At 69.1% G+C, this 41,968-nt stretch carries 40 protein-coding genes; 34 read left to right on the forward strand and 6 right to left on the reverse strand.

Going from position 1 to position 41,968, the window contains the following annotated elements; genetic code table 11:
• Together VGT00_07975 and VGT00_07980 are read left to right on the forward strand one after the other, a co-directional pair.
• Positions 1–279: OPT/YSL family transporter (locus tag VGT00_07975; GenBank protein ID HEV8531338.1), on the forward strand; the 279-nt coding region annotated here is incomplete at its 5' end.
• 119 nt (positions 280–398) lie between these two features.
• Complete coding sequence (locus tag VGT00_07980; protein ID HEV8531339.1) at positions 399–593, forward strand: hypothetical protein; 195 nt, start codon at positions 399–401, stop codon at positions 591–593.
• 74 nt (positions 594–667) lie between these two features.
• Here VGT00_07980 and VGT00_07985 read toward each other — a convergent pair whose 3' ends face one another.
• Entirely contained in the window at positions 668–1,246 is a 579-nt protein-coding gene (locus VGT00_07985) for an aspartyl protease family protein (protein ID HEV8531340.1), read from the reverse strand.
• Positions 1,247–1,588: 342 nt separating this feature from the next.
• Here VGT00_07985 and VGT00_07990 point away from each other — a divergent pair, with 342 nt between their 5' ends.
• From VGT00_07990 to VGT00_08005, 4 genes are all read left to right on the forward strand, one after another.
• Positions 1,589–2,863, forward strand: coding sequence for a glutamine synthetase family protein (locus VGT00_07990; GenBank protein HEV8531341.1), 1,275 nt, complete (start codon positions 1,589–1,591; stop codon positions 2,861–2,863).
• Positions 2,864–3,026: 163 nt separating this feature from the next.
• Positions 3,027–3,791, forward strand: a complete 765-nt coding sequence (locus VGT00_07995) for an SDR family oxidoreductase (GenBank protein ID HEV8531342.1) — start codon at positions 3,027–3,029, stop codon at positions 3,789–3,791.
• Positions 3,792–3,890: 99 nt separating this feature from the next.
• Positions 3,891–5,813 (forward strand): ATP-dependent DNA helicase RecQ, encoded by a 1,923-nt coding sequence (locus VGT00_08000; protein ID HEV8531343.1) that lies wholly within the window; start codon positions 3,891–3,893, stop codon positions 5,811–5,813.
• A 36-nt stretch (positions 5,814–5,849) separates the two neighbouring features.
• Positions 5,850–6,587 (forward strand): SDR family NAD(P)-dependent oxidoreductase, encoded by a 738-nt coding sequence (locus VGT00_08005; protein ID HEV8531344.1) that lies wholly within the window; start codon positions 5,850–5,852, stop codon positions 6,585–6,587.
• Positions 6,588–6,731: 144 nt separating this feature from the next.
• On the opposite strand, the gene VGT00_08010 is transcribed toward VGT00_08005, so the two are convergent.
• Positions 6,732–7,655 (reverse strand): hypothetical protein, encoded by a 924-nt coding sequence (locus VGT00_08010; protein ID HEV8531345.1) that lies wholly within the window; start codon positions 7,653–7,655, stop codon positions 6,732–6,734.
• Between the two features lie 37 nt (positions 7,656–7,692).
• Positions 7,693–8,235 (reverse strand): NUDIX hydrolase, encoded by a 543-nt coding sequence (locus tag VGT00_08015; protein ID HEV8531346.1) that lies wholly within the window; start codon positions 8,233–8,235, stop codon positions 7,693–7,695.
• A 74-nt stretch (positions 8,236–8,309) separates the two neighbouring features.
• Here VGT00_08015 and VGT00_08020 point away from each other — a divergent pair, with 74 nt between their 5' ends.
• The 8 genes from VGT00_08020 to VGT00_08055 all read left to right on the forward strand — a co-directional run bounded on the left by VGT00_08020 (position 8,310) and on the right by VGT00_08055 (position 17,112).
• Positions 8,310–8,516, forward strand: coding sequence for a hypothetical protein (locus VGT00_08020; GenBank protein ID HEV8531347.1), 207 nt, complete (start codon positions 8,310–8,312; stop codon positions 8,514–8,516).
• A 3-nt stretch (positions 8,517–8,519) separates the two neighbouring features.
• Positions 8,520–8,771 (forward strand): hypothetical protein, encoded by a 252-nt coding sequence (locus tag VGT00_08025; protein ID HEV8531348.1) that lies wholly within the window; start codon positions 8,520–8,522, stop codon positions 8,769–8,771.
• Complete coding sequence (locus VGT00_08030) at positions 8,729–9,586, forward strand: Cof-type HAD-IIB family hydrolase (protein HEV8531349.1); 858 nt, start codon at positions 8,729–8,731, stop codon at positions 9,584–9,586. Before VGT00_08025 ends, VGT00_08030 begins: the two co-directional genes overlap by 43 nt.
• A 136-nt stretch (positions 9,587–9,722) precedes the next feature.
• Complete coding sequence (locus VGT00_08035) at positions 9,723–14,336, forward strand: GAF domain-containing protein (protein ID HEV8531350.1); 4,614 nt, start codon at positions 9,723–9,725, stop codon at positions 14,334–14,336.
• A complete protein-coding gene (locus VGT00_08040; GenBank protein HEV8531351.1) occupies positions 14,333–15,496 on the forward strand; it encodes a SpoIIE family protein phosphatase in 1,164 nt (387 codons plus the stop codon). Before VGT00_08035 ends, VGT00_08040 begins: the two co-directional genes overlap by 4 nt.
• A gap of 203 nt (positions 15,497–15,699) precedes the next feature.
• A complete protein-coding gene (locus VGT00_08045; protein ID HEV8531352.1) occupies positions 15,700–15,942 on the forward strand; it encodes a hypothetical protein in 243 nt (80 codons plus the stop codon).
• A 51-nt stretch (positions 15,943–15,993) separates the two neighbouring features.
• A complete protein-coding gene (locus VGT00_08050) occupies positions 15,994–16,278 on the forward strand; it encodes a hypothetical protein (protein ID HEV8531353.1) in 285 nt (94 codons plus the stop codon).
• Positions 16,279–16,713: 435 nt separating this feature from the next.
• Positions 16,714–17,112, forward strand: a complete 399-nt coding sequence (locus tag VGT00_08055; protein ID HEV8531354.1) for a hypothetical protein — start codon at positions 16,714–16,716, stop codon at positions 17,110–17,112.
• A gap of 203 nt (positions 17,113–17,315) precedes the next feature.
• Here VGT00_08055 and VGT00_08060 read toward each other — a convergent pair whose 3' ends face one another.
• From VGT00_08060 to VGT00_08070, 3 genes are all read right to left on the reverse strand, one after another.
• Entirely contained in the window at positions 17,316–17,576 is a 261-nt protein-coding gene (locus VGT00_08060) for a hypothetical protein (protein ID HEV8531355.1), read from the reverse strand.
• Between the two features lie 559 nt (positions 17,577–18,135).
• Positions 18,136–18,381: a hypothetical protein gene (locus VGT00_08065; GenBank protein ID HEV8531356.1), complete on the reverse strand. Its 246-nt coding sequence runs from the start codon at positions 18,379–18,381 to the stop codon at positions 18,136–18,138.
• Positions 18,382–18,587: 206 nt separating this feature from the next.
• Complete coding sequence (locus tag VGT00_08070; protein ID HEV8531357.1) at positions 18,588–19,052, reverse strand: DUF2127 domain-containing protein; 465 nt, start codon at positions 19,050–19,052, stop codon at positions 18,588–18,590.
• 151 nt (positions 19,053–19,203) lie between these two features.
• Between VGT00_08070 and glmS the strand changes: the two genes are divergently transcribed.
• The 20 genes from glmS (at position 19,204) to VGT00_08170 (ending at position 41,866) form a co-directional block, all read left to right on the forward strand.
• The gene (gene glmS / locus VGT00_08075; GenBank protein HEV8531358.1) at positions 19,204–21,036 is read left to right on the forward strand and encodes a glutamine--fructose-6-phosphate transaminase (isomerizing); all 1,833 of its coding nucleotides are present in this window, start codon (positions 19,204–19,206) and stop codon (positions 21,034–21,036) included.
• Entirely contained in the window at positions 21,033–21,494 is a 462-nt protein-coding gene (locus VGT00_08080; GenBank protein ID HEV8531359.1) for an ATP-binding protein, read from the forward strand. Before glmS ends, VGT00_08080 begins: the two co-directional genes overlap by 4 nt.
• A 12-nt stretch (positions 21,495–21,506) precedes the next feature.
• The gene (locus tag VGT00_08085) at positions 21,507–21,842 is read left to right on the forward strand and encodes an STAS domain-containing protein (protein HEV8531360.1); all 336 of its coding nucleotides are present in this window, start codon (positions 21,507–21,509) and stop codon (positions 21,840–21,842) included.
• Positions 21,843–22,063: 221 nt separating this feature from the next.
• Positions 22,064–22,885, forward strand: coding sequence for an endo alpha-1,4 polygalactosaminidase (locus VGT00_08090; GenBank protein ID HEV8531361.1), 822 nt, complete (start codon positions 22,064–22,066; stop codon positions 22,883–22,885).
• Positions 22,886–22,891: 6 nt separating this feature from the next.
• Positions 22,892–25,099, forward strand: coding sequence for a hypothetical protein (locus VGT00_08095; GenBank protein HEV8531362.1), 2,208 nt, complete (start codon positions 22,892–22,894; stop codon positions 25,097–25,099).
• Positions 25,100–25,128: 29 nt separating this feature from the next.
• A complete protein-coding gene (locus VGT00_08100) occupies positions 25,129–27,339 on the forward strand; it encodes a tetratricopeptide repeat protein (GenBank protein ID HEV8531363.1) in 2,211 nt (736 codons plus the stop codon).
• A gap of 10 nt (positions 27,340–27,349) precedes the next feature.
• Complete coding sequence (locus VGT00_08105; GenBank protein HEV8531364.1) at positions 27,350–28,789, forward strand: tetratricopeptide repeat protein; 1,440 nt, start codon at positions 27,350–27,352, stop codon at positions 28,787–28,789.
• 143 nt (positions 28,790–28,932) lie between these two features.
• The gene (locus VGT00_08110) at positions 28,933–29,379 is read left to right on the forward strand and encodes a hypothetical protein (protein HEV8531365.1); all 447 of its coding nucleotides are present in this window, start codon (positions 28,933–28,935) and stop codon (positions 29,377–29,379) included.
• Between the two features lie 7 nt (positions 29,380–29,386).
• On the forward strand, positions 29,387–30,739 hold the full coding sequence (locus VGT00_08115; protein ID HEV8531366.1) for a GAF domain-containing protein: 1,353 nt from the start codon (positions 29,387–29,389) through the stop codon (positions 30,737–30,739).
• A complete protein-coding gene (locus VGT00_08120) occupies positions 30,736–31,731 on the forward strand; it encodes a HEAT repeat domain-containing protein (protein HEV8531367.1) in 996 nt (331 codons plus the stop codon). Before VGT00_08115 ends, VGT00_08120 begins: the two co-directional genes overlap by 4 nt.
• Positions 31,724–33,241 carry a GT4 family glycosyltransferase PelF gene (gene pelF, locus VGT00_08125; protein ID HEV8531368.1) on the forward strand — a complete coding sequence of 506 codons (1,518 nt, stop codon included), beginning with the start codon at positions 31,724–31,726 and terminating at the stop codon, positions 33,239–33,241. The genes VGT00_08120 and pelF overlap by 8 nt, the downstream gene beginning before the upstream one ends.
• Positions 33,242–33,244: 3 nt before the next feature.
• The gene (pelG, locus tag VGT00_08130; GenBank protein HEV8531369.1) at positions 33,245–34,645 is read left to right on the forward strand and encodes an exopolysaccharide Pel transporter PelG; all 1,401 of its coding nucleotides are present in this window, start codon (positions 33,245–33,247) and stop codon (positions 34,643–34,645) included.
• A 50-nt stretch (positions 34,646–34,695) separates the two neighbouring features.
• Entirely contained in the window at positions 34,696–36,324 is a 1,629-nt protein-coding gene (locus VGT00_08135; GenBank protein HEV8531370.1) for an iron ABC transporter permease, read from the forward strand.
• 4 nt (positions 36,325–36,328) lie between these two features.
• A complete protein-coding gene (locus VGT00_08140; GenBank protein HEV8531371.1) occupies positions 36,329–37,498 on the forward strand; it encodes an MFS transporter in 1,170 nt (389 codons plus the stop codon).
• Positions 37,495–38,610: an ABC transporter ATP-binding protein gene (locus VGT00_08145; protein HEV8531372.1), complete on the forward strand. Its 1,116-nt coding sequence runs from the start codon at positions 37,495–37,497 to the stop codon at positions 38,608–38,610. The genes VGT00_08140 and VGT00_08145 overlap by 4 nt, the downstream gene beginning before the upstream one ends.
• A gap of 257 nt (positions 38,611–38,867) precedes the next feature.
• Complete coding sequence (locus tag VGT00_08150) at positions 38,868–39,188, forward strand: rhodanese-like domain-containing protein (GenBank protein HEV8531373.1); 321 nt, start codon at positions 38,868–38,870, stop codon at positions 39,186–39,188.
• A 122-nt stretch (positions 39,189–39,310) separates the two neighbouring features.
• A complete protein-coding gene (locus tag VGT00_08155) occupies positions 39,311–40,072 on the forward strand; it encodes an enoyl-CoA hydratase-related protein (protein ID HEV8531374.1) in 762 nt (253 codons plus the stop codon).
• Between the two features lie 3 nt (positions 40,073–40,075).
• Positions 40,076–40,807, forward strand: a complete 732-nt coding sequence (locus tag VGT00_08160; protein HEV8531375.1) for an HAD-IA family hydrolase — start codon at positions 40,076–40,078, stop codon at positions 40,805–40,807.
• 87 nt (positions 40,808–40,894) lie between these two features.
• Positions 40,895–41,419, forward strand: coding sequence for an adenine phosphoribosyltransferase (locus VGT00_08165; GenBank protein ID HEV8531376.1), 525 nt, complete (start codon positions 40,895–40,897; stop codon positions 41,417–41,419).
• 96 nt (positions 41,420–41,515) lie between these two features.
• On the forward strand, positions 41,516–41,866 hold the full coding sequence (locus VGT00_08170) for a hypothetical protein (GenBank protein HEV8531377.1): 351 nt from the start codon (positions 41,516–41,518) through the stop codon (positions 41,864–41,866).
• The last annotated feature ends 102 nt before the right edge of the window (positions 41,867–41,968 follow it).

A 41,968-nucleotide genomic window follows, 5' to 3' on the forward strand; every position in this document is an offset into this window, starting at 1 on the left:
GTCCTCACCCTGCTCCCGAGGATCTTTCCGGCACGGGAGCATCTCATCCCGTCTCCCGCCGGCCTGGGTCTCGCCTGGACCTTTCACTGGTACTACGGCCTGCTCTTCTTCATCGGGGCCGCCCTCGGATGGTGGGTGCAGAAGAAGCACCCGAAATTGTCGGAAGAGTTTACCTTCCCCGTGGCTTCAGGCTGGATAGCCGGCGAAAGCCTGATGGGCGTCGGACTCGTCATGTGGGAAAACGGGCCCGCTCTCGCGCGCAAGCTCCTCGGTTATTGACCCATCCCTGCTGTTTCATCCGCCTCTCATGGTCCTCTCATCCCGCGCGGTAAACGACTCCCCCTCCGATCCGTCCAAAGAGGTAGGAAGTCGAGAGGTCGAAAGAGGAGGAAGCAGCCATGAGACGGATGATCGGATTCGCCCTCGCAGCGCTCCTGCTGGGCGGTTGTGCCGTGTACGCCGATCCGTATCCATACGCGGGCCCGCCGGTCGGAGGCGTATACGTGGCGCCGGCTCCCGTGGTGGTCGCCCCCGTCTATCGCCCGTGGTGGGGGTGGCATGGCGGATGGCATGGAGGCTGGCGCCGCGGGTAGCGTCCGGCGAGGCTGAGCCAGGGACGAGGCCCCGAGCGTGCGCATGCGCTTCGGGGCCTCTGCTTGTCTGACCATCAGTGCGGCGCGAGTGTGACCCTCCCGGTTTGGGCGTCGATCGTCACGGTGAACTGATCGAGGAAATCCCGACCGAGCAGACCGTCGGCCTGACGCAGGTTGCCGTCATACGCAACGATGGCGAGCGGCCCGGCTTTGGCCCCGCCAACCTCCAGCGAGGTTATCCAGACGACGTCGGCCGGGCCCGCCCCGGTGACACCGCGCACCTCGGCGCGACCGGATGCCACCACGGGAATGCCAAGCCTGGACAGCGCGCCGGGCGAGACCAGCGTGCGGTCCGCGCCGGTGTCGAGCACGAGCGTGATGGGGCCGAGGCCGTTGAGGCGGGCGCTCACGATCACGGGCGAGCCTGGGGTGAAGGTGATCGTGGTGAGCGACGAGCGTTCGATCGCCGGCACCGCCGGCTGGGGCGAGGCGTAGAGCGCGCGGGCCCGCGAGCGGTACGGCGCCGGAACGCTCTCGATGCCGGTGCTGTAGTGGATAACGCCCTCATCATCGACCCAGTGATACACCTGCGCCAACGCTGATCCAGGCAGGATCAAGAGCATGCAGAGGATCGCAGCAAGCGAGAGCCGCATAACTGCATTATGGCACCCGTCCGACCGGGGTCAAAACTGGTCGCTGAAGGGTGACCTCGCCTTGGTCGTCCCTAAATCCTCCCTCCGCTTGAATGGGTAACCGTGACTTCGGATGTACGACCTCCTGCTCGGTAACCGAAATTTTGATGTGATGCGGACTATTGCCACCGGCCCTGATCCCCGCTAAGATTCGTCAGCCTCGCGGCCGACTCATGCCTCGCCGCGTTCCACGCGTACCCGTGAAGGAGATGCTCTCTGGCTGAGCAGGCTGATCCCAAAGCGCTCGACTCGCTCATCCGCAAGGGCGAGGTGGACACCGTGCTCACGGTGTTTCCCGACGGCATGGGACGGCTCATGGGCAAGCGCGTGGTCGGTCGGTACTTCCTCGACCACGTGCTGGAGGACGGCGTCCACGCCTGCATCTATCTCTTCACCGTCGACATGGAGATGGAGCCGCTCCCGGGCTTCACCCTGACGTCATGGGAACGTGGCTATGGCGACATGAAGATGGTGCCGGACTTGGGGACGTGGCGGCTCCTGCCGTGGCTGCCCAAGACGGCCCTCGTCTTCTGCGACGTCTACACCGAGGAAGGGAAGCCCATCGAGGAGGCGCCCCGCTGGGTGCTCAAGCGTCAGCTCGCGCGGGCCGCCCGGCGGGGCTTCACCGTCAAGACGGCCTCCGAGCTCGAGCTCTATCTGTTCCGCGAGTCCTTCGACGAGGCGCGGGCCAAGCGCTACCAGGGCCTGACGCCCGTGTCGAGCTACCTCGAGGACTACCACATCCTCCAGACGACCAAGGAAGAGCCGCTCGTGCGCGCCATTCGCAACGGCATGGAGGGGGCACGCGTGCCCGTGGAGTTCTCCAAGGGCGAGTGGGGGAAGGGCCAGGAAGAGATCAACCTCCGGTACGCCGAGGCGCTCGAGATGGCCGACCGCCACGTCCTCTACAAGCACGGCGTCAAAGAGATCGCCTGGCAGCAGGGCAGCTCTATCACCTTCATGGCGAAATACGACATGGGGGCGGCGGGCTCGTCCTGTCATCTCCACTCCTCGGTGTGGGACAAGACGGGCCGCCGCAATCTCTTCGCGGGCCGCGGCCGGCAGGGCACGGCGCTCTTCCAGGAGTGGCTGGCGGGGCAGATGGCCATGGCGCGCGAGTTCGCCTACTTCTACGCGCCGACCATCAACGCCTACAAGCGCTATCAGGCGGGCTCCTTCGCGCCCACGCGCATCGTCGCGGGGTGGGACAACCGCACCTGCGGCTTCCGGCTCTGTGGCGAGGGCGCCGGCTTCCGGGTGGAAAACCGCATTCCCGGAGCCGACGCCAATCCCTACCTCGCCTTCGCGGCCACCATCGCCGCGGGACTCCACGGGATCGACAAGAAGCTCAAGCCGCCCAAGCTCTACGACGGCAATGCCTACGAGGACCCGAAGCTGGCCCAGGTGCCGAAGACGCTTCGCGAAGCCCTCGACGCGCTCGAGCGCTCCAAAGTCGCTCGCGAGACCTTCGGCGAGACCGTGGTAAAGCACTACCTCCACCATGGCCGTCTCGAGCAGCAGGCCTTCGATCAAGCCGTCACCGACTGGGAGCTCACGAGACTGTTCGAGAGAATCTAACTTCGCCCCTCACCCTGCCCTCTCCCCAGAGGGGAGAGGGATCCTTTTCTTGAAACCTCCCCCCGGAGGGGGAGAGGGCCGCTGTTAGAGCTGAGACGCTCGCCTCGAGCGGCGAGGCGAGGCTGAGTGAATGAGGGGGAGAAAAGGAACGGGGAAAGCACAGATGGGATCAAGGCTCAAGGGCAAGGTGGCGCTGATCACGGGCGCCGGGATGGGGATGGGTCGGGAGGCGGCCATCCTCTTCGCCGAGGAAGGCGCGCGCGTCGTGGTCTGCGATATCAACAAGCCGGCGGCGGAGGAGACGGTGGCGCTCGTCGAGAAGACGGGTGGGCAGGGTCTCGCCGCGGTGGGCGATGTTGCCGTCGAGGAGGACGTGAAGCGGATGGTGGAGGAAGGGGCCCGCCGCTTCGGCGCCCTCCACGTCCTCTACAACAACGCGGGCGTCCTGTGGAAGGACAAGGACCGCTCGGTGCTCGAGACCGACGGCACGCAGTGGGACCGTGTCATGGCCATCAATCTCAAGAGTGTCTTCTGGGTGACCAAGCACGGCATCCCGCATCTGCAGAAGGCCGGGGGCGGCTCCATCATCCTGGTGGGTTCGGTCTCGGCCCTGGCCGGATTCACCCGCGCCCAGGACGCGTACACGGCGGCCAAGGGCGCGCTGATCTCGCTGAACAAGTCGCTGGCCATCCAGTTCGCCAAGGATCAGATCCGCTCCAATATCATCCACCCGGGCATCGTCGAGACCCCGCTGCAGGCGCCGTACCTCACGCCCGAGCTCAGAGCCGAGTTCAAGACGGGCATCCCGTTGGGCCGCATCGGCCAGCCTCGCGACATCGCCTATGCTGCGCTCTTCCTGGCCTCGGACGAGTCGGCCTTCATGACGGGCGCCGAGATGGTCGTCGACGGCGGCTTCATGGCCCAATGACCCTGGAGGCTCTCTCATGCTGACACGGACGCTCGCATAGCATGTCTCGCTCTGATGGCCCTCGCGCTCTGGGCGTCGCCCAAGTAAGGCCCGCGTAAGGTGACTGCGCGCGGCGCGGCCCAGCCGGCGCTCCCGTCGGGGCTCGACCTCGACGCGGGGCTCTCCCGGCTGGGCTACGCCGCCTTCCGCCCCGGCCAGCGCGAAGCCGTCGAGACGCTGCTCGCCCAGGGCCGCCTCCTTCTCGTCGCGCCCACGGGCGGCGGCAAGAGCCTCATCTACCAGCTTCCCGCCCTCCTCCTCGGCGGGACGACCCTGGTCATCTCGCCCCTCATCGCCCTCATGCAGGATCAGGTCGAGGCCCTCAACGCGCGCGGCGTGCCCGCGACGTTTCTCGCCTCCACCGTGGAAAGCGGGGAGATGCGCGCGCGGATGGCCGCGGCCGCCCGCGGCGCCTATCGCCTCCTGTACGTCGCCCCCGAGCGCCTGACCTTCCCGGGCTTCAAGAGCGTGATCGCGGATCTCCACTGCCCGCTCGTGGCCGTGGACGAGGCCCACTGCATCAGCGAGTGGGGACACGACTTCAGGCCGGAATACCTCGAGATCGGCGCCCTCCTCGCCGAGCTCTCCGGGGCCCGGGTGCTCGCGTGCACGGCCACCGCCACCCCCGTAGTCCGCGACGAGATCCTGGCGCGACTCGGGCTGCCCGCCGACACGCCGCAGCTCGTCCGGGGCTTCGCCCGGCCCAATCTGTCATTGCGCGCGGTGGAAGTGGAGGGCCGCCGCGACCGCGCCGAGCGCGTGGAGGCGGCCCTGGCCGAGGCGCTCGGGCGTCCGGGCGAGGGACGCGGCGCCGCCATCGTCTACGCGCCCACCCGACGCTCCGCCGAGGAGGAAGGCGCTCGGCTCGCCGGGCTGGGCTGGCGCGCGCGCGTGTACCACGCGGGGCTCTCGCCCGGGGAGCGCGATGGGGCGCAGCGCGACTTTCTCGAAGGCCGGGCCGAAGTCATCGTGGCCACCAATGCCTTCGGCATGGGCATAGACAGGGCAGATGTGCGGGCCGTCCTTCACCTGGGTCCGCCGGGCTCGCTGGAGGCGTACTACCAGGAGGTCGGGCGCGCCGGACGTGATGGCGCCCCCGCCCTCGGCCTGCTGTGCATCTCGTCGCGCGACCTGCCGTTGCGCCGCGCCCTCATCGAACGCGGGGGCGACGGCGTCACCCCCGAGCCGGCCGTGGTCGAGCACAAGTGGGGGCTCTTCCTCGAGCTCATGCGATGGGCCGAGGGCGGCAGCTGCCGGCACGACGCCATCCTGCGCTATTTCGGCGACGAGGCCGAGACGCTTGACGGCTGCGGCCGCTGCGACGTCTGCCGCGCTCTCGTGGATCCTGGAGACGCGCACGACGCCGACGCGGTCACCCTCATCGTGCGCAAGGCGCTCTCCGGGGTGGCCCGCGTGCACGACCGCTTCGGCCTTCAGACGGCGGTGGCCCTCATCCACGGGGACGCAGACGAGCGGCTCGCCCGAAGCGGTCTCGCGGCCACCCCCACCTTCGGCAATCTCCGCGAGCACTCGCGCGAGTGGCTCATCCGGCTGCTCCGCCGCTGCGTCACCGCGGGCTGGGTCAGCTTCACGGGGGCGGAGCGGCCCGTGGTCACCCTCACGGAGGAGGGCCGCGCGGTGATGAAGGGCGCGCGGCCCGCGCGGCTCCTGCTTCCTGCCGTCGCCGACGCCGCGCGGGTGGCCGCCGCCCCGCGCCCGAAGCGTCGCGCCGCTCAGGACGACGAGCTCGATACCCAGGGCCAGGCCCTCTTCGAGGCGCTTCGCGCCTGGCGGCTGGCCGTCGCGCGCGAGGAGGCCATGGCGCCCTTCATGGTCGCCTCCGACCGCACGCTGAGAGACATCGCGCGGCTGCGCCCGCGGACGCTCGATGAGCTGGCCATGGCCTATGGCATAGGGCGGCACAAGGCCGATCGCTACGGCCTGGCCGTGCTGCGCGTGGTCACCGAGGCGGCCCGGCCATGAGCGCCATGGGCCGTCCCGCGGTCACGGGAGGCTGAGATGTCCCTCGACAAGAAGACCGCGCTCGTCACGGGGGCCGCCCGAGGCATTGGGCTCAGCATCGCCTCGCGGCTGGCCGCCGACGGCGCGCGCGTGGCCGTCCTGGACCTGGATGCCGAGGCGGGGCGAGCAGCCGCGAGCAAGATCGGGGCGGGGACAATGGCCATTGCCGCCGACGTGACCAAGACCGCGGAGGTCGAATCCGCCGTGAGCCGGGTCGTCGAGCAGTGGGGCCGGCTGGACATTCTCGTCAACAACGCCGGCATCACGGGTCGCTCGTTTCCCATCTGGGAGCTGTCCGACGAGGACTGGCGGCGCGTGATCGACGTCGACCTCACGAGCGTCTTCCTGTGCTGCCGGGCCGCGGTCAAGGTCATGCTCGGCCAGGGCGCCGGCCGCATCATCAATATCGCGTCCATCGCCGGCAAGGAGGGCAACCCGACCCTGGTGCCCTACTCCACGGCCAAGGCCGGCGTCATCGGCCTGACGAAGGCGCTCGCCAAAGAAGTGTGCACCCGAGGGATCCTCGTGCACGCGGTGGCCCCCGCCGTGATCGGCACCGAGCTGCTCCAGCAGATGGAGAAGAGCACGGTGGATGTGCTCGTCTCCAAGATTCCCATGGGGCGCGTGGGCCGTCCGGACGAGGTGGCGGCGCTGGTGGCCTGGCTGGCCTCGGACGAATGCTCGTTCACGACGGGCGCGGTGCACGACCTATCCGGAGGCCGCGCCACCTACTAGCGCAGGCGGCTGAAAGAGGCCGATCTGCTTCGTTGGCGAGCGCCGCGGCGCCCCTCAACGTACAGAGAGTACGCCTCGGGGGCCGCGGCGCTCGCCGCCTCGCATCTCGACCTTTTTGAGCCGCCTGCGGGCTTGGAGCCGAAGCTATCTGCGGATGGGAGGGGCAGGTGGACGCGTGATTCTCTTGGTCAGGACCGTGGCGACGAAGTCATCGGCGACCTTGTCTATAGCCTTCTCCACGAGCGCCTGCTGCCCCTGGTAGACCGTCTTGAAGAACCACTTGCCCGCGTCGGACTCCAGGAACTCGACATAGGCACGCAGCTCGATATCGGTGGCCTCGCGATACGTGTACAGCATCTCGCGCAGGACGTCGTCGCTGACCATGTCCCGGATCTGCGCGCGAAAGACGTCGAGGGCGACCTGCGTTTGCGCTACCTCCTGGCGCTCCGGTCCGGAGAGGATCTGCTCGATGCCTCGATTCCAGCCAGTGACGGCCGCTTTCTCGGCGGCAAAGGTTCCCTCGGAGGCGCGAGAGGCCTCGTCGAGGCTGAAGATGAGCACGAGGCGATAGTCGGACGGCTGCTTGTTCTCGAGGCTGGCCAGGTAGATTTTCCGCGCCGGCGCTATCCCCGGCTCCGTGGCCGCCTGCTCGAGCCGTGTCATCTTCCGGCCCGTGGCGGAGCGATACCAGATCAGGACGCGCGTGAGGGCATCGCCATCATAGCCTTCGAGGAGGGCCTCCCGGATGGGCCTGGCATAGGCTTCGGGTGAGAAGGCGGCGTCCAGGGTGTGGGTGAGCCACCGGCGCGCGTCATAGTCGATGCGCCCGTCATCGTCGAGGATCTGCTTCATCCGCGCGCGGACAAGGGCCAGGTGGCTGCGTATGCCGGAGATGCGCAGGGCCTCGTCGACGCGAGCGCTCCTGTCGTCCGGCAGCACGGGCGGGGTTTTCTGCCGTGCCCGACTCTTGTCTTGAGCCTGGGCCTTGCCCGTGACATCCAGATCGGCCAATCCAAGGACAAGCAAGGCCGCGATCCAGAGGAGAGCGGAGCGACGGAGCAAGATCATTCCGGTGAGCCTAGCATCGTGGAGGCCCCCGGGGCAATTACGGCAAGAGCTCCGGCCGCAGAGCGGCGGCCAGGAGGGCGACCTTGGACACCGACTCCGTGATGCGATCATCCAGGGCCATGGCCACCGCCTCCCGAAACGGGACCACCCGGCGCTCGAAGAACTCGTCGTCATCGGCGGCGAGGGGATCGGGGGTGAGGTCCAGGCCCAGGAAGCAATGCGCCGTCTCGTCCAGGTAGGCGTTGGACGGGTAGAAGCGGGTGAGGAAGGTCAGACGACCGGCGCGATGGCCGCCCTCCTCACGCAGCTCGCGCTGCGCCGCGGCCTCGGGCGATTCACCGAGCTGTCCGCCGCCGCCCGGCAGCTCCCACGAGGCCTCGCGGGCGAGATGGCGGAACTGACGGATGAGGAGGACGTGATCGCGGTCGACGAAGGGCACTACCCCCACGGTCAGGCCCACGTGCAGCACCGGGTAGCGCCGCTCCGTGCCGTTGGGCAGCCGCCAGGCGTCCTCACGCAATGTGAGCTTTCCAAGATGCTGCAGCGTGGAGGAGCCGAGGAAGTGCCAGGTGCGGTCCATGCGAAGCCCTGGCCCGACATTATACTTGTGCTATCCTCCGGGACATGTCCTCCGACTCGCATGTGGAGCGCCTGATGGGCAAGCTGGTACGCGCGGTGGAGGTGTCACTGGAAGCGACCCAGGCCGCGCGCGATGCCGTGGCCGAGATCCTCAAGCGCGGGGCGGAAACGGGCATCCTTTTCTCGCGTCCCCGGGGCGGCGCGCCGGTCTCGGAGCTCGAGCTGACCGAGCGGGACCGCGACTTCCTCCGCTCACTCGGTATCCGACCCGATCGGGGCTAGGCCATGCGCGCGGTGCTCCTGCTGGCTGTCCTGGTCATCGCCTTCGTGTTCATCTCCCCGATGCTGCGTGGATGGCGGCTCCGGCTGGGCGGGGCCGAGACCGAGCGGCCCGATCCGCTCGTGAAGGATCCGTTCTGCGGCACCTATGTGGTGCGCTCGCGGGCGATTCGCCGGGAGAGCGGCGGCGAAGCGCTCCACTTCTGCAGCGTCGAGTGCGCCGCGCGCTTCGCGCGAGGCGACCGCCCGGTTTCCTGACTCGCGTGCCGTACCGCGTGCTCGTCTGCGACCTCGACGGCACCTTGCTCCTCGACCCGCCCGACCTCGATCCGGATCTCGTCGCGGGCTGCCGCCGGGCCGTCTCGCGCGGGCTCATCTTTTGCGTGGCCACGGGCCGCATGCCCCCCGGGGCCGAGCGGTACATCGCGGAGCTCGACGCGGCCGGACCCGGGGTCTTCTACAACGGCGCCCTTGTGCGCGATTCCGAGGACGGGCGCGACCTGATGCGCCTGACCCTTCCGCGCGGGCTCATCTGGCGGGCCCACGAGATCTTCGCTCACGCGCCCGTCAACCCCCTCTTCTATCGAGACGATCAGCTTTACTGTCTCGACGAGAGCTGGGCGGCCCGCCTCTACTCAGAGGAGCAGGCGGTGCCGCTGGAGGTCATCGACCAGCCGGCCGATTTCCTCAGCATGGGCGGGTTCGTCAAGTCCCTGTTCATCGGTCATCCCGAGACGCTTCCCATCGTCCGTGACGATCTGACGCGGGCCGTGGGCAAGGAGGCGCGGCTCGTCATGACCCGGCGAGACTACCTCGAGATGATTCCGCCCACGGCCTCCAAGGGCGCGGCCCTCCGCGTGGTGGCCGATCACCTCGGCATGCCCCTCGAGGACATCGTCGCGGTGGGCGATCAGGAAAACGATCTGGAGATGATCCTGGCGGCGGGTCTTGGCGTCGCCATGCCGCAGGCGCCCGAGGCCGTGCGGGCCAAGGCCGGGCGGGTGGCGCCAACGCCGGACAAGGGCGGGCTCCTCGCTCTGTTCCGAGAGATCCTGCCCGAATACTTCAGCTGATCTGGCGACCTCCGGCCGGGTTGGTCCGGGGCGCCTCGGCTCTCGTCAAATCCTTCGCGGAGTTAGCCTCCCGCTGAATCGGGGAATCCCTGACGGTCTCCAGGGATTCGTCCGGTTATACTGACCGAGACTCACGATGAGCGACGAGACCCCCACTCCTATCGCCCGACCGGCGGCGGAGCCGCCCGCGGCGAGCGAAGTCCTCGAGGCCCGGCGGCGCGAGACCACGGGACTCCTGGCCGTCGCCCGCGTGGTAAGCACCACGACTGATCTGCCCGAGGCTCTCCGGCTCATCTGCCGGGAGCTCGGGCGGCTCACGGGAGCCGAGACGGTGTCGGCCTATCTCCACGATGGCCGCACGAGCCTGCTCCGGCCCATTGCCGCTCATGGAGTGCCCAAGCAGGCCGTGGAGGCCCTCAGCACGACGGCGCTCTCGCTCGACGTGCCCGCCGTCGCCGAGGGGCTCTTCAGCCACGGGCACATCGTCTGGTCGGACGATGTCGCGGGCGATCCGCGCTTCGCCGTGCAGCCCTTCAAGCGCTTCCCCCACCAGGCCGGCCTGGTCATCCCCATCGTCCTCGACGGGAAGATCTCCGGCGCCTTCCATCTGATCTGGTGGGAGCAGCGCCGGCGCTTCGACGCGGCGGAGCTGGCTCCGCTCCAGGTCATCGGCGAGCAAGCGGGGATCCTCCTGAACCACGCGCGGCTGCGGGACGCCCTCGAGGGGCGCGCCATGCGGTTGCGGGCCCTGTCCCGCGTCAACCAGGTCGTCTCGTCCTCGCTCGACGAGCGCGAGGTCCTGGGCACCATCGCCCGCGCCGCCGCCGAGATGATGGGCGCGCCCTTCGTCTCCTTCTGGGTCGCCGACGAGGTGACGCATACGGTCACGCGACGCGCGGTCTCGGACGAGACACTGGCCGTGGGGCTGCCCGACGCGCCCGTCGCCTACGGCGAGGGCGCCCTAGGCTGGGTCGCCGAGCGTCGCCAGAACCTGGACGTGCCCGATGTGACGCGGGACGAGCGCTTCGTCTTCCGCGACTGGTGGGCCGCGCGCGGGTTCAGGAGCTTCCTCGGCGTGCCCGTCATGCTCGAGGGCTCGCTCCTCGCCGTGCTCGCGATCTGCGGTCGGGCCCCCCTCCATCTGGGACCCGACGAGCGCGAGCTCCTGGAGAGCTTCGTGGCGCAGGCCGCGGTCGCCGTGCGCAATATGCGCCTGTACGCGGAGTCTGCTCTCTACGCCAACCGGCTGGAGACCTTGACGGGCCTGAGCCGCACCCTGACCGCCTCGCTCGATCCCGAGACCATCCTGCCCGCCGTGGTGGACGCGGCCCTCACCCTCTTCCCCGGCGGCGCCTGCCAGCTCTGGACGCTCGAGGGCGAGCGCTTGCGCCTGCGCGCCGAATCCGGAGAGGAGCCGTCCGGCCCGCGCCGTGGGCCTCTCGAGCTCGCACTCGGCGAGGGCGTGGTCGGCGAGGTGGCGGCCCGCGGCCGCTCGATCTTCGTGGACGATCTGCCCGCCCGTCTCGCCACGAGGCCGGACCCGTCGCTGGCTCCGGCCTTCGTCAAGGCGGGGATGGTCTCGGCCGCCACCCTGCCCCTCCTCGTCGCGGGGCAGGCCGTCGGCGTCGTCTGCCTCATGAGCGCCACGCGCCGCACCTTCACCTCGAGCGAGACCAAGGTCATGGAGGCCTTTGCCGAGCACGCCGCGGTGGCCCTGACCAAGGCCCGGCTCTTCCAGGACATCCAGGACCGCCGGCGGGTGAGCGAGGAGCTCTACACCCTGACCGTGGGCATGATGCGCTCCATGGATGTCCAGCAGCGCGTCGACACCTTTGTCCACGGCGCGCGCGAGGCGCTGAACTTCGACCGGATCAGCGTGCTCCTCGCCGACCCTGATGAGCACACCTTCGTCGTCGCCGCGAGCAGCGATCCCGAGGCGGCGGGCCGCCGGGTGCTGCCCATCGCGGGCAGCGGCGCCCTCGAGCGAGCCTGGACCTCGGGCGAGACGGTCATGGTGCTGACGGATGCCGATCTCGAGGCGCTGCCTCCGCTGCACCTGGACCTGCGGGAGCACCCGCTCCTGAGGCTGCGACGCTTCGCCGCGGTGCCCCTGCGCTTCCAGGAGCGCTCGATCGGCGTCGTGCTCGTGGACAACAAGGGCAGCCGTCGGCCCATCATGCGGCGAGGCGTCGCCCAGCTCGAGCTCTTCTGCCAGCAGCTCCAGAGCCTGGTCTCCAACGCCCGCCTCTGGGCGGAGACCCAGCGCCGCGAGCGGGACGCCACCCTGCTCCTCGATGTCACCCGTCGGCTGTCCTCCACCCTCGATCTCGAGCAGGTGCTCGACATCATCACGGAGAGCACGCTCGGGGTCCTCGAGTGCGACGCCTCGGGCTTCTACCGCTGGGACGCGGCGCGAAACGGCCTCGTCTTCGTCCGCGGCCGCCATGTGCCCGAGGCCATGACGCGCGCCATCGTGCTGCGCGCCGGGGAAGGGGTGAGTGGCCGCGCCTACGCGGAGCGCAAGCCCTCCTGGACGGCGGACGCGCACGCCGACCCTTCCCTCGGCTATTCCCAGGCGACCCGCGCGGCCCTGGCCGTCGAGGGCGCCCCGCGCGCTTTCATCGCGGCGCCCATCGTCATCCGCGACGAGGTGTTCGGCGTGCTCATGGGCGCCTCGCGGGAGCCGCGCCTCTTCTCCGAACAGGACGTGCACGTGCTCTCGACCATGGCCGCCCAGGCCGCGGTGGCCATCGAGAATGCGCGGCTCTACACGGTGACCCAATACAATCTCGCCGGGGCGGCCCTCCTGAACGACGCGGCCCGCACGCTGCATCGCACGCTCGACGCCCGGCGTCTGCTTCCCGACGCGCTGGCCAGCCTCGGGCAGACCTTCAACGCGGTGGGCGCCGCCGTCATGCTTTTCGGCGACACGGGCTCCGGGCAGGCCAAGGTCATTCGCTGGGGCACCTTGCCCGAGGACGCCGTGCGCGCGCTCGCCGAGCCGCTGCGACGGCGGGAGGCGCCGCTCCTCGTACCGGACGTGACGGCACGTCCGGAGCTGCTCCCCGAAGGTCTCCTCGAGCGTGGTCCGCGCGGTCTGGCCGCCTTCCCGGTGCGCGGCCGGAGCCGGGTGCTGGGAGGTCTCGTCCTCGTCTTCGCGGGGCCGCGCTCGCTCTACGAGGCGGAGACCCGGCTGCTCGCCGCCTATGCCGACCAGCTCGCCATGGCCCTCGACAATGCCGCGCTGTTCGAGGAGGCGGAGAACAAGAAGACGCAGCTCGAACAGGTCTTCGCCTCGACCACCGACGGCTTTCTCGTGGCCGATCTTTCCGGTCGCATCGTCGCCTTCAACCGCCAGGGCGGTGACCTCCTGGGCATCTCCCCCGAGGAAGTCATCGGGCGCCCCTTCCATCGCCTCGTGGACGCGCTGGGGCCGGCCGTGGCCTGGGAGGCGGCGGGCGGGCGGGCCCTGGAGACCGTGATCACGGGCGGCCGGCCCGAGGCTGCCCTCGGCGATCTCGAGGTGCGCATGCCGGAGCCGCGCACGCTGGGATGGCGCGCGGCGCCCATGCGCGATCTGCTCGGCGGAGCCGTGGGCGTCACCATCACGTTCAACGACGTCACGCGGCAGCGCGAGATCGACCGGATGAAGACCGAGTTCGTCTCCACCGTGTCGCACGAGCTCCGCACGCCGCTGACGTCCATCAAGGGCTCGCTCCACCTGCTCCTGTCGGATCCCGCCCTCACCCTCGACCATACCCAGCGCCAGCTGATCGACATCTCCGTCAAGAACACCGACCGCCTCATCCGGCTCATCACCAATATCCTCGACATCTCCAAGATCGAGGCGGGCCACATCCAGCTCGACCTGGGGCCCCACCAGGTGGACGAGTTCGTGTCGGTGGCCGTGGACGGCATCGCGGCCTTCGCGGAGTCGCGCGGCATCACCATCACCGTCGACACGGATGCGGGGCTGCCGCCCCTCAAGGTGGATGTCGATCGCATGGTGCAGGTCGTCACCAATCTCCTGTCCAACGCCATCAAGTTCTCGCCCCCGGGCGGCAGCGTGAGCGTGACGGTGAAGCCCACGGGCCGAAAGGCCGAGCTGCGCGTGCGCGACCAGGGCCGTGGCATCGCCGCCGATGACATGGGCAAGCTCTTCAAGAAGTTCCAGCAGCTGGACGGTAGCAATGTCCGCTCGGTCGGGGGCACGGGGCTGGGCCTGGCCATCTGCCGGGGGATTGTCGAGGAGCACGGAGGCTCGATCGGGGTGGAGAGCCAGCTCGGCCAGGGGGCGACCTTCATCGTCAAGCTGCCCCTCCCGGTCGTGGAGGCGCCGCGGCCCGTCGACCGGGAATCCAGCGTGCCGAGCGGTCCGCTCATCCTGGTGGTGGACGACGAGCCCGACATCCGGATGCTCTTGCGGGACCAGCTCGAGCTGGAGGGATTTCGCGTGCTCGAGGCGGGCCGTGCCCTGGAGGCAGTCGAGATCGCGCGCGAGCGGCTGCCCGACCTCGTGACCATGGACCTGATGCTCCCGGACCTCGACGGCTTCGAGGCCATCCGCCTCCTGCGCGAGAACGAGCGCACGCGGGAGACGCCCGTGGTCATCCTGTCCGCCATCGAGCTGGGCGACGACGACACGCGCGCCTTGGGTCCCACCGTCCACCTCGCCAAGCCGTTTTCCTCCGCGGATCTCCTGGCGGCGATCCGCGCCAACCTTCGTGTGGATCGGAGCGTCGGCCGATGACCTCTTCGCGCATCCTCGTGGTGGACGACGAAGCGGACATCAGCACCATCCTCTCGGTGACCCTGCGCCGCGCCGGCTTCGAGGTCGAGACGGCCGGTGATGGCGTCGAGGCCATCGACCAGATCAGACGCCAGCCGCCCGACCTGGTGATCCTGGACGTGATGATGCCGCGCGCCGACGGCCTCGAGACCCTCAAGCGTATCCGCGAGCACGGGCCCACCGCGCAGCTGCCTGTCATCATGCTGACGGCCAAGACCCAGCTCGCGGACAAGATCCAGGGCTTCGATCGCGGCGCCGACGACTATGTCGCCAAGCCGTTCGAGCCGTCGGAGATGCTGGCGCGCGTGCAGTCGCTGCTGAAGCGCACGGCTCTGGCGCGCCTGACCGGCCCCCTCATGGGCGTGCTGGGCGACTGGTTCAATCGAGAAGGGGTGGCGCAGCTCACCCGCGATCTCGAGGCCGCGCGCGACATCCAGCAGCGCCTGCAACCTGCCGTGCCGTCCGCGCTGGCCGGTCTCGAGGTGGGCGCGCTCCTCCGCCCCTCGACCATGGTGGGCGGCGACTTCTTCGACATCTTCCCCATGGGCGAGCGGATCGGCGTGGCCGTGGGCGACGTCTCCGGCAAGGGCATCCCGGCCGCCCTGCTCATGGTCATGGTCCGCACCCTGTTGCGCGAGATCGCGCGGGGGCTCAGCGAGCCCGCGGAGGTCCTGGCCAAGCTCAACGCCTCCCTGTGCCGCGACATGCCGCCGTCCATGTTCGTCACCCTCGTCCTCGGCGTGCTCTTCCCGGGTCAGGTGGGACGCGTGGCCTTGGCCTCGGGCGGTCACCCGGAGCCGCTCCTCATGCGCGCCACCGCGAAGCCGGCCCCCGTGCGCGTGGGCGGCATGATCCTGGGTGTATTCGAGGAGACGGACTTCGAGCAGGTCGAGATCGATCTCGAGTCGGGCGATAGCGTCGTCCTCCTCACCGACGGTCTCATCGAGGCGCCGGACAAGGAGGGCAAGCGTCCAGGGCTGCCGCGGGCCCTCGAGGTCCTCGCTCGCTCGCGCGATCTCACGGCTCAGGGCCAGGCCGAGGCCCTGGCCGCCGACGTGCTCGAGCGCGGGGCGGCCCAGGTCCACGACGACATGACGACGTTCATCCTCAGGCGCCCCTAGACTAGGAGGCTGTTCAAGTAGTTCGCATGCCCTCGCGAGCAAGAACGTTCGGCTTCGAGCGCCGGCTTGGCCGGCGCAGTTGTCAGATTGCTTGCCTCGGACGGCGGGGCCCCAGCCCCACGACGTCCTGCGGCTCGCACTGCGTCGGGGGGAGGATTCGGAAGGGGGGCGGAGCCCCCCTCCGAGATACTTAGGAGGCGGCCGTGCCCAGAGTGCGCGAGATCGAAGACGACGGCGGCGATCCCATCTTGAAGGAAGTCTTCGCTCGACAGCATGAGCTCTTCGGGGGCCTACTGAATCCGACCAAAGTTCTCGCGCACTGCCCGCCTATCCTCAAGGCGGCCGCCCAGCTCTCAGCCTCCATCGAGAAGTCCGGCCGGCTGCCCGCGGAGCTGCTGCCTCTGCTCTATCTCCGCGTGGCGCTGATCAATGGGTGTCCGTTCTGAATTGACATCAACGCATCCCGGGGGATGCAGGCGGGGGCGGACGAGGACAAGGTGAGAGAGGTGCCGACCTGGCGCGAGAGCACGCGCTTCTCGACCATGGAGCGCGCGGCCCTCGAATACGCGGAGGCCATGACCATCACGGGCCAGAAGGTGAGCGACGAGCTTTTCGCCCGCCTCCGGACCATCTTCGACGAGGGGCAGATCGTCGAGCTCACGGCCGCGGTGGCCCTCGAGAACTTCCGCAGCAAGTTCAACGTGCCGCTGGGGATCGAGGCGCAGGGGTTCTGCACGATTACACCCCGCGCATCGAGCGACGCGGAGAGTCACCGCTCGTGACCGAGCGACGGCTGCTTGCGGCACCCCAGCGGCACCCGGGTTCTTGTCGTGACGCGCAGTGCGCGCGCAGGCAGGTCTGGCTCACATTCCCATTCGTGGGAGAAGCCCGCGCCGCGTAGAGGTTCGCATCCCTTCAAGTGGAAACATCCAGCCTTTGGGTTTATGAGGGGAATTCGTAGCCCTGCGACAACCAACCTCGCCTAGCTAGCAAATTCGGGCGCCTGAGGTGGCTCTCACGTGACGGTTCCCGACGCGATTGGCGCGACTATTCTGGACAGAAATCGAAGAGATGCTCTGGTGGCAACACGCAATCCGATGCGAATCGCAGACTTACAGGGGGCCTCCGTGTGGCACGGGGACTGCGTGCTCTGGATTGGTATGGCCGATGTAGACCGGCCGAGAGATCGAACCAATCCAAGATTGTGGGAGGTTCAAATGATGCGCCTGCGGACATTGGCGTTTCTGTTGCTCGCGGGTCTGATTTTCATTCCGGCTGGGCAAAGCAGTGCACAGGTCAAGTACGTGGACGAGCAGGGCAACACGCACTACGTGCAGCTGGATTCGATGGTGCCAGAGCAGTACCGGGCGAAAGCTAAGCCCATCGGCCGGCTGCCGACGGTTCGCGCCGAAGGCGCGCAGGGCGGCAGACCGTACACTGGTCTATACGGCTCATACGGCGGTAATAGCGGCCCGTCGAGGGTGGATCGAGAGGACGAGGCGAACGCGCAGCGCATGCGGAGCGCGGCTGAGCAGAACCTCCAGCAGAAGCGTGAGGACAAGGCCAGGCAGGACGAATTCAATCGCTGCGTGGGGACCAAACGAACTTGCTTCTAACAGCAGTCCAACGTCTCCTGCTCCAACACGGAGGGCGAGCGATGAGCGCCCGCCGTCTCAACCCGATGGACGAGTCCGCGATCGTCCAGTGCGTGCTTGCCTCTTTCATGGTGATAGGCGTGATGGTCTACCTTATCGGTATCTCATGGTGATGGGCGCGGTGATTTACCTTATCGGTCAGACCAGGGACCGCCCCGGCACGCTCAGGCGGGCTCAGCGACCGGGCGCCAGTGCTCCTCGATCCGATCGATCAATCCCTTCTCATCCTTGACGAGCTTCTTGCTGAAGTCCCAACCCGCACCGGGCGACATATCCTTCTCGGCTCTGGCCTCGTGGGGCTGGGTGGAATCGCATGGAGACAACACCGCCACAAGGCCTAGCAGCATCGACAGGACGGTGTCGTCCCCGCGAGCGTCGAGCCCCCTCGCCGCTCGTGGTGTTTTCAGAAGCGCCTTGGGAATCACGCGCAGGGATCAAGCGTTCTTTTAAGGAAGTCTTCGCCCGACCGCATGAGCTCACCAGCTCGTTCGTGAGGAAACCAGCTCCCGACCGGAAGCGTCGCACGGGCGCGCGCCGGCCCACTGAGCGTACGCGTCGAGTGAGAAGCGGGTGGAAGAGGCGATCTGCTGGGCATCGTCAAAGTCGTGAACCCAGACGCGCCGCTGCGCGCACAATCGGATCGAGTGTGCGTGCACGCCGAAATAGTCTCCCCTCCCTTCCAGATGATCCATGCGGTCGGGGTATGTCGCGAGGACGTGATCAGGCCGACCGTATACTTCCGTGATCTGCGGATCCGTTCGGAAGTATCAGCCGAACCTCGGGATCCGGCCGGACCGTTCGGCCAAGCTCGTCCGCAATTGTTGGGCGAACTCGAACATCGCGGCGTAGCCTGCCCAGTCGGCGGGATCCGACCGTGAGAGCTGAAACGCGTCGGGTTCTACGTCGAAGCTCAGGAAGGCGGGTATTTGCCCTCGTGGCCATCCTCGCGTACCGGCACGGAATGGATCCACGCCTGACCGCCCGTCAGCGCGGCCGCGGCGGCGGCTCGGCGGGGAAGCTCGCTCGGCCCCGCACGATGATCTCGAACACCTCGTGGCCCCCGGCGGAGCACAGCCCTTCTTCCAGAATCTCGCATTGCCCTTTGCGGAGGACGGCATAGAGGAATCTCGCGAGATGGACGTGCTGCTCGGGCTTGACCTTGGCCGCCGCGGCCAGATGGGCGACGCAGTAGCCGAGGGGAAGACTTCCCGGCAGCTGACGCTGCAGCACCGCCAGGACTCGTTCCTCCTGCGACCGTGACAGCACCATGGGTCGCGCGCTACCGCGCTGCGGGTGACGGCGTCATGAGCAAGATGGTCCTCCGCTCGGAGAACAGCAAGATCAAGGCCACGCGACAAGACCACGCACAATCAGCCGGTTAGACGGCGCGTGGGCGAGGCTCTGACGGAGAAGGTCAGAGGAAGTGACGTGGGGCCTCAATGGACGCCGGCGGGTCTCCCGCGACGCAAGAGGACGATGAGATACCCCACGATGGCGAGATTGATGGCGATGACGATCAGCCGCGTCAAGGTCACGTGTCTCGACAGCTCGTAGAGCTCGAGCGGGATGAACGAGCCCGTGACGATGACGGTGAAGTATTCGGCCCAGCGCTGTCGAAGCAGGAGCCCGATGCCTTCCGTCAGCAGCAACGCGGCATAGCAGAAGGTGCCGAGGCTGATGGCTTTCAGCTTGCGGTCGTCAACAGAGAGGAGCCTCGTCAGCACACGATCGGCATAGCGATTGTCCGGGTCTACGTGGACGTGCTCGAACCACCCGGCGACCACGTCGGCCACATCCTTGTGCAGCATGTGCAGCGCTCCGACACCGACGGCCACCAGCATGAGGCCCTTGGCGAGCTTGAAGCCGCCGATGACCCAGAGGGCCCTAGGGCCCGAGCGCATGAAGGTCCTCGACTTTTGCATGGGTCGAGAGTAGCAGAGGCTCGCCGAGCGCCTGGCACGCTCTGCCGCGAATCTCGCGGATTTCCCGCGAGAAACTGACCGCGCCAGGAACTCCCGGCCGACGGCCGGATGATGATATTCTGACCAGGCCATGTGCGGCATCGTCGGCTACGTCGGGGACAGCTTCGCCGAGATCGTGGTGGTGGACGGTCTCAAGCGCCTGGAATACCGGGGCTATGACTCTGCGGGTCTCGCCGTGCCTCTCCACGGCGGTCTCAAGCTCCTCCGCCGGGTCGGCAAGATCGTCAATCTGGAGCGCGAGGTGCTCCGGGAGCCCCTGCAAGCGCACGTGGGCATCGGCCACACCCGCTGGGCCACCCATGGCGCGCCGACGGAGGCCAATACCCACCCGCATACGGACGCGGCGGGACAGATCGCCGTCGTGCACAACGGGATCATCGAGAACTATCTCGAGCTTCGCCGCGAGCTCGAGGCGGCGGGACATCATTTCACCTCGGCCACCGATACCGAGGTCGTGCCCCATCTGGTGGCCGCGGGCCTGGCCCGGGGGCTCGACCTGGTGGAGGCCTTCCGGGCGGCCCTCCGGCGTCTCGAGGGCAGCTTTGCCCTCGGTCTCGTCTCGGCCGCGCATCCCGACGTGATTCTCGGCGCGCGCCGCTCGAGTCCGCTCGTGGTCGGCTATGGCGAGAAAGAATTCCTCCTCGCCTCCGACGTCCTCGCCATCCAGTCCTACGCCGAGGCGGTGAGCTATCTCGAGGACGGCGACGTCTGCGTGATCGACGCCTCGGGGGTCGGGCTGAGCGACCTCGAGGGGCGGCATGTGGAGCGGCCCCGCCACAAGGTGGATCGCGAGAGCCTGGCCGTGCGCAAGGAAGGCTATCGCCACTTCATGGCCAAGGAGATCCACGAGCAGCCGCGCGTGCTCGCCCAGACCATCTCGGGCCGCATCGCCGACAGTGGCCGTGACGTGGTGCTCGACGGCGTCGGCCTCACGGGCGACCAAGTCCGCGAGCTCGAGCATGTCCAGATCGTGGCCTGCGGGACGTCATGGCACGCCGGGCTCCTCGGCCGCTATCTCATTGAAGGGCTGGCGGGCATCCCGGTTCGTGTGGACTACGGGTCAGAATTCCGAGGGCGTGCCGCGCTTCTGCCCAAGCGCTCGCTCTTCCTCACCATCTCGCAGTCGGGCGAGACCGCCGACACGCTCACCGCGCTTCGGGGCATCCGCGGGCAGGGGGTGCGGACGCTCACGGTCTGCAATGTGCCGACCTCCTCCATGGTCCGGGAGTCCGACGATGCGGTGCTGACCCTGGTCGGCCCCGAGATCGGCGTCGCCTCGACCAAGGCCTTCACGGGCCAGATCCTCGCCCTCGCCCTCCTGGCCGCCCACTGGGGCGTGACGCGAGGGACGCTCAGCCCGGTGGAGGCGCAGAATTTCCTCGAGCATCTCGTCCGGCTCCCGGGTCTGGTGGAGCACGCCTTCACCGTCGAGCCGGCCCTGCTCGAGGAAGCCCGCATCCTGGCGGAGGCGCGGAGCGTCCTCTACCTCGGGCGGGGCATCAATTACCCCGTGGCCCTCGAGGGCGCGCTCAAGCTCAAGGAGCTTTCGTACATCCACGCCGAGGGCTATCCGGCGGGCGAGATGAAGCACGGGCCCATCGCGCTGATCGACCCCCGCTTCCCCATCGTGGCCGTGGCGGGGAGCGGTCAGGATCAGGTCAAGCTCTTGTCCAACCTCTCGGAGGTCCGGGCGCGCGAGGCGCGGGTCACGCTCGTCACCACGGATCCCGAGATGCCGGCAAGCGCCGCGGACCGGATCATCGTGGTGCCGCGGACCTCGCCATGGCTCGAGCCCATCCTTCTCGTGCTGCCCCTCCAGCTCCTGGCCTATCACACGGCGGTGCTCAAGGGCTCGGACGTGGACCAGCCGCGCAACCTCGCCAAGAGCGTGACCGTCGAATGACGCGTCCGACCGCCGACGGCATCTTTTCCATGACGAGCGAGGCGGGAGAGCTCGTCCGCCTCCGGAAGTGGCTGCGCGAGGAGCTCGAAGGGCATGGCCTCCCGCGCCCCGACCAGTCGAACCTGCTCCTGGCCGTGGGTGAGCTCTGCAACAACTCGATCCAGCACGCCTATGAGGGTCAGTCCGGAAAGCCCATCCGTGTCTCCGTGCGGGCCTCCGAGGAGGCGCTGACGATAGAGGTCGAGGACTTCGGCAAGCCCTTCGACGCCGAGCAATACGAGGCGCCGAACCTGGAGGCCGTGCCCGACCACGGATACGGTATCTTCCTGGTGAAGACGATTGCCGATAACCTCTCCGTGGACATTGCCCGGGAACGCGGCACCCGGTGGACCATCGTCAAATACCGCCCCGGCCGTGGTCCTGCGGCCGGTAAAGAGGGCGGGGCGCCCCGTTCGTGAGCGGAGGAGAGCATGGACATTGATGTGACCCAGTCCAGTGAGGTGACCGTGGTCGCGCCGAAAGGCGACCTGGACATGGCGGCCGCGGACCAGGTGAAGCGGACGCTCGGCGGGCTCATCGGGAAGGGTCAATCCCGGCTCGTCATGGATCTGGGCGGCGTGGGTTATATCGACAGCTCGGGCATGGGCGTGCTCGTCGCGGCCATGAAGCAGGCTCGTGCCGCGGGCGGTGACGTCCGGCTCTGCGGGCTGCAGGAGGACGTCCGCGCCATCTTCGAGATGACCCGCCTGATCAAGGCCATGAGCGTCCACCCGACACGTCAGGAGGCGCTCGCCTCTTGGCGCTAGGTGGCTCGGAGGAGGGCTCCGCCCCCCTTCCGGAGCCTCCCCCCGACGCAGTGCGAGCCGGAGGACGTCGCGGGGCTGGGGCCCTGCCGTCCGAGGCGAGCAATCTGAGAATTGCGCCGGCGAAGCCGGCGCTCGAAGCAGAACATTCCCGGTCGGGAGGACATGCGAACTACTCGAAGAGACCGCTAGGCCGCCGGCTGCTCGCCGTCACCTTGGCGATCATGTCCGGCGGCACCGCATGGGCCGACCCATCGGCCACCGGCCCTCTCGGCGGCATCAAGACCTGGGCCGTCTACTATGGGGCAGCGCCCGAGACGGCTGCCGATCTCGCCCGTTTCGACCTCGTCGTCCTCGATCCCACCCGGCACCCTCCGCTGAACAACGTGAAGAGCCACGGCGCTTTGCTGCTCATGTATGTGAGCTTGGGTGAGGTCAATATCCACTCTCCGGCCTATCCGTCCATCGCCGCCGAGCCGTGGGTTCTCGCTCCCAATCCGAACTGGCCCGAGACGCGGCGACTCGACCCGCGCGCACCGGCCTATGAGCGCTGGCTGCTCGAGCAGGTGGTGCCGGCGGCCCTGACGGGCCCGGTCAACGGGCTCTTTCTCGACACCGCGGATACGCCCATCGAGCTCGAGCGCGCCGAGCCGGGACGCTACGGTGGGGCGACCGCGGCGCTCGAGCGGGTGCTGGGCGTCCTGCACCGGGCGCATCCACGAGCGCTGCTCGTCCTCAACGGCGGGCTGCCCCTCGTCGAGCGTGGCCGCCCCATGCTGGCCGGCGTGGCGGTCGAGTCGATCTGGACCGAGTACGATTTCAAGGCCCGGCGGTATCGGGCCCGCGCCCCCGGCGCGGCGCGCGAGCGCGCGGGAGCCCTCCGACGCGTCACCGCGCTCGGGCTGCCCGTGCTGGCTCTGGAGTACGCTCCGCCCGATGACCCCGCCTGGACGCAGAGCCTGATCCGCGAAGCCCGAGCCGCGGGCCTCATTCCCTATATTTCTACGATCGGACTGGACAAAGTTTTCACTCAGACGCTACGCTAGGGGCCGATGCCCGAGGCGGTGCTATCCCGGCGCGCCCTGCTGAAGGGGACATTGGCGACGGGAGCACTGACCCTGGGTCCGCGCCCCGCCGCCGGGGGACGCCGCGCCGAAGTGACGCCGGCCGATGGCGAGCTGCCTCGACGGGTCCTCGCCCTCTACAAGTCCGCTGAGCTCTACAATGCCGTCGAGGGCGCCCGCCCCAAGACGGCCTGGCTCAACGAGGTCCACGCCTGGGCCCAGATGCCGCTCAACTGGCTCGGGCTCGTCGTCGACTACCACGACGTCACGCGTGGCCTCCCCGATGAAGCCCAGATGGACCGCTACCGTGGCGTGCTGACCTGGTACCAGACCGAGGAGATCGACGACCCCCTCGGCTATCTCCAATGGCTGGCCGCACAGATCCGCGCGGGCCGCCGCGTCGTGATCCTCGGCAACCTCGGGGCGTATCGAGATCGCAACACCCTCAAGACCCCCGGATTGGACGAGATCTCCCTGGCCCTCATGCCCACCGGTCTCGAGTTTCGTGGCCGCTGGACGGGCAACTCGCGAGTCATCGAGCTTCGCCAGAAGAATGCCGCCATGGTGGAGTTCGAGCGAGCGTTGCCGCCCGCCCTGCCGAACTACTATCAGGTCGTCTCGCGCCGAGCCGACAACCGTATTCACCTCACGATTGGCCGCAAGGACGCGCCCGACTCGGACAGCCACCTGGTCGTGACGGGCCCGTGGGGGGGCTTCGCGGGGGACGATTATGTCCGCTACCAGCAGGCCGTGCCCTATGCCGCGCCGAGGGCCGGGGGCAGCGCGCGCGTGGACGCCTCCTACCAGCAGCTCGAGGCCTTTCGCACGCGCTGGTGGATCAACCCCTTCGCCTTCTTCGAGGCGGCCCTGGGCCTCGAGGACTGGCCCCGGCCCGATGTCACCACGCTCAATGGCCGGCGCCTCTTCTACAGCCACATCGACGGCGACGGCATGCGCAATGTCTCGGAGGTGCGGCCCCAGGCCCTGTCCGGCGAGATCATTCACGACGAGATCCTCGCCAAGGTGCCGCTGCCCGTCTCCGTCTCGGTCGTGGTGGCCGAGGTCGATCCCGAGCTCCTGGGCTCGGCACGAACCCAGGCCCTGGCGCGCGCCATGTTCGCCCTGCCCAATGTCGAGGCGGCCAGCCATTCCTTCACGCACCCTCTCGACTGGGAGCGGCGCACGCGAAGCTTCGATCTGCCGCGCCTGCCGTACTCCGTGGAGACGGAGATCGCGGGCTCCGTCCGCTACATCGACGAGCGGCTCCTGCCCCGCGGCAAGCGCGTCCGGCTCTTCCAGTGGTCGGGGTCGACACGGGTGACCGAGGAGGCTCTGGCTCTCGTGGAGCGACTGGGGCTGCCGAACATCAATGGCGGCGATTCCATGTTCGATCGCGAGTGGCCCTCCTATACGAAGGTGGCCCCGCTCGGGCGCCAGGTCGGGAAGTACTGGCAAAGCTACACGTCAGCGGCCAACGAGAACCTGTACACGAATCTCTGGGCCGGGCCCTTCTACGGCTTCCGTCACGTCCTCGAGACCTTCAAGAGCACCGAAACCCCGCGCCGGGTCAGCCCCGTCAATGTCTACTATCACTTCTACTCGGGCGAGCGCGTGGCCTCGCTGGCCGCCCTGCGTGTCGTTTACGAGTGGGCGAGGCGACAACCGGTAGCTCCGGTCTTCACCAGCGAGTATCTCGCCATGGTGGAGGGCTTCCGCACGGCCCGCGTCGCTCGCGCGGGCGCGGGGTTTCGTGTCTGGGATCATGGCGCGCTCCGGACTATTCGGTTCGACGCGGGTCGGTTCGACGCTGGTCGATTCCACGGCGGCCCCGCGGCCGTGGACATGGCGAGGTCACGCGGGGTGCTGGGCTTCACCCGCCATCAGGGCTCGCTCTACGTCCACCTCGAAGGATCGGGTGAGGCGCTCATCGTGCTCGCCGCCACGCCCGGCCCCGGTCCCTATCTGGCGAACGCCAGCCACCGCGTGTCCCGGTGGCAGCCGAAAGACCTCAGCTTCAAGATCGACGGAGTCGGCGCCAAGTCCGCGGAGATCGGAGGCCTGCGGGCGGGGGAGGAGCGGCAGGTCGAGATCATCGGACGCGAAGCCACGCGCCGCGTGCGTGCCCGCGTCTCGAGCGACGGCCTCCTCGCGCTCTCCCTCGGCGACAGCCCGGAAATCCAGGTCCGCGTCCAGTGAGCCTCAACAGGTGGAAGGTATGGGGATCCGTGATCGGGGTTCTGCTGCTTCTGGCTCTCGTCACGCCGTCCCCGACCGACCTCGGGTGGGCCTATCTCTCGCGGCGCGAGTACGTGCTCGCGCGCGAGACCTTCGTGGAGCAGCTCCGCCGCGACCCCTCCGACCCGCAGACGTGGGTCGGCCTCGCCGCGGTCTACGAGGCGCTCGGGGACCCGGAGCGACAGATCGCGGCGCTCGAGACGGTGGTCCGCCGCTTCCCGGGCCGCCGCGACGCCCGCGTGCTTCTCGCCGATGTCCACGAGTGGAACCGCGAGCCCGAGAAGGCCGTCCGCGTGCTGGCCCAGATGCCGCCCACGGGGGAGGCGGCGGACCAGCCGCGGCTCATGCGACTTCTCGGTCTCTCGCAATGGCTGGGTCAGTACGATCTCATGCTCACCTCGCTCCACGAGATCCTCCGGCTGGGGCCGACGGTGCGCGACACCCTCGAGGATCTCGTGGTCTCGGCGCGTGTCCTCGGCCAGCAGGGCGAGGTGCTGCCGGCCCTCGTCGCCTATGCGGAGCGCCGGCCCGCGGACGCGGATGGCCAGCGGCTCCTCGCCGAGGTCTACGATTCGCTCGGCGACGAGAAGCAGGCGCTCGATCGCTGGCGCATCGTGGCCCGTCTCCATCCTCAAGACGCGGCGGCGCGCGCGCGCCTCCTGCCCGAGCCGGGCACCTCCGCGCCCGTCGAGGAGCTGGCCCTCCTCGAGCGCGCTCGGGAAAGCGATCCGCGGAACGAAGCCGCGCGGCGCCGCCTCGTCGAGATCTACCGCGCGGCCGGCGATGTCCCGCGCGCCATCCAGATCCAGCGCGAGCTCGTGGCGCTCCGGCCCCGGGACGCCGAGGCTCTGGTCGCCCTCGGGGCGCTCCTGGTCGCGCAGGACCGCGGGCGCGAGGCCATCGGCGTCTACGAGCGGGCCCTCGAGCTCGAGCCGGGTCTCGCGAGCCTGGAGACGACGCTCGCCCAGCTCTACGAGTGGACCAACCAGCCGGCCCGGGCCGCCGCGCTGCTCGAGCGAGCCTCGGCGGCGCGTCCCGGCGACCGGGCATTGGCCGAGCGCGTGATCGCGGCCGCCAGCGCGGCGGGAGACACCGACAAAGCGGTGGCGGTCCTGGATCGGCTCGCCCGGCTCTTCCCCGATGACCCTCGCTATGCCCGCCGCGCCGCGGATGCTCTGGTGGCCGCCAATCGCGTGCCCGAGGCCATTCCGCGCCAGCGCGCCATGGTCGAGCGCGAGCCCGGCGCGCTGGAGCCCGCCCTGAGACTCGCCCAGCTCTACGAATGGACAGGCCGGGAACCCGACGCCATAGGCGTGTACGAGAGACTGGACCGCGCAGGCACGCTTCCCGATGCCGCCGCGGTCAGGCTCGCCGAGCTCTACCGTTTTCAGAACCGCCCGGCGGACTTCGTGCGGCTGGCGGAGCGGCTCCTGTCGCGACGCCCGGACGATGCGGCGCTGCGGAAGGAGGCTATCGACACGGCGGTGGGACTCGGCCGCGCCGACCTGGCGCTTCGGCTGCTCCGTCCTCTGGTCGACCGGCAGCCGGCCGACGAAACACTCGCCCTTCGCTATCTCGGTCTCGCGACCGAGGCGAAGCGCACGGAGGACGGGCTCGGGGTATGGCGACGATACCTGGCCGCGACCCCCGGGCCGAAGATCGAAGCCCGGCTCAAGGCCGGGCGCCTCCTCTCCGATCTCGGACGGCCGAACGACGCGATCGCCGAATACGAGGCGGTGCTCGCGGCGGGTGGCGACAAGCCGGACGCGGCCGCGAACGTGAGCGCCCGGCTGGCCCTGGCCGAGCTCTACGAGGCGACGGGCGCTCCCGCCAAGTCTCTGGCCCAGCTCGAAGCTCTCCAGCGGCTGCGGCCGCGCGATCCGGCCATTCTGCGAGAGATAGGCCGGAGAAGCCTCGCCCTGTCCCGCCAGGATGCCGCCTTGCGCGCCTATCAGGCGCTGCTCGAGCGGGAGCCCGATGACCTCGAGGCCCTCAAGAGGGTCGGCCAGCTCCTGTCCTGGAGCGGCGACCGACCGCGCGCGAGACAGGCGCTCGAGCGGTTCAATCGTCTCAAGGGCGGCGACTACGAAGTGCACTACCTGCTGGGCGAGATCTACACGGCCGAGCACGATGAGGGACGTGCCCGGGCCGAGTACGAGAAGGCCTTGCGGCTTCTCCCACCACGGTCAGCCACGAGATAGGCCGACCACCTTGGTCCGGCTCCTGGTCGCCCTGGCAATCGCGGCGGCCGGAGTCGCCCCTGCCGCCGCTCAGGCGCCGTCGGCCCAACCAGCGCCGCCGGCCCGAGAAGAAACTCGTGAGGCCGAGATCATCCGCGCCCGCCTTCTCTCGCGCCTCGGCCGAACGGAAGAAGCTCTGGCCGCTTTCGGCATCCTTCTCGCCAAGTACCCGGACGACCAGGCCCTGCGGGCGGACCATGTCGAGTTCCTCCTCGATTCGGGCTTCACGGACCGGGCGGAAGGCGAGCTCGGCCGGCTCCTGCTGTCGGACCCGCGCTCGGCCAGGGTCCGACGGCTGCAGGCGCGCCTCGAGCTCGAACGCGGCGCGCCCAGTCGAGCGGCGGACATCCTGGCCGCGCTCGTGGAGGAGTCTCCGGACGACCTCGGTCTCCGCGCCGATCTGGCCTCGGCCCGGGTCGCCGCCGGGCGCTGGGCGCAGGCGCTGTCCATCTACTCGGACCTGCTGGAGCGGAGTCCCGACCATGACGACTGGCGAGCGGCTCATCGAGATCTCCTCGCCGGGTACTCGCCGCGTCTGCAGTACAGTCATCTCAGCCTCTATCAGCAGCAGGCCTCGCATCACGTCGACGAGTTCACCTGGAAGGCCTGGGTCGCCCAGCAGTGGTGGGTGCGGGCAGGAACCCGCTACGGCCACTATCACCAGCAGGCGAGCTCCGGGGAGCCAGCCTTCAACGAGTACATCGTCACTCCGCTCGTCGAAGTCGGCTTCCAGGCCACCAGACGTCTCCTCCTCCGCGCCGGGCTGGAGGAGCCCATCCGGCACGAGACGGCCCAGACGACGTTGAGGCTGGGCGGAGCCTTCGATGATGGCCGCCTGCTGACGCTGACTCTCGACGCGGCCGTCCACGAGATCGTGACCAATCCCGTGGTGGCCATCCCGCTTCGCGGCACCCGGGACCGCGCGACGCTCGATCTCAGCCGGCGTCTGACCGACCGCGCGGTCGTCTTCGCCCACTACGAGTACCGGAACTACCGCGCCTCGGGCGAGGAGCTCGGGCACACGTGGGAAGGCGGGGGCCGGGCCGAGGTCGCGCTCTGGCACGAGCATCCGTTGCAGGTCACCCTCGCCCCGCAGCTCTTCTTCGAGGAGTACACGCCGGTGGCGGGAAGCCCGCTCCGCGAGCAGATCGGCTTCATACGCCGTCGCGACATGCTGGGCATGGGACTGCTCATCGGCTGGGAGGTGCTCCAGGGTCTGCGGGTACAGGTCGGCTCCACCGGGCACCGAGATCTCCACCGGCAGGTCAGCTCCTGGGAGGCGCTCGGCGAGGTGCGGTGGCGAATTCGGCGCTGGGTCGAGATGCGCGTGCTCTATAATCGGAACACGGACGGAGGCCTGCTCGGGGGGACAGAACAGCTCTTCACCGCCAATCTGGAGATCCTCTACTGACGTCCAGGGAGAGTGGGACGGAGACGGCGCAGCGCGGGGCGCGCACGGCACTGGCGCTGCTGGCGACGCTCCTCCTGCTCTCCTGCGCGGGCCCCAGCCAGGAATGGACCCGCCCCGGCGCCGCGCGGATAGGCAAGCTCGCCGTGCTCCCCTTCGAGAACCAGACCAGCGCCGTCCGGCCCGGCGCCTCCGTCTCCGAGCTGCTCGTGTCCGAGCTCCTGGCCTCGGGGCCGGTGGCCGTGATGGACCCGAGTGAAGTCGCCGATCTCCTCCGCCGCGAGAACCTCGATCCCGCCGATGCCGGGCGCTTGCCCTCGGCCCAGCGTATGGGTCGTCTCCTGCAGGTGTCTCACGTCCTCCAGGGCGCCGTGACCGAGTTCCGCTACCGGCCGGGTCTCTCCGAGACGCCCGTCGTCGGCGTGACCGCACGGGTCGTCGATGTCGCCACGGGCGAGCTGGTGTGGACCGCGAGCTACGCGCGGTCCGGATCGTCCTGGCGGCAGGAGGGTCTGTCGAGCGTGGCCCAGTCCATTGCCCGGGACATGGCCGCGCATCTCTCCGGCGCGCTGGGCGACGCCCGGGCGCGGTAAGCGCCGGGTGAGCGGCGCCCTCCCCCGCGTCGAAGCGTATCTTCTCGAGCTCGCCGCGGGGATCATCGTGCTCGCCATCGCCAATGTCCTCTTCCTGCCGCACGATATCGGCTATCTGGGCTGGCAGCCCAATCCCGCGCTCGCCCTGGTGGCCGTCATCGCGGCACGCCACGGGCTTCGCGAGGGGATCATGGCGGCGCTCGTGATGTCCGGTCTCGAGCTCGCGTGCCGGCTGGGCCGCGCCGAGGACCTGTCCTGGAGCATGATGCGGAGCCTGCAGACCTACGTCACCCCCCTCCTGCTGCTGAGCACGGGCTTCCTCCTGGGCGCGATCCGGCAGGAGCGCCGGCGAGACACGGAGAGCCTGGGACGGCGCGTGCGCGAGCTCGAGGACGAGCTCGCCGACCAGGCCGTCCGCTTCATGGCCGCCTCCGAGGCCAAGCACGAGCTCGAGAGGCGCGTGGCCGACGAGGGCGCCTCGCTCTCGAATCTCTATGCCGCCGCCCAGGCCCTCGAGACCCTCGACATCGATCGGCTCTACCCGGCCATTCCCCAGACGGCGCGGCGTTTCCTGCAGGCCGACGCCTGCCAGCTCTATCTGCTCGACGGCGACGTCTTGCGGCTGCGCGCCGCGGAAGGCGCGCCGCCGCCCCTCACGGAGCTCAACCCGGGCGAAGGGCTCGCGGGGCTGGCCATCCGTCAGGGTAAGGCGCAGAGCCTGCGCGATCTCATGACGGTCTCCACGGCCGAGGAGCTTCAGCGCGCGCCCTTTGTCATGGCGGCGCCGCTCACCGGCCGCGAGGGCGCCCTCCTGGGCTGCCTCACCGTGACCCGCCTGCCCTTCCTGCGTCTCAATCCCGTCGCCCTGGACCGGCTCGGACTCGTGGCCAACTGGGCGGCCCTCGCCGTGGACAATGCCAGGACACACGAGCGCACGCGCGCCCGCACCATCCAGGACGATCTCATTCGCGCCTATACGTATGCCTACTACCAGCAACGGCTCGAGGAGGAGGAGGCGCGCGCCGCGCGCTACGATCGGCCTCTCTCCGTGGTGATCTTCCGCATCCAGCGGCTCGAGCTCGTGGCGCAGGCGCGCCGGGCCGAGCTGGGGCGCGTGCTCTCGCTCGTCTTCAATCACGCGCTCCGGGACGTGGACATCGTCTGCCGCTACGCGACCGACGATGCCTTCGCCGTCATCCTGCCCGAGACGGGAGCCGAGGGCGCCGCGGTCGTGGCCGCCCGCATCGACCGCGAGATCACCGCCTTTCAGTTCGCGCCCTATGCCGACGAGGACCGCGACCTCGAGTTCTCGGTCCGCGTGCTGCCCGTGCGGGAGCCGGGGCAGAGTCCGCGGGCATGACCCGCGGCCTCCTGGCTGTCCTGGCCGCGCTGATGGAGGCGGGGGCCGGTCTCGCGCTCTGGGCCGCCGGCATGGGCATGCTTCCCCTGGCCGCCGCCCTCCATGGCCTGGCCACTCTGTCCGCCGCCTGGGCGCTGGCCGAGCGCACCCGGCCCGACGAGAGGCTCTATGTCTTCGGCACCGTGCTCGCTCTGCCTGGCCTGGGGCTGCTCGGCGTCGCCGGCGTTCGACTCTGGGCCGTGCTGGTCCCGCCCACGGGAATCTACGAAGACATGCACTCGGAGATGGGCGACCTGCCCGCGCCCGCCCTGCCGCCCGAGTCCGTGGACCGCGTCTCCGAGTGGGTACAGCAGCAGGTGTCCGTGCAGCCGCTCGCCGATCTCATTCGCGCGGGTGACCCTCGCACCCAGCGCTGGGCCATCGACCTGCTCGGCCGGCGAGGCGACGGCGCGGCCGTGGATCTGCTGCGCGAGGCGCTGGGGGCCGCCGACCGCGACGTGCAAATGGCGGCCTCCGCGGCCCTCCAGCGCGTCGAGGAACGACTGACGCGGGAGATCGCCCGCGGCCAGGAGCGCCTTCGAGAAGAGCCCGATTCGGCCACGGCATGGCACGCCTTCGGGGAAGCCTGCCGGGCCTACTGGGGCTCGCATCTCCTGGATCCGACCATGGGCCAGCACTGGCTCGGCGAGGCTGAAGCCGCGTACCGCCGGGCACGGGCGCGGCGGCCGGGCTGGCTGCCGCCCACCGTGGGACTGGTGCAGACGCTGATGGGGCTGGGCAAGCTGCACGAGGCCGAGGCCTTGGCGCGCGAGGCCGAGGAGGCGACGCCGTCGGGCACCCTCGATCTTCTGCTTGCCGAGGTGCTCTTCCGCGAGCGTCGATGGGCCGAGCTCGGCCGGCTGGCCCGCGGCGCCGTGGCGGCCGGCCGGCAGGACGAGCGTCTCGCCTGGTGGGCGGGCGCCGAGCCGCCGCGGGGGGCTCAACATGGCTGAGAGGGCGGATGTCTGCCTGATTCTCGAAGGTACGTATCCGTATGTCACGGGAGGCGTGTCGGCCTGGATACACCAGCTGCTCCGTGCCCTGCCGGAGATCCGCTTCGCCCTCTTCCACATCGGCGCCACCGCGGGCACCACGCCCACCGCCCAGTATCCGCTGCCATCGAATGTGGTCAGCTTGTCGAATCTCGGCTTGCATGGCGGCGACGAGCCTGATGCGCATGGCCAGCCGCTCGAGCCCGAGGACTGGGAGGTGGTGCGGACTTTCCACGATCAGCTCCAGGACGAGCGGACGGCGGGATTCGCCGAGCTCATGGAGCGCATCGCTCCCGCCCCGGGTCGCGGGCCCTCGGGCCACGACTATCTCTATGGCAAGCCCTCCTGGGAAGTCGTCCGGCAGATCTATGAAGCGCGCGCCGCCGATGTCTCGTTCGTGGACTACTACTGGACCTGGCGCTTCACCCACTTGCCGATGTTCCGGCTCATGCACGCCGCGTTTCCCGAAGCCGCCGTCTATCACACGGTCTCCACGGGCTGGGCGGGGCTCGCCGCCACCCTGGCTGGCGTCCGGACGGGGCGCCCCATGTTGCTGACGGAGCACGGCATCTATGCGCGCGAGCGCCGGAGCGAGATCGACCAGGCCGAGTGGATCTACGTCAAGCGACAGGGCCCCATGAGCCTCGCCGTCGGGCCGGGGTTCTTCAAAGACCTCTGGACGCGGCTCTTCGTGCGGCTCTCCCAGCTCACCTACGAACACGCCGACCTGATCGTGACGATCTTCGAGGGCAATCGCCAGGCTCAGATCCGTGACGGCGCCGATCCGGCCAAGACCCTCGTCATTCCCAATGGCGTGGACATGGAGCCGCTGGCCACGCTCGAGCCGGTGGGCGCCGCGCCCGGCGAGTTCCGTGTCGGCTTCGTGGGGCGTATCGTGCCGATCAAGGACGTCAAGACCTTCATCCGCGCGTTCAAGATCCTCGTCGAGCACCTGCCGGGAGCGCGCGCGGTGCTGGCCGGGCCCATCGACGAGGATCTGGACTATGTCGCGGAGTGCCGGACCCTCGCCGCCACCCTCGGCATCCAGGATCGGATCGAGATCACGGGCACCGTGGATGTGCGGGAGATCTATGCGCGCCTCGACGCGGTCGCCCTCACCAGCGTGTCAGAGGGCCTGCCCCTCGTCGTGCTGGAAGCGGGGGCAGCCGGGCTTCCCATGGTCGCCACCGACGTGGGCGCCTGCCGGGAATTGCTGCACGGGCGGGATCGCCTCGACCGGGCGCGCGGGCCGAGCGGGCTGGTGACGGGGGTGGCCGACCCCGGCGCCACGGCCGAGGCCTTGCTTTCCCTCGCGCGCGATCCGGGCCTCCGTCAGGAGATGGGTCGCGTCGCTCGCGAGCGGATCCGCGCCCTCTACCAGGAGCGTGATCTCGTCGCGAGCTATCGCGACATCTACCGCCGCTTGATGGCGGCCGCTCCCGATCTCCCGGCCGCGAGAAGGACTCCCTGAGCCATGGCGGGAATAGGCTTCCGGCTGAAGCGGCTCATCGCCGAGGAGAGCTATGGGGGCTGGCTGCGCGCGCACCTCTACGGCGCCGTCCTGTCATCAGGCCCCTGGCTGCTCAGCATCTTCACGCTGGCCTCCCTGAGCCTGCTCTCCCGCCACATCGTCGACGATCCCGCCCGCGATGTCTTTCGCACCATCGTGGCGTGGACGTATTCGTTTTCCCTGGTCACCACGGGGGCGTTCCAGATGCTTGTCACGCGCCAGCTCGCCGACGCCCTCTATCTGGGGCGGCTCGGCCTCGTGGTGACGGCCTTTCGCTGGACCATGGGCTGGACGGCCCTCGCTCATCTGCTCGTGGGCGCGATCTTCTACGGTCTGGCCCCCGGCCTCCAGCCCGGCACGCGTCTCTTCGGCGTCATGCTGCTGGTCGTCGTGTCGTCGACGTGGATCGCCATGATCTTCGTGGGCGCCGCGCAGGACTACGCGAGCGTGGTCGCGGCCTTCTTCATGGGCAATGCCGTCTCGGCGGCCGCGGCCCTCGGCGGCGGCTATCTCTGGGGCGTCGAAGGATACCTGGGGGGCTTTCTGCTTGGCCAGACGGCCATCGTCTTCGTGCTCGCCGCCCGCATCGAGCGGGAGTTTCCCGCCCGCGGGGCGGCCGAGCGGCTCCGCTTCAGACGCGTCCTTTCGAAGTACGGGGCCCTCGCCGTGGCGGGCATCTGCTACAACGCGGCGATCGTGGCCGACCGCGCGGTATTCTGGCTCTCCGCCGAGGGCCGCCGCGTGGCGAGCTGGTTCTGGAGCTCGCCCTACGATACCGCGGTGTTCTTGGCCTATCTCTCCGTGGTGCCGTCGCTCACCATCTTCCTCGTCCGCGTCGAGACCGACTTCTACGACCGCTTCCGTGAGTACTACGGAGCCGTGAGCAAGCACGGCACCCTGGGCCAGGTGCTGCAGGCCAAGGAGCGGATGGCCCAATGCCTGCGCGAAAGCCTGCGTCGGGTCTTCCTCGCCCAGGGGCCGCTCTCGCTCGGGCTCGTTGCCCTCGCCCCCTGGATCGCCTCCGGTCTGGGCCTGGATCGTTTGCAGGCCGCCATGCTGCGGCCGCTCCTGGTGGGCGCGGCCCTGCACGTCCTGGCCCTCTTCGGCACCATCATCCTGCTCTACTTCGATCGGCGCCGCGACGCCGCCGAGGTGTCGGCCATCTTCCTCGCCGCCAATCTCACTCTGACCGCCGCCACGCTGTGGGCGGGCCCTCGCTTCTATGGACAGGGATATCCCCTGGCGGCTCTCCTGGCCGCGGGCTGGGCCTATCATCGGCTCGAGCAGACGCTGCGCGATCTCGAATACCTGACCTTCGCCTCCCAACCCATGGTCCCCGAGGACCAGCCGGCCGCCGCCTCGTGACGCGGAGGTCCGCTCCCCAGGGGTCGCGGGCGGAGATAGTGGTGGTCGCCATGCTGCTCCTGCTCCTGGGAGCGGCCGTGGTCCTCCCGCTCGTCGACACCGTGATCGGCGCAGTGGCCGTCGACCACCGGCCGACGCTGGCCATCCTCGGGACCGTCTTGGCCAGGCCGCTCTTCTTGCAGGCCCTCGCGAACACCTTGGTTTCCGGCGTGCTCGTCGTGGCGCTCGGGAGTCTGATCGCCATCCCGCTGGCCTTGCTCACGGTCCGCTACGACTTTCCGGGACGACGGCTGCTGACCACCCTCGGGCTTCTGCCCCTCGTCATTCCCCCATTCGTCGGGGCCATCGCCTTCCAGCAGGTCCTGGGCCGGGAGGGCATGGTCAATCTCTTCCTGCTCCAGCGCTTCGGCCTGAGCGTTCCCTTCATGGAGGGGCTCCGCGGCGTCGTCCTGGTGCAGACCCTCCACTATTTCCCCGTCATCATGGTCAGCACGGCCGCGGCCTTGTCCGCTATCGATCGCTCGCTGGAGGAGGCCGCGCAGATGCTCGGCGCCTCGGGGGTGCGCCTCCACCGGCGCATCCTCTTGCCTCTGTCCCTGAGAGGCTACGCTGCCGGCGCCCTTTTGATTTTCATCCGCGTGATCGATGACCTGGGCACGCCGCTCATGCTCGACTACACGAGGCTCCTCGCCCCCCAGGCCTATGTGCGCGTGACCACCGCCGGCCTCGCCGACGAGGAGGCATCTGTCATCTGTGTCGTCCTGCTCGCGCTCTCGCTCGGGGCGCTCGGGCTCTTCCAGCGCGCCCTGGGGCGGGAGGAGTTGACGGCATGGGGCCAGAGCGGCAAGAGGCCTTCCATCATCCTGGCCGCCGGGGGCGCCGCGGGGGTATGGGCGATCGCGGCGTTGCTGTTGTGTCCAGTGCTCCTTCCCCACCTGGGCGTCTTTCTTCTTTCCCTTTCCAAGGTGTGGGACCACACGGCGCTTCCGAGCGCCTACACCACGGCCCACTACGCGGAAATTTTCTGGCGGGCGCCCCCCGTCATCTGGAACACGCTCCGCTACGCCGTGCTGGCCGCTTGCATCGACATGGGGCTGGGGACGGTGATCGCCTGGCTCCTGCTCAGAGGTCAAACCCGGGGACGCGCGTGGCTTCATGCCCTCGCGACCATGCCCCTGGCCGTGCCCGGGGTGGTGCTGGCCATCGGCTATCTGCGCATCTTCCACGGCTGGAGTGTTCCGGGCCTGGACGCGCCGCTGACCTCGACCTGGCTCGTACTCGTGGCCGCCTATGCCGTCGGGCGTCTGCCCTACACGGTGCGCAGCAGCTACGCGGCGCTCCAGGCGCTCCCGCCCGCGCTCGAAGAAGCGGCCCAGGGCCTTGGGGCCAGCCGCGCCCGGGCCTTTCGCAAGATCACGGCGCCCCTCATGACGCGAGGTCTCCTCGTGGGCGGCCTCCTCGCCTTCGTGAGCTCGGCATCGGATCTCTCGTCGACCCTCCTGCTCGTGCCGCGCCCGGAGCTGGGGCCGCTCTCCTACGGCATTTTCGTCGCCATGCACTCGCCCGGTGGCCGTGGCCCCGGCGCCGCGCTCGGCGTGATCGCCATCGCCATCGTGGCCGCGGGCACCGGGGTGGCCGCGCGGCTCGCCTTCCGCGCCGGCGGATCGGCGCGGACCTGAGACGATGACGGCGGGCCGGGGGCGGGGACTCTGGGCCTTGCCGCTGTCCATGTTCATCGGGACCTTTGCCTGGTCATTCATCCAGGTGAGCCTGCCCTTCTACATCGAGAAGATGTCGACCCTGGACGCGGCGGGGACTCTGCGCTGGACGGGGTTGATCCTGGGCATCAGCTCGCTCGTCACCATGGTCATGGCGCCGTTCTCGGCGCGCATCTTCGGGGAGCGCAATCCCAAGCGCTCCTATGTCGCCACCCAGATGCTCCAGGGCGGCGGTTTTTTTCTCATGGCGGTTTCCCGGACGCTGACGCATCTCTTCTTCTCGCGAATGCTCCTGGGCTTCATGGGCGCCGTCTCCACGTTCGCCTTCATCATGGTGGGGCGGCGCGGCGGCGATGTCCGGCGCGGCATATCGGCCATCCAGTCGGGCATGACCCTGGGGCAGGTGATGGGACCGGCCGCGGGCGCCCTGGTGGCGGCGCGCCTGGGCTTTCGCCTGTCCTTCGTGATGGCGGGTTGCATGCTCTGGGCGTGCTCGGCGCTGGTGGGCTGGGGTGTCCCTTCACAAGAGCATCGGGGGTCGGGGCATGATCGGGCCCAGACGGCATCCGTCCGCGAGATCACCACGGTGTGTCTGCTCGTGCTGGCCGCGTCGACCCAGATCTTCTTCCTCACGGCCATCTTGCCGACGATCCTCCCGCCGCTCGGCGTGCCCCCGGCCAGGACCCTGGAGGTGGGCGGGCTCCTCATCATGGCGACCGGCCTGGCCGCGGCCCTCGGCTCGATGGCCGCGCCGCGCCTCGGCGAGATCGTGGGCGATCGGACGACCATCGTCTGGTTTCTCGCGGCCTCGTCGCTCGGGCTGGGCGGGCTCGCCCTGGCTCCCGGCGTGTGGAGCTTCGGCATCGTGCGATTCTTCCAGGTGCTGTGCATCGCGCCGGTCTTTCCCCTGTCCGTGGCCGCCATCGCGCAGCGGGCGTCGGGAATGACCATCGGGATCGTGAACTCATCGCGGATCGCGGGCGGCTTCATCGGTCCCGTGCTCGCCACGACGCTTCTCGCGTGGCTGCCCCCGGCCGCCGTCTATTTGACCGTGGCCGCGCTGGGACTCCTGGTCGTGCCCCTGGTGGCCGGGCTCGGCATGCGGGGACGCGGGGGGAAGGAGGCAGGGTCGTGAGTCAGGACGAGACGGTGGTCAGGGTGTCGGAGGTTCGGATGGAGGGCGTGGGCAAGCGCTTCGGCGGCTCGTGGGCCGTGCGCGACATCTCGCTCTCCATTCGTCCCGGCGAGTTCTACACGCTCCTCGGGCCCTCGGGGAGCGGCAAGACCACGCTCCTCCGGATGCTCGCGGGCTTCATCACGCCGGACGAGGGGCGCATCGTGGTGGACGACGAGCCCATCGATGACGTGCCGCCCTGGAAGCGGAACCTGGGCATGGTCTTCCGCGACTACGCCCTCTGGCCCCACCTGAGCGTGTTCGAGAACGTGGCCTTCGGGCTCCGCGAGCGCGGCGCGCGGGGGGCCGAGCTCGAGGGCAAGGTCAAAGCGGCCCTCCAGCAGGTCGGCCTCGCCGGCATCGAGACGCGCCGGCCCCGCGAGCTCTCGGGAGATGAGCGGCAGCGCGTGGCGGTGGCGCGCGCCCTCGTCGTCCAGCCGCGGCTCCTGCTTCTCGACGAGCCCCTCTCGGAGCTGGACGCGCAGCCCCGCGCCCGCATGCGCCTCGAGCTCGCGCGGCTGCATCGCGAGGTCGGCATCACCACCCTCTTCGTCACCCATGACCAGGCCGAGGCGCTCTCCCTGTCCACCCGCATCGGAGTGGTCTCGGGCGGCTCCCTCATCCAGGAGGGGAAGCCCGAGGAGATCTACTGGAAGCCCCGCAACGCATTCGTGGCCGAGTTCGTTGGCGCGGCCAATCTCGTGCCCGTTCGTGTGACCGAGCTGCGTGAGATGGGCGTGGTGGTGGAGACGGCGGGCGGCGCGCGCCTGCCCGTCTCCTCCGGCGCGCACACGTGGACGGCGGGCGCGCGCGCCCTTCTCTGTCTGCGGCCCGAGGCGCTGCGGGTGGAGGAAGCGGCCCTCGCGCCCGGAGGCATTCCCGGCACGGTGGCCGGCCACATCTTCGAGGGGTCGCGCCAGCTCTACGACGTCAGCATTCCCGGGGCCACCGTCAAGGTCGAGATGATCACCTCCGCCCTCGTGGGCCGGAGCTTTCGCCTCGGCGACGAGGTCAAGATCGAGGTGTCTCCCGAGACCTCCGTCCTCCTCCCCGACGAGCGGCCCGGGCCATGATATCTTCTGGGCCGGAGGGTCTGATGATGGGCTTGCGAGCTGAGACGCTGCCCGCTGTTCGAGTTACGCTCTGGCCTGGGGCCGGCGCGAGACGAGAGCTGGGTTGGTTCCGTAGGCGTGGCAGTTCGAGCTGAAGGGCGAAGCCCTGAGGGGAGAGCTGAATGGATCAGCGGCGAGGCGAGGGCTGAGAAGATTTTCGAGCTGAGACGCTGCCGACGAGCCGCAGGCGAGAAGAGCGGCGAGGCGAGGGCTGAGAAATGACCAACGAGCTGACGCCGGCCGAACTCAAGGCGCGCCTGGACGAGCGCGCCCCTGTAGTGCTCCTCGACGTGCGCCAGGACTGGGAGACCAAGCTGTGCCGGCTGGAGAACGCCGTCCACATCCCCATCGAGGAGATCGAGCTCAGGACCGACGAGCTCAATGCCGCCGATGAGATCGTGGTGTACTGCCACCAGGGGGTCCGCAGCGCCGCCGTGGCCGAGTACCTGCGCAGCCTCGGCTTCGGCAACGTGAAGAACCTGGCCGGCGGCCTCGACGCCTGGGCGCGAAGCATCGATCCCTCGATGCGTCGCTACTAAAGGCTGAGTTGATTTTCGAGCTGAGACGCTGCCGACGAGCTGCAGGCGTGGTAGTTCGAGCTGAGGGGCGAAGCCCTGAGGCGAGGGCTGAGTGGATCGGCGGCGAGGCGAGGGCTGAATAATTGGATCTGGTTCGGGTCGAGCGAAAAGGCCGCTGCGCGTGGGTGACCCTGGACCGGCCTCCGCTCAATCTCTTCACGCCCGACCTCATCGCGGCCGTGCGCGAGACGTTCGACGCCCTCGCGCGTGATGCCGGGGTGGGCGCGGCGGTGCTGACGGGGGCCGGCCGCGCCTTCACGGCGGGCATGCAGGTGCAGGTGCTGCGGGATCTCACGCCTGCCTCCGCCAAGTCTCTGATCACCTCGCTGCACGAGACCATCCACGCCGTCCACGAGGCGCCCTTCCCGACCATCGCGATGGTCAACGGCCCATGTCTGGGCGCCGGCTTCGAGCTTGCCATGGCCTGCGACATCCGCACGGCTGCCGATGGCGCGCTTCTAGGATTGCCGGAGGTCAAGGTCGGCGTGCCCTCGGTGATCGAGGCAGCCCTCCTGCCCGCCCTCGTCGGACCCGGGCGCGCGGCCGAGATCCTGCTGACGGGCGAGCCGGTGGGCGCCGCCCAGGCTTTAGACTGGGGGCTCGTCAACCGCGTGGCGCCGCTGGACCAGCTCGAGGCGGTGACTGTCGAGATCGTGGAGCGCATCCTCACCTGCGCCCCCCGCGCCATTCGCCTGCAGAAAGAGTTGATCGTCCGGTGGCGAAACGCGGATCTGTCCTCGGCCATCCGCTTCGGCATCAATGCTTTCGCTCAGAGCTACGCCACCGACGAGCCCCGCGAGGCGACCCTCGCCTTCCTCGAGAAGCGCAAGCCCCGGTTCGAGTAAGCCATGATCAAGGCGGTGACCTTCGACTTCTGGGAGACGCTCGTTCAGGACTCGGCGGAGAACCTGCGCGGCCAGCGGAGGCTCCGCATCGAGGCCCTCCACCGGGCCGTCCGTCGAGCCGGCTGCGAGCTCGAGGAGTCGCTCGTCGTGGAGGCCTACGATCGCTCGGAGCGCGCGCTCACCGAGAGCTTCTGGAGCCAGGATCGCGATCCGCGCATCGAGGAGCAGGTGCGGCTCGTGCTCGAGATCATCTCCCCGAGCGTCTGCGAGACGATGCCCTCCGCGCACTTCGAGGAGGCGCTCGCCGGCTACATCGAGCCCGTGCTGCGCCTCCCGCCCGCCCTGTGCGCGGGGGCGGACGAAGCCGTGCGGGCGCTCGCCGCGCGCGGGATCGCCCTCGGGATCGTGTCGAACACGGGCCGCACTCCCGGCATCATCCTGAGGAAGGTCCTCGAACGCTACGATCTCCTGCGTCACTTCTCGGTCATCTCGTATTCCGACGAAGTCGGCTACCGCAAGCCCGATGCGGAAATATTCCGCCGCACCCTCGCCGGTCTCGGCGCCGAGCCGCATCACGTGGCCCATGTCGGCGACAACCCGGTCGCTGATGTCCGGGGAGCCCAAGGTGTCGGCATGCGCGGCATCCACTTCGCGGCCGCGGGCACGCCGGGGGCCGCGCATGCCGATCTCGTGGTCACCGATCTGCGTCAGCTCGCCGATCGCCTCGATACCTGAGCGCCTTCCCTCCCTACACGAGGACTCAGTCCCCGGGTCTTTTCGTATTGCGTCATGGAACTGTCACGCGTAAGATCGACGCCCGTTATGGATGTGGCCGCGCTCAGATCGAAAATCCGCGATATCAAGGATTTCCCAACTGAAGGCATCCTCTTCAAGGACATCACCACGCTCCTCAAGGATGGCCCGGCCTGGACCGCGGTGATCGAGCATCTGGCCGCCAAGCATGGCAAGGGAACGGTGGACGTGGTGGTGGGAGTCGAGTCGCGTGGCTTCATCTTCGGCGGGGCCTTGGCCCAGCAGCTGGGGGCCGGCTTCGTGCCGGTGCGCAAGAAAGGCAAGCTGCCCTCGCGGGTGATAGAGGAAGAGTACGAGCTCGAGTATGGCCGTGATGTCCTCGCCATTCACGAAGACGCGATCCGCCCGGGCCAGAAGGTCGTGGTGGTGGATGACCTCCTCGCCACGGGCGGCACCATGGCCGCCACCCTCCGTCTCGTCGAGCGCCTCGGGGGTGTCGTGGTGGCGGCGGAGTTCCTCATCGAGCTGAGATTCCTCAAAGGGCGCGAGCGGCTGAAGGGCTACCGCATCGAGTCCCTCATCCAATACGACTAGGGAGCCTGAATGGACCATGGCGTGAGGGAGAGCACCATCGCCGGCCTCCAGGGGGCGGGCCATGGTATCGTATGGCCATGGTGGTGGAGGGGATTCATGACTAGTTCGATGCGTATTGCCACGGCGGCGCTCCTGATCCTGCTGCTCGCGGCGGCCGCGCCGGCCGCGGGGGAAGAGCTTCGCCAGGGCCTCAATGCCCCGCTGATCCTCCAAATGCTGTCGCGGCCCGCGGACAAGCCCGAGACCATCATGAAGGAGGGCCTTCGCCGGGACACCGAGCTCTCCAAGTCACCCCGCCCCACGGATGGGCAGGTCATGCCGGATGGCTCGGTTCGCTATGGCACGGATTCGGCCTCCGTCAGCGTGATGATCAAGAACCCGTGCCCGCCCGGGGATATCGCCCACGAGATGGCGGCCGTTCCGCTGCCCGGCCGCGGCCGCAGGTAGCCGTACCGCCGCTCCTCGCTCTCCGCCTCACGTTCCAGGGAGCACGTCCCGGGGAGGTTGTTCAAGCATGGCCATCAAGCAAGTTGGCGTCATCGGCTGCGG

The sequence above is a fragment of the Candidatus Methylomirabilota bacterium genome (genome assembly GCA_036002485.1).
Classification (GTDB): domain Bacteria; phylum Methylomirabilota; class Methylomirabilia; order Rokubacteriales; family CSP1-6; genus AR37.

Bases quoted from the DNA above. Each gene is read 5' to 3' on its own strand.
- VGT00_07980 (HEV8531339.1), top strand. From the start codon at position 399: ATGAGACGGATGATCGGATTCGCCCTCGCAGCGCTCCTGCTGGGCGGT.
- VGT00_07985 (HEV8531340.1), bottom strand. From the start codon at position 1,246: ATGCGGCTCTCGCTTGCTGCGATCCTCTGCATGCTCTTGATCCTGCCT.
- VGT00_07990 (HEV8531341.1), top strand. From the start codon at position 1,589: ATGGGACGGCTCATGGGCAAGCGCGTGGTCGGTCGGTACTTCCTCGAC.
- VGT00_07995 (HEV8531342.1), top strand. From the start codon at position 3,027: ATGGGATCAAGGCTCAAGGGCAAGGTGGCGCTGATCACGGGCGCCGGG.
- VGT00_08005 (HEV8531344.1), top strand. From the start codon at position 5,850: ATGTCCCTCGACAAGAAGACCGCGCTCGTCACGGGGGCCGCCCGAGGC.
- VGT00_08010 (HEV8531345.1), bottom strand. From the start codon at position 7,655: ATGATCTTGCTCCGTCGCTCCGCTCTCCTCTGGATCGCGGCCTTGCTT.
- VGT00_08015 (HEV8531346.1), bottom strand. From the start codon at position 8,235: ATGGACCGCACCTGGCACTTCCTCGGCTCCTCCACGCTGCAGCATCTT.
- VGT00_08020 (HEV8531347.1), top strand. From the start codon at position 8,310: ATGGGCAAGCTGGTACGCGCGGTGGAGGTGTCACTGGAAGCGACCCAG.
- VGT00_08025 (HEV8531348.1), top strand. From the start codon at position 8,520: ATGCGCGCGGTGCTCCTGCTGGCTGTCCTGGTCATCGCCTTCGTGTTC.
- VGT00_08035 (HEV8531350.1), top strand. From the start codon at position 9,723: ATGAGCGACGAGACCCCCACTCCTATCGCCCGACCGGCGGCGGAGCCG.
- VGT00_08040 (HEV8531351.1), top strand. From the start codon at position 14,333: ATGACCTCTTCGCGCATCCTCGTGGTGGACGACGAAGCGGACATCAGC.
- VGT00_08055 (HEV8531354.1), top strand. From the start codon at position 16,714: ATGATGCGCCTGCGGACATTGGCGTTTCTGTTGCTCGCGGGTCTGATT.
- VGT00_08070 (HEV8531357.1), bottom strand. From the start codon at position 19,052: ATGCGCTCGGGCCCTAGGGCCCTCTGGGTCATCGGCGGCTTCAAGCTC.
- glmS (HEV8531358.1), top strand. From the start codon at position 19,204: ATGTGCGGCATCGTCGGCTACGTCGGGGACAGCTTCGCCGAGATCGTG.
- VGT00_08080 (HEV8531359.1), top strand. From the start codon at position 21,033: ATGACGCGTCCGACCGCCGACGGCATCTTTTCCATGACGAGCGAGGCG.
- VGT00_08085 (HEV8531360.1), top strand. From the start codon at position 21,507: ATGGACATTGATGTGACCCAGTCCAGTGAGGTGACCGTGGTCGCGCCG.
- VGT00_08090 (HEV8531361.1), top strand. From the start codon at position 22,064: ATGTCCGGCGGCACCGCATGGGCCGACCCATCGGCCACCGGCCCTCTC.
- VGT00_08095 (HEV8531362.1), top strand. From the start codon at position 22,892: ATGCCCGAGGCGGTGCTATCCCGGCGCGCCCTGCTGAAGGGGACATTG.
- VGT00_08120 (HEV8531367.1), top strand. From the start codon at position 30,736: ATGACCCGCGGCCTCCTGGCTGTCCTGGCCGCGCTGATGGAGGCGGGG.
- pelF (HEV8531368.1), top strand. From the start codon at position 31,724: ATGGCTGAGAGGGCGGATGTCTGCCTGATTCTCGAAGGTACGTATCCG.
- pelG (HEV8531369.1), top strand. From the start codon at position 33,245: ATGGCGGGAATAGGCTTCCGGCTGAAGCGGCTCATCGCCGAGGAGAGC.
- VGT00_08135 (HEV8531370.1), top strand. From the start codon at position 34,696: ATGCTGCTCCTGCTCCTGGGAGCGGCCGTGGTCCTCCCGCTCGTCGAC.
- VGT00_08140 (HEV8531371.1), top strand. From the start codon at position 36,329: ATGACGGCGGGCCGGGGGCGGGGACTCTGGGCCTTGCCGCTGTCCATG.
- VGT00_08150 (HEV8531373.1), top strand. From the start codon at position 38,868: ATGACCAACGAGCTGACGCCGGCCGAACTCAAGGCGCGCCTGGACGAG.
- VGT00_08160 (HEV8531375.1), top strand. From the start codon at position 40,076: ATGATCAAGGCGGTGACCTTCGACTTCTGGGAGACGCTCGTTCAGGAC.
- VGT00_08165 (HEV8531376.1), top strand. From the start codon at position 40,895: ATGGATGTGGCCGCGCTCAGATCGAAAATCCGCGATATCAAGGATTTC.
- VGT00_08170 (HEV8531377.1), top strand. From the start codon at position 41,516: ATGACTAGTTCGATGCGTATTGCCACGGCGGCGCTCCTGATCCTGCTG.